This window comes from Ruegeria sp. AB7 (genome assembly GCF_056542625.1).
This window is the reverse complement of the sequence record NZ_JBQGAC010000002.1, coordinates 1-57671: the sequence shown is the minus strand read 5'-3', so window position 1 is coordinate 57671 and position 57671 is coordinate 1. Positions and strand designations below refer to the sequence as shown.

General features: G+C 57.5%; 53 protein-coding genes, 1 other RNA gene and 1 riboswitch (1 of these 55 running past the window's edge). Of the genes, 37 read left to right on the top strand and 17 right to left on the bottom strand.

Annotated elements, in window-relative coordinates:
• From ACR0EN_RS06220 to ACR0EN_RS06200, 5 genes are all read right to left on the bottom strand, one after another.
• Positions 1–198, bottom strand: partial view of a hypothetical protein gene (locus tag ACR0EN_RS06220; RefSeq protein WP_170406567.1) — the beginning only. 291 nt of this gene lie to the left of the window's left edge; 198 of the gene's 489 nt are visible here — the first part of the coding sequence; its start codon is at positions 196–198; its stop codon lies beyond the left edge, outside the window.
• Positions 199–302: 104 nt separating this feature from the next.
• Positions 303–884: a histidine phosphatase family protein gene (locus ACR0EN_RS06215; protein ID WP_170398699.1), complete on the bottom strand. Its 582-nt coding sequence runs from the start codon at positions 882–884 to the stop codon at positions 303–305.
• Between the two features lie 69 nt (positions 885–953).
• On the bottom strand, positions 954–1547 hold the full coding sequence (recR, locus tag ACR0EN_RS06210; RefSeq protein ID WP_170398696.1) for a recombination mediator RecR: 594 nt from the start codon (positions 1545–1547) through the stop codon (positions 954–956).
• 64 nt (positions 1548–1611) lie between these two features.
• Positions 1612–1956: a YbaB/EbfC family nucleoid-associated protein gene (locus ACR0EN_RS06205; RefSeq protein ID WP_170398693.1), complete on the bottom strand. Its 345-nt coding sequence runs from the start codon at positions 1954–1956 to the stop codon at positions 1612–1614.
• 231 nt (positions 1957–2187) lie between these two features.
• Positions 2188–3948: a DNA polymerase III subunit gamma/tau gene (locus tag ACR0EN_RS06200; RefSeq protein ID WP_170818441.1), complete on the bottom strand. Its 1761-nt coding sequence runs from the start codon at positions 3946–3948 to the stop codon at positions 2188–2190.
• Between the two features lie 172 nt (positions 3949–4120).
• On the opposite strand from ACR0EN_RS06200, the gene ACR0EN_RS06195 reads away from it, so the two are divergent.
• Positions 4121–4621 (top strand): phosphatase domain-containing protein, encoded by a 501-nt coding sequence (locus ACR0EN_RS06195; RefSeq protein WP_170508827.1) that lies wholly within the window; start codon positions 4121–4123, stop codon positions 4619–4621.
• A gap of 4 nt (positions 4622–4625) precedes the next feature.
• Here the strand turns inward: ACR0EN_RS06195 and ACR0EN_RS06190 are convergent, their stop codons facing one another.
• Complete coding sequence (locus ACR0EN_RS06190; RefSeq protein WP_170562413.1) at positions 4626–5033, bottom strand: hypothetical protein; 408 nt, start codon at positions 5031–5033, stop codon at positions 4626–4628.
• Between the two features lie 91 nt (positions 5034–5124).
• A riboswitch (cobalamin riboswitch) is annotated at positions 5125–5344 on the bottom strand.
• Positions 5345–5466: 122 nt separating this feature from the next.
• Here ACR0EN_RS06190 and ACR0EN_RS06185 point away from each other — a divergent pair.
• A complete protein-coding gene (locus ACR0EN_RS06185; RefSeq protein WP_170818442.1) occupies positions 5467–6324 on the top strand; it encodes a serine aminopeptidase domain-containing protein in 858 nt (285 codons plus the stop codon).
• Positions 6325–6360: 36 nt separating this feature from the next.
• Here ACR0EN_RS06185 and rsgA read toward each other — a convergent pair whose 3' ends face one another.
• From rsgA to ACR0EN_RS06170, 3 genes are all read right to left on the bottom strand, one after another.
• Positions 6361–7389 carry a ribosome small subunit-dependent GTPase A gene (gene rsgA, locus ACR0EN_RS06180; protein ID WP_170818443.1) on the bottom strand — a complete coding sequence of 343 codons (1029 nt, stop codon included), beginning with the start codon at positions 7387–7389 and terminating at the stop codon, positions 6361–6363.
• A 159-nt stretch (positions 7390–7548) separates the two neighbouring features.
• Positions 7549–7647: signal recognition particle sRNA small type (gene ffs / locus ACR0EN_RS06175), an RNA gene on the bottom strand.
• A gap of 38 nt (positions 7648–7685) precedes the next feature.
• Positions 7686–9548, bottom strand: a complete 1863-nt coding sequence (locus ACR0EN_RS06170; protein ID WP_480585744.1) for a bifunctional 2',3'-cyclic-nucleotide 2'-phosphodiesterase/3'-nucleotidase — start codon at positions 9546–9548, stop codon at positions 7686–7688.
• A 196-nt stretch (positions 9549–9744) separates the two neighbouring features.
• Between ACR0EN_RS06170 and nudC the strand changes: the two genes are divergently transcribed.
• The 3 genes from nudC to ACR0EN_RS06155 are packed head-to-tail and all read left to right on the top strand — an operon-like array spanning position 9745 to position 11747.
• A complete protein-coding gene (nudC, locus tag ACR0EN_RS06165; RefSeq protein WP_480585741.1) occupies positions 9745–10728 on the top strand; it encodes an NAD(+) diphosphatase in 984 nt (327 codons plus the stop codon).
• A 39-nt stretch (positions 10729–10767) separates the two neighbouring features.
• Positions 10768–11235 carry an SRPBCC family protein gene (locus tag ACR0EN_RS06160; RefSeq protein ID WP_170406543.1) on the top strand — a complete coding sequence of 156 codons (468 nt, stop codon included), beginning with the start codon at positions 10768–10770 and terminating at the stop codon, positions 11233–11235.
• A 26-nt stretch (positions 11236–11261) separates the two neighbouring features.
• Complete coding sequence (locus ACR0EN_RS06155; RefSeq protein ID WP_480585738.1) at positions 11262–11747, top strand: N-acetyltransferase family protein; 486 nt, start codon at positions 11262–11264, stop codon at positions 11745–11747.
• 116 nt (positions 11748–11863) lie between these two features.
• Here ACR0EN_RS06155 and ACR0EN_RS06150 read toward each other — a convergent pair whose 3' ends face one another.
• Positions 11864–12697 (bottom strand): prephenate dehydratase, encoded by an 834-nt coding sequence (locus tag ACR0EN_RS06150; protein WP_480567836.1) that lies wholly within the window; start codon positions 12695–12697, stop codon positions 11864–11866.
• 121 nt (positions 12698–12818) lie between these two features.
• Between ACR0EN_RS06150 and ACR0EN_RS06145 the strand changes: the two genes are divergently transcribed.
• The 5 genes from ACR0EN_RS06145 (at position 12819) to ACR0EN_RS06125 (ending at position 19190) form a co-directional block, all read left to right on the top strand.
• Positions 12819–13328 carry a c-type cytochrome gene (locus tag ACR0EN_RS06145; protein WP_170398660.1) on the top strand — a complete coding sequence of 170 codons (510 nt, stop codon included), beginning with the start codon at positions 12819–12821 and terminating at the stop codon, positions 13326–13328.
• A gap of 174 nt (positions 13329–13502) precedes the next feature.
• Positions 13503–15413: an extracellular solute-binding protein gene (locus tag ACR0EN_RS06140; protein ID WP_170646703.1), complete on the top strand. Its 1911-nt coding sequence runs from the start codon at positions 13503–13505 to the stop codon at positions 15411–15413.
• A 1-nt stretch (position 15414) separates the two neighbouring features.
• Entirely contained in the window at positions 15415–16509 is a 1095-nt protein-coding gene (locus ACR0EN_RS06135) for a microcin C ABC transporter permease YejB (RefSeq protein WP_480585734.1), read from the top strand.
• Entirely contained in the window at positions 16510–17616 is a 1107-nt protein-coding gene (locus ACR0EN_RS06130; RefSeq protein WP_170398652.1) for an ABC transporter permease, read from the top strand. It begins immediately after the preceding gene.
• Entirely contained in the window at positions 17613–19190 is a 1578-nt protein-coding gene (locus ACR0EN_RS06125) for an ABC transporter ATP-binding protein (RefSeq protein ID WP_170818447.1), read from the top strand. The genes ACR0EN_RS06130 and ACR0EN_RS06125 overlap by 4 nt, the downstream gene beginning before the upstream one ends.
• 22 nt (positions 19191–19212) lie before the next feature.
• Here ACR0EN_RS06125 and ACR0EN_RS06120 read toward each other — a convergent pair whose 3' ends face one another.
• Positions 19213–21138, bottom strand: a complete 1926-nt coding sequence (locus ACR0EN_RS06120) for an elongation factor G (RefSeq protein WP_480585731.1) — start codon at positions 21136–21138, stop codon at positions 19213–19215.
• A gap of 213 nt (positions 21139–21351) precedes the next feature.
• Positions 21352–22707 carry an oxygen-independent coproporphyrinogen III oxidase gene (gene hemN, locus ACR0EN_RS06115; RefSeq protein WP_170398643.1) on the bottom strand — a complete coding sequence of 452 codons (1356 nt, stop codon included), beginning with the start codon at positions 22705–22707 and terminating at the stop codon, positions 21352–21354.
• A gap of 61 nt (positions 22708–22768) precedes the next feature.
• Between hemN and fnrL the strand changes: the two genes are divergently transcribed.
• A complete protein-coding gene (gene fnrL / locus ACR0EN_RS06110; RefSeq protein WP_170406526.1) occupies positions 22769–23512 on the top strand; it encodes a transcriptional regulator FnrL in 744 nt (247 codons plus the stop codon).
• Between the two features lie 39 nt (positions 23513–23551).
• Positions 23552–23806, top strand: coding sequence for a GlsB/YeaQ/YmgE family stress response membrane protein (locus tag ACR0EN_RS06105; RefSeq protein ID WP_170398637.1), 255 nt, complete (start codon positions 23552–23554; stop codon positions 23804–23806).
• Between the two features lie 42 nt (positions 23807–23848).
• Here the strand turns inward: ACR0EN_RS06105 and ACR0EN_RS06100 are convergent, their stop codons facing one another.
• Positions 23849–24688, bottom strand: coding sequence for a universal stress protein (locus ACR0EN_RS06100; RefSeq protein WP_480585728.1), 840 nt, complete (start codon positions 24686–24688; stop codon positions 23849–23851).
• Positions 24689–24880: 192 nt separating this feature from the next.
• Here ACR0EN_RS06100 and ccoN point away from each other — a divergent pair, with 192 nt between their 5' ends.
• From ccoN to ccoP, 4 genes are read left to right on the top strand one after another with little or no spacing between them, the layout of a single operon-like run.
• The gene (ccoN, locus tag ACR0EN_RS06095; protein WP_170398630.1) at positions 24881–26488 is read left to right on the top strand and encodes a cytochrome-c oxidase, cbb3-type subunit I; all 1608 of its coding nucleotides are present in this window, start codon (positions 24881–24883) and stop codon (positions 26486–26488) included.
• A 14-nt stretch (positions 26489–26502) separates the two neighbouring features.
• Positions 26503–27231 (top strand): cytochrome-c oxidase, cbb3-type subunit II, encoded by a 729-nt coding sequence (gene ccoO / locus ACR0EN_RS06090; protein ID WP_170398627.1) that lies wholly within the window; start codon positions 26503–26505, stop codon positions 27229–27231.
• A gap of 11 nt (positions 27232–27242) precedes the next feature.
• Complete coding sequence (locus ACR0EN_RS06085) at positions 27243–27455, top strand: cbb3-type cytochrome c oxidase subunit 3 (protein WP_170398624.1); 213 nt, start codon at positions 27243–27245, stop codon at positions 27453–27455.
• Positions 27452–28315, top strand: coding sequence for a cytochrome-c oxidase, cbb3-type subunit III (gene ccoP / locus ACR0EN_RS06080; RefSeq protein ID WP_170398621.1), 864 nt, complete (start codon positions 27452–27454; stop codon positions 28313–28315). Before ACR0EN_RS06085 ends, ccoP begins: the two co-directional genes overlap by 4 nt.
• 151 nt (positions 28316–28466) lie before the next feature.
• On the opposite strand, the gene ACR0EN_RS06075 is transcribed toward ccoP, so the two are convergent.
• Positions 28467–28625, bottom strand: a complete 159-nt coding sequence (locus tag ACR0EN_RS06075; protein ID WP_170398617.1) for a hypothetical protein — start codon at positions 28623–28625, stop codon at positions 28467–28469.
• A 101-nt stretch (positions 28626–28726) separates the two neighbouring features.
• Here ACR0EN_RS06075 and ACR0EN_RS06070 point away from each other — a divergent pair, with 101 nt between their 5' ends.
• From ACR0EN_RS06070 to nusG, 7 genes are all read left to right on the top strand, one after another.
• On the top strand, positions 28727–29605 hold the full coding sequence (locus tag ACR0EN_RS06070; RefSeq protein WP_170425753.1) for a LysR family transcriptional regulator: 879 nt from the start codon (positions 28727–28729) through the stop codon (positions 29603–29605).
• Positions 29606–29716: 111 nt separating this feature from the next.
• A complete protein-coding gene (gene ccoG / locus ACR0EN_RS06065; RefSeq protein ID WP_170425751.1) occupies positions 29717–31144 on the top strand; it encodes a cytochrome c oxidase accessory protein CcoG in 1428 nt (475 codons plus the stop codon).
• Positions 31145–31146: 2 nt separating this feature from the next.
• The gene (locus tag ACR0EN_RS06060) at positions 31147–31605 is read left to right on the top strand and encodes a FixH family protein (protein ID WP_170398607.1); all 459 of its coding nucleotides are present in this window, start codon (positions 31147–31149) and stop codon (positions 31603–31605) included.
• Positions 31606–31607: 2 nt separating this feature from the next.
• Positions 31608–33785: a heavy metal translocating P-type ATPase gene (locus tag ACR0EN_RS06055; protein WP_170818449.1), complete on the top strand. Its 2178-nt coding sequence runs from the start codon at positions 31608–31610 to the stop codon at positions 33783–33785.
• Positions 33786–33790: 5 nt separating this feature from the next.
• A complete protein-coding gene (ccoS, locus tag ACR0EN_RS06050) occupies positions 33791–33949 on the top strand; it encodes a cbb3-type cytochrome oxidase assembly protein CcoS (RefSeq protein WP_074737762.1) in 159 nt (52 codons plus the stop codon).
• Between the two features lie 80 nt (positions 33950–34029).
• A complete protein-coding gene (secE, locus tag ACR0EN_RS06045; RefSeq protein ID WP_170398600.1) occupies positions 34030–34227 on the top strand; it encodes a preprotein translocase subunit SecE in 198 nt (65 codons plus the stop codon).
• 192 nt (positions 34228–34419) lie between these two features.
• Positions 34420–34953, top strand: a complete 534-nt coding sequence (gene nusG / locus ACR0EN_RS06040; protein WP_152459924.1) for a transcription termination/antitermination protein NusG — start codon at positions 34420–34422, stop codon at positions 34951–34953.
• Positions 34954–35000: 47 nt separating this feature from the next.
• On the opposite strand, the gene ACR0EN_RS06035 is transcribed toward nusG, so the two are convergent.
• On the bottom strand, positions 35001–36188 hold the full coding sequence (locus tag ACR0EN_RS06035) for an adenylate/guanylate cyclase domain-containing protein (RefSeq protein ID WP_170398596.1): 1188 nt from the start codon (positions 36186–36188) through the stop codon (positions 35001–35003).
• Between the two features lie 95 nt (positions 36189–36283).
• Positions 36284–37525: a peptidoglycan-binding domain-containing protein gene (locus tag ACR0EN_RS06030; protein WP_480585725.1), complete on the bottom strand. Its 1242-nt coding sequence runs from the start codon at positions 37523–37525 to the stop codon at positions 36284–36286.
• A gap of 381 nt (positions 37526–37906) precedes the next feature.
• Between ACR0EN_RS06030 and rplK the strand changes: the two genes are divergently transcribed.
• The 10 genes from rplK (at position 37907) to ACR0EN_RS05980 (ending at position 53328) form a co-directional block, all read left to right on the top strand.
• A complete protein-coding gene (gene rplK / locus ACR0EN_RS06025; RefSeq protein ID WP_010440985.1) occupies positions 37907–38356 on the top strand; it encodes a 50S ribosomal protein L11 in 450 nt (149 codons plus the stop codon).
• Position 38357: 1 nt separating this feature from the next.
• Entirely contained in the window at positions 38358–39056 is a 699-nt protein-coding gene (rplA, locus tag ACR0EN_RS06020; RefSeq protein ID WP_010440987.1) for a 50S ribosomal protein L1, read from the top strand.
• 304 nt (positions 39057–39360) lie between these two features.
• Complete coding sequence (locus ACR0EN_RS06015; protein WP_480585722.1) at positions 39361–40029, top strand: class I SAM-dependent methyltransferase; 669 nt, start codon at positions 39361–39363, stop codon at positions 40027–40029.
• Complete coding sequence (locus tag ACR0EN_RS06010; RefSeq protein WP_170818451.1) at positions 40026–40946, top strand: hypothetical protein; 921 nt, start codon at positions 40026–40028, stop codon at positions 40944–40946. The genes ACR0EN_RS06015 and ACR0EN_RS06010 overlap by 4 nt, the downstream gene beginning before the upstream one ends.
• A 515-nt stretch (positions 40947–41461) precedes the next feature.
• A complete protein-coding gene (gene rplJ, locus ACR0EN_RS06005; protein WP_010441181.1) occupies positions 41462–41980 on the top strand; it encodes a 50S ribosomal protein L10 in 519 nt (172 codons plus the stop codon).
• 80 nt (positions 41981–42060) lie between these two features.
• Positions 42061–42435, top strand: coding sequence for a 50S ribosomal protein L7/L12 (gene rplL, locus ACR0EN_RS06000; RefSeq protein WP_010441182.1), 375 nt, complete (start codon positions 42061–42063; stop codon positions 42433–42435).
• A 250-nt stretch (positions 42436–42685) separates the two neighbouring features.
• Positions 42686–46822, top strand: a complete 4137-nt coding sequence (gene rpoB / locus ACR0EN_RS05995; RefSeq protein ID WP_480585719.1) for a DNA-directed RNA polymerase subunit beta — start codon at positions 42686–42688, stop codon at positions 46820–46822.
• Between the two features lie 50 nt (positions 46823–46872).
• A complete protein-coding gene (gene rpoC, locus ACR0EN_RS05990) occupies positions 46873–51114 on the top strand; it encodes a DNA-directed RNA polymerase subunit beta' (protein WP_170398568.1) in 4242 nt (1413 codons plus the stop codon).
• Between the two features lie 141 nt (positions 51115–51255).
• Complete coding sequence (locus ACR0EN_RS05985; RefSeq protein ID WP_170562473.1) at positions 51256–52329, top strand: pyridoxal-phosphate dependent enzyme; 1074 nt, start codon at positions 51256–51258, stop codon at positions 52327–52329.
• Positions 52330–52458: 129 nt separating this feature from the next.
• Positions 52459–53328: a DMT family transporter gene (locus tag ACR0EN_RS05980; protein WP_170398562.1), complete on the top strand. Its 870-nt coding sequence runs from the start codon at positions 52459–52461 to the stop codon at positions 53326–53328.
• Here ACR0EN_RS05980 and ACR0EN_RS05975 read toward each other — a convergent pair.
• Positions 53313–54128, bottom strand: a complete 816-nt coding sequence (locus ACR0EN_RS05975; protein WP_170818455.1) for a glycosyltransferase — start codon at positions 54126–54128, stop codon at positions 53313–53315. The genes ACR0EN_RS05980 and ACR0EN_RS05975 overlap by 16 nt on opposite strands.
• A gap of 398 nt (positions 54129–54526) precedes the next feature.
• On the opposite strand from ACR0EN_RS05975, the gene rpsL reads away from it, so the two are divergent.
• The 4 genes from rpsL to ACR0EN_RS05955 form a co-directional block, all read left to right on the top strand.
• Positions 54527–54898 carry a 30S ribosomal protein S12 gene (rpsL, locus tag ACR0EN_RS05970; protein ID WP_005621086.1) on the top strand — a complete coding sequence of 124 codons (372 nt, stop codon included), beginning with the start codon at positions 54527–54529 and terminating at the stop codon, positions 54896–54898.
• A 15-nt stretch (positions 54899–54913) separates the two neighbouring features.
• On the top strand, positions 54914–55384 hold the full coding sequence (gene rpsG / locus ACR0EN_RS05965) for a 30S ribosomal protein S7 (protein ID WP_010441203.1): 471 nt from the start codon (positions 54914–54916) through the stop codon (positions 55382–55384).
• Positions 55385–55402: 18 nt separating this feature from the next.
• Positions 55403–57520, top strand: a complete 2118-nt coding sequence (fusA, locus tag ACR0EN_RS05960) for an elongation factor G (protein WP_170328783.1) — start codon at positions 55403–55405, stop codon at positions 57518–57520.
• Positions 57521–57580: 60 nt separating this feature from the next.
• Positions 57581–57671, top strand: a 91-nt coding sequence (locus tag ACR0EN_RS05955; RefSeq protein ID WP_036223564.1) for a GTP-binding protein, incomplete at its 3' end; no start/stop codon positions are given.

The window sequence follows — 57671 nt, the reverse complement described above, 5'->3', positions numbered from 1 at the left end:
CCCGCGATTATCCAACGCGTCATAGCCTAGCCGCACCACCGAGAGGTCCTGATAAACGGTTTGTATCAGGCACCCATTGCCAAGATTGGGGTCCATCATGATGTTCCAGCCTTCGACAAAACCTTTGTCGATAAGTTCCTGCGACAGGGCGGCAGTGGCGGCGAAGGCGGCTAAGGTGAGTGCGAGAAGGCGGGTCATTATGTGCTCCAAGTCTTTCGCTCAGTGGAATTTAACTCTGTTCGTTTTTCAAGCTAATTTGAGATTTGAATCTAAAGGACACCAAAAACACTTATCCGCCAAGATCATTGCAAACTACCCGTCTTGGTCAAGATCGTCTCGGTGCCGTTTGACAGGCGAAAAACACATCCTTGGGTCCTGGGAAGTTTTAACAGATCGTTGATGCCAAGGCCCAGCCAAATCCCGCGCAATATCAGTGACGTAACCCCGTGCGTCACCACGATTGCGGATTCGTCTTGCTCGTCTAAGAACGATTGTACCCTCTCATAGATCTCGTCAAAGCTTTCGCCATCCGGGCTGCGAAAATACCAATGATAGGACTCGTATGGGCAATCGATTTGAGTCCGAATGAATTCCCGCGTCGCGCCTTCCCATTGGCCAAATGCGATTTCCGTTAACCGGTCATCGTTTGCGAAATCAAACTGGGGTGCAATCGCCAGCCTTGCGGTGTGTTGCGCCCGCTCCTGCGGGCTGACGAACACGCGTTTAGGGTGGTTGGGGATACGGCCAAGTATCTCCCGCTGCTGCCGCGCCTGATAGATACCGGTTTCCGTTAGCGGAGAGTTCTTGCGGCCTTGAAACTTGCCCAAGGTATTCCACTCGGTTTCGCCATGTCTTAGGACAAACAGATCGGGGTACTTGGTCAATGCGGTTTCCTGAATTACCCACAAGCTAATTTCTAGTGTAGATTGACAGTGCATGCCGAACACACTTTGTCAGATTTCCTTCCTCGCCCGCAAAGCCGCCGTAATCGTCCCATCATCCAGATAGTCCAACTCGCCCCCAATCGGCACACCTTGTGCCAGGGATGTCAGACGAACCTGCCCCTCCAACTGATCCGCGATGTAGTGGGCGGTGGTCTGACCATCGACGGTGGCGTTCAGGGCGAGGATGATCTCGGTGATACTCTCGGCCACAACCCGGTCCTTCAACCGGGGGATGCGCAATTCATCCGGGCCGACTCCGTCCAAAGCCGACAACGTGCCGCCCAAAACGTGATAGCGGCCCTTGAAGACCCCGGCGCGCTCCATCGCCCAAAGATCTGCGACGTCTTCGACTACGCACAGTTCTCCGGTTGCGCGGGCCTCATCATTGCAGATGTCGCAGATATCAGTGGTGCCCACATTGCCGCAGTTCAGGCATTCACGGGCAGTTACGGCTACCTGCTGCATGGCGTCAGAAAGCGGCGTCAGCAGCAGGGCGCGTTTGCGGATCAGGTGCAGGACTGCGCGGCGGGCCGAGCGGGGGCCGAGACCGGGCAGCTTGGCCATCAGGTCGATCAGATTGTCGATGTCACTGTTCGAACTCACCGTGAGACCCTCGCAATTGGGCCAGGGAAACACGCCCCGGCCATAGATCCGTCAGGAGGGTGTATCAGAACGGCAGCTTGATGTCTGCGGGCAGGCCCATGCTTTCGGTCAGCTTGGCCATTTCTGCCTGCGAACGTTCCTGCGCCTTGGTTTGGGCGTCCTTGATCGCGGCGAGGATGAGGTCTTCGACTACTTCCTTATCGTCACCGTTAAAGATCGACGGGTCGATATCCAGACCTTTCAACTCGCCCTTGGCGGTCGCGGTGGCCTTGACCAGCCCGGCACCGGATTCGCCGACAACCATGATGGTGTTCAGCTCTTCCTGCATGTCAGTCATCTTGGTCTGCAGATCCTGCGCGGATTTCATCATCTTGGCCATGTCACCCAGGCCGCCTAAACCTTTTAGCATCGGTAATCTCCTGTCACTCGATTTGTGGCCTAGATACGAAGCGTAACCGCGCGGCACAAGAGGTCAGGATACTCCCGCCCGTCGTCAAGGTCTTTGGCAAGACCTTTCCTCCCGTTGGGCCCGGCAGTGCGTAAGGCGCGCTGCAGGGCCCATAGCCGCTCAGGTCGGCGCCAGCCGATGGCCCGTGGCGGGTGCGGGAGCATTTGGTTGAGGTGCGCTTATGCTCGAAAGTCAGTCCTCTTCAAACGGGTCCCATTCGTCTTCGACCTCGGGCAGGGCTTCGGTTTCGACTTGAGCGGCGCGTTGTTCTGCGGTTTCGATGCTCTTGATCCGCGCTTTCGGGAAATGAGTCAGCACTGCTTGCACCAGAGGATGCTGTTCAGCCTCGGCTTTCAGGGCCAAGTCTGCAGCGTCCCGTACCTCGGCAATGGTCGGTGCGTTGCCCTCAGCGACAATAGAAACGGCCCACCGGTTGCCTGTCCAACGCTGCAGCGACGCGCCCAATCGTTGTGACAGGTCGGTCGGGGCGTTGTCGGTTGGGGCGAACTCGATCCTGCCCGGTTGGTAGGATACCAGACGCACGCCGTTTTCAACCTCGACCAACAACTTCACGTCCCGGTTGGCTCGGATCAGTTCGACCACATGTTCAAATGTTGGATAGCGTGCCAGCGCTGCCTGCACATCTTGGGCTAGCGCGGCCGTTGGCACGCCTGCGTTGCCGCCGATTCCCGATGCGGCATAGGCCGGTCGGGCCACAGCCTGTGGCGCGGCAGGAGCATGTCCCGGCGCACCGATTCCCTTGCCGGGGCCACCATTGGGCGGCGGAGGCGTATCTTGCAGACGCTTGATCAGCTCCTCCGGGCTGGGCAAGTCGGCCACATGGGTCAGGCGGATCACGGCCATTTCCGCAGCCATCATTGCGTTGGGTGCGGCGGAAACTTCCTCAAGCGCTTTCAGCAGCATTTGCCACAAGCGTGTAAGGACTCGCATGGGCAGAGCCTCGGCCATTTGTTGACCTCGGGCGCGTTCGTCGGGGGAAACGGTGGGATCTTCGGCGGCATCCGGGGTGATCTTGACCACCGAAACCCAATGCGTGATTTCTGCCAGATCGCGTAAGACGGCGAGTGGATCAGCCCCTTCGGCATATTGCCCGCTCAGCTCGGTCAACGCGCCTGCAGCATCGCCGCGCAGGATCATATCCATCAGATCCAGCACCCGGCCCCGATCGGCCAGCCCCAGCATCGCGCGCACCTGATCCGCGCTGGTTTCACCGGCCCCGTGCGAGATCGCTTGATCCAGCAGTGAGGTCGCATCCCGCGCCGATCCCTCGGCGGCCCGGGTGATCAACGATAACGCATCCTCGGCAATCTGTGCCCCTTCGGCACCTGCAATCTTGCGCAGCAGTCCGATCATATCCTCCGGCTCGATCCGGCGCAGATCAAAGCGCTGGCAACGGGACAGGACGGTCACCGGGACCTTGCGAATCTCGGTGGTGGCAAAGATGAACTTCACGTGTTCGGGGGGTTCTTCCAGCGTCTTGAGCAGCGCGTTAAAAGCGCTGGTCGACAGCATGTGAACCTCGTCGATGATATAGATCTTGTAGCGCGCGGATGCAGCGCGATAGCGTACGCTGTCGATGATCTCGCGGATGTCATTGACACCGGTGCGGCTGGCGGCGTCCATCTCCATCACGTCGACATGGCGGCCCTCCATGATAGCCACGCAATGTTCACATTGACCGCAGGGTTCGGTTGTAGGGCCGCCGCTGCCATCGGGACCGATGCAGTTCATACCCTTGGCTATGATCCGAGCGGTCGTCGTCTTGCCGGTACCGCGGATGCCGGTCATGATGAAGGCCTGCGCGATCCGGTCCGCCTCGAAGGCGTTTTTCAGAGTGCGCACCATGGCGTCCTGACCGACCAGATCGGCAAAGGTTTCGGGGCGGTATTTGCGGGCAAGAACCTGGTAGGCGGGGCTGGGCGTCTCGGTCATGTCTGCTCTGTCGGATTCGCGTTACGCCGCAGCGTAGAGGCCCTCGCCGCCCGCGTCCACAGCCAGCCGGGACGATTTTCATTTTGGAATGCGTGGGTATGCGGCTAAAATCCACTCTATTCTATTTACTGGACCAGTATGTTGTTGGGTGAAGTTTGTTTGGGGGGAGATTATGTCGCAACTGGTGGTTTATGCGTTGCAGGTTGGCGGAGGCACCTTGGCCTTGTCCTCGATGCCTGGGCGTGGAGGAACGTATGCAGAAGACCTTGATCTTATCGCAGACTGGAAGCCGGGACTTGTGATCTCGATGACCACTGAGGTCGAGATGATTCAGGATGGTGCGCGGAATTTTGGCGCTGATATTCAGGGGCGTGCCAGCAGATGGGTGCATTTGCCGATCGAAGATTTTGGCACGCCACCCAAAGAGATTTTGGACCGCTGGCCCCGCGTTGGCGCGACCGCACGTCAGGCGTTGTCAGGTGGTGGCCGTGTGCTAGTGCATTGCCGTGGTGGCTGTGGCCGATCCGGGATGGTGGTTCTGCGTCTGATGGTTGAATGCGGTGAACGGCCTGAGGCGGCATTGAAGCGATTGCGTACGGTGCGTCCTTGCGCAGTCGAGACAAATGCCCAGATGCTTTGGGCCGTTGAACCGGCCCGTGTTCAAGCCGTTTGACGGCTTAGACACCAACATGTGGCGAGATTTCGCCACCGTTGTGCTGCACCAGAAGCGAAGCCTCAAGCATGGCGCAAGGAGGATTCCTTAGCAGGTCTGCGGGTAGGCTGCGGTACTCGGTTCCGAACATCATGTCTGCGTAGTCATCCAGCCGGCCGGTATCGATTTCAGGATCGGTTCCGCAGAATACACGTATCTGGTCGCATTGGGCGCGAAAGCGGGCGGTGCATCCTTCCGGGCAGTGCGACAGATCTATGGTGCCTTCAATCTCAAACTCAGTTTTCGTGACCGGTTTTGTGGCGGACATGGTCTGCGTCAGAGCCCGCGCCATCTGTGCCAATGCGGGGCAGGGTGCGCCAGTACGTTGGCACACGGTCGCCGCGAATTCGTGTGTTTTGGTCTTCCAGATCATCAATGCGCCCTCCGCGCGCAAGGCGCGGGCGTGGCACAGGTTGGTCGTTGCGGAGCACGATCAAACCCGTCCCGGACACCCCGCCCGAGTTTCGGTTCTACATCTGATGGCAGGTCTCCTGACTTGCGGGTCATCGCTTTGCCGACCTTCCCAGCCTTCAAGGCCAGTGGTATCTCGGCATTGCTCTCCGCTTACAGTTGCGGGGGCAGTCTCGGACTAGGTTCTTTCCGGATTTATCCGGGCAGAACCGCACCGTGTTCCCTTTTCATCCCGGCCCGATTGGGCGCGAGAACCATCGCGACATGGCTATCGGCTGCGCCGTGCCCGAGTCAAGAAGATTGCGTCAGGCAAGTGACGTACGGTCCAGCCACGTCAACCTTGACTTGAGGCGCTTCGGGTGAACTGATCAGTTCAGTCGGTATTGGAGGGCACCATGTTGGACACACAGCAGGCGGTTGTGACCGAGGATTTTCAGATCCCGTCCGACCCGGCAATGTTGTCGGCGCGGCTTTACCGTCCGGTTGCCGACCCCGAAAAGGTGGTCGTCATAAACGGTGCGACTGGGGTGCCGAGGGATTACTATCAGTACTTCGCCCGATGGCTCGCCGAAGAACAGGGCATGGCCTGCCTGACTTACGATTACCGGGATTTTGGTCACTCTTTGGTGGGTTCGCAAAAGCGGTCAAATGTCACCATGGCCGATTGGGCGTTGATCGACATTCCATCCGCCCGGGCCGAGATGCGCCGACGGTTTCCGCAGGCCAAGCTATGGAGCATCGGTCATTCCTTGGGCGGAATGTTTGGCCCGATCCAACCCGATATCGATCAGATTGACAGGATGATCTGTGTCTGTTCGGGTCTGGTAACGCTGGCGGATCACCCTTGGCCTTATCGCGCTTTGGCGGCGTTGTTCTGGTTTGGTCACGCGCCGCTGGTGGTCAAGGCGCTTGGCTACCTGCCCGGACGGTTGGTCGGGTTTGGATCGGACCTGCCTGCCCAAGTCTATTGGCAATGGCGCAAATGGTGCACCGCCCCCAAAAGCTATGTGCCAGAGATCGACACGACACTGCCCGCCGCCCGCTGGGAAGACTTGGGCAAACGTGTCGATCTGTTTACCTTCGCAGATGATGAAATGGTGCCGCCGGATGCTGTCTGGCGTCTTGCCGATCTCTATGGACCCAAAGCCGGGCGCCATCTGCTTGCACCAAGCGAATTCGGAGTATCCAAGATCGGCCATATCGGTGCATTCGCAAGACGGAATGCGGCAGTCTGGCCTAGGCTGATCGCCTGATAGCGCTGGGCACCGGTAGGCCGTTGCCCAGCTTCGTTATAGCCCTTTGCGGGATTTTTTCTCGTGCATCACGCTGCGCACCATCTTGCCGAACGCCTTGTCGCGGGCGCGGGCCTGCGCCACCGAAGCGGAATTGTGTTGGTCTTCACGCCGCAGCTTGCGCCAGCGGTCCAGCCGCGCGGGATCAAGCGTACCAGCGTCGATTGCCGCCTGCACCGCACATCCGGGCTCTGTCTCGTGCTGACAATCCGAGAAGCGGCAATTCAGGCTGAGGTCTGAGATGTCCGAGAACACCTCATCCAACCCCTCTTGTGCATCTAGCAGACGTAACGCGCGCATGCCGGGCGTATCGATCAGCCAGCCGCCATTGCGCATGCGATGCAAGGCGCGTGCCGTTGTTGTGTGCCTGCCGCGCGCATCGTCTTCGCGAATACCTGCGGTGGCCTGATCCTGCCCCGTCATCCCGTTGGCGAGCGTCGTTTTCCCAACGCCGGATGATCCAAGCAAGGTGCTGGTTTGTCCTTTCGGACACCACGACAGAACTTGTTCGAGATCGCCGTGATCCAGCGCGTTGACCGCAAGTACCGTCAGAAACGGGGCGAGCGATTGGGCTTGATCTACATAAAGGCTCGGATTATCGCACATGTCCGATTTGGTCAGAACGACCACCGGATAGCAGCCTGCCTGATGCGCCAGCGCAAGATACCGCTCCAATCGTGGCAGATTAAAATCGGCGTTGCAGGAACTGACGATGAATAGCACGTCTACATTTGCAGCGATCAACTGCGCTGCAGCTCCGGTACCTGCCGCTCGGCGTTGAAGCAGGCTTCGCCGGTCTAGCATACGGCGTATTCGTTTGTTTTCATCCACCAGAACCCAATCTCCGACGGCATATGCACCGGTTGATTGATCCGGAGATAACAAAGGCGATTCACCTTCAGGGCTCAGCCCGATCAGTCGATCCCGGTGTACGGCCGAGATGCGATACGGAAGAAGTGACGGATCAGCCGTATGCTGAGCCGCGAAATGAGAGGACCATCCGAGGTCCGATAAGGAAAGTAACATTGGTCTGCCTGTGATCAGAAACAGCAATCCCGTCGAATGGCAATCGCGCATCCGCCGGCGACGTGTTCAGGCAATCAGTTGATCGGAAAGGATCAGAACCGGTCTGCCCGAAGGGTTTTTGCTACAATCATAAACGCCCTCCTGCGGCTGATAGGTTCTAAGTGAGAGGTTGGACATCGACCCAAGCGGGGCTCGTTGTGGCTGCTTCCTTCCGGACCTGACCAGGTTGGCGAGGCGCTCGCCCGCGCCAACCTCTCAAAGCCGATATAGGTGCATCCCCTGAAAATGGCAACCCGTCAGAAGGCCAGATGAATACGCATGAAACCATCCGCATCGTTGGGCAGAATGCGTGGATGATACTCAGCAAGCTCTGCAACATGGTGTAGCGCGCGCGGCCCCGTTGTCAGGATCGCGCCCTGCCTTTGGTTTGGTACAAAAGAAAAGGGGCGTGGTGCATGCGCGAGTGGGTCGGCGGGCAATGTGCCCGCGACGTATTTGCATAGAATATCCTGTATGCTGATCTGAGGCAGGTCAATCGTACGGGCTTGTCGCGCAATTGGAAAATGACCACCGCCATTGGCCCGGTAGTTATTGGTGGCGACAAGGAAACTCTGGTCAGGCGCAATCTGCCGCCCATCGAATTCCAGGTTGCGAATGCGGGAAAATGCCGGATCAATCACTCGACCGAGCGTATCGAACCGCGCCGGTTGCGAAAGATCGATCTGGTAGGTGACGCCATGCAGGACATCGAAGTTGAAGCCCGTGCGCTGAGGATCGGCAAGATCGATCGGGGCGTCTGAGCCAAGTTGATGGAACAGCCCGGCTGACATCTCAAGCCAGTCCCGAATCTGAGAACCTGAGGCCAGCACCGCGCGCAATTCATTAGGAAAGACACTGAGATCGGCGATATGTCGAACTGAAATCTCGCCTGAGGGGATATCAGTGTAGTACTTGCTTCCTGCGCGCCCGCCGAACTTTGCCGGGGCGGCTGACGATATGATCGGCAAATCTGCCCAGTCGGTATCGACCAAGTGCGGGCGTAGGGCAGCGGCCTGAGCCGCCGCAACCAAGGCCAGGCCGCGATCCGGTACGCAATATGAGAAGTAGCTGTGCAGCGTGTGTGGGATTGTGCCCACTGGCCTGGTCACCCTTTTGCGCGTCGCAGCGTGGCCGATCGCAAACAGCTCTGTGATCCTTTGGCATTCGGGTATTTCTGTACCCGATTGAGCGATTGCCCGTGCTTCGACATGGCTGCCTGTAATGCGCCAATCGCCGGTGGTATCTTTTTGCAGTGTCAGATCAATGATCCCAAGATGAGACCCGGCCCAACCCTGCATGACAACCGGCGTTCCATGGACAAGCCCCCGCGTACTGTCGACGAATGGATAACCATCATGCGCCTTTCCGGGCAGTGTCAGATGGGTGTGGCCTGCGACGACGGCATCAATCAGCGGCATCTCAGCCAGCGGGATGATCGCGTTTTCCATATCCGGCTCGGCCATTGCCGATCCCAGTCCGGTATGCGCAAGGGCGACAATCAGGTCGCAACCTTGCACGCTGAGATATTCAGCAGCGCGCCGCGCAGCGGCCAGAATGTCTGTTACCACGACCCGGTCCGTTAGCAGATGTGCTTCCCACTGTGCGGTTTGAGAGGGCAAAACAGAAAGAACCCCGATGCGGATTGCGGTGTCCTGTCCATTTAGTCTGACAACCCGATGCAGAATCGTGTGTGCATCCCAACCTTGTTCGGTCTGAGTGGTTTGCATATTGCTGCAAATCATTGGGCAGGCGGTTTGGCGAGCGATGCGATTGACGAGTTCCAGCCCAAATCCGAAATCGTGATTACCCAATCCGATCGCGTCATAGTTCAACGTGTTGAACGCGCGTGGCAGGGGATGGGCGTCTGGCACGTGTTCAGCTGCCCAGTTGCCAAATGGCGTTCCCTGCAGGCTATCACCATTGTCAAACAACAGCACAAGGGCGTCGTCGCGTTCAGCCTGTCTGCGCGCCTCGTGAATCAGGCTGGCGGTACGGGTCAAACCAATCGCAGGTTCGGGGCGATCCGAATAGTAATCATATGACGTCAGGTGCATGTGTAGATCGGATGTTGCAAGGATTCGAATCCGTGCGCTATCACCCGCATCTCTTCGTCGTCGCATTAAATGCTTTGATTTCAATATCTTCAACTTCTAGCTGTCAGTGTGCCAACGTTTCCACCATGAGGTCGATTTAATGCAATTTCCGGGGCGATGCTGCGGTCATTCCGCGGCAGGGTCGAAAAATGTTTGGTCGATACCCGTTGCACGATCAGGTAAGACGTGGCAGCCCTTTGCGCGGCAGTCAGGAACGGCAGGCATGAAACGCGCAGAACAGGTGACATTTGGCGGCTCGGCACTGGATCGGGCGGGTTTGCTGCGCGGCGACGCGGACAAACTGGCACAGGTTTATCGTGACCCTTTGGCAACATGTGTGTTGCTGTGGCGCGGCAAAATGTTGGTTGAGGGTGAGGCACTGGACCGGCTCGTCCGGCTTCCGATGACGCACAAGATTCTCGAACAGGGCCCGGGCGGTGTGATCGAGCAACCGATTTTCCTTGGAAAATCCGAGGATGGATCGCCGCTTTTTGCCATGGACATCTCGGGCTGGGCGGCTGAAGGGCTGGATTTATCCGGTGTCGGAGATTTTGTCGACCGCAGCGAACAGCAGCACCCTGATCTGCCCGAGGGGTGTGTCTTTGCCGAGCTGCGCCGCATCATGACACGCCTCAACCCACGAGACGCAGAGATTGCGGCAACCGCCAAGGCGGTGATCGGCTGGCACGAAACGCATCAATTCTGTGCCCGATGTGGTGCCCGCAGCGAGATGTCTCAGGGTGGATGGCAGCGCAGTTGCCCGGCCTGCGGCGGCCAGCATTTCCCGCGCACCGATCCTGTGGTCATCATGTTGATTACCCATGGCAATTCGGTGCTGATGGGGCGCTCTCCGGGCTGGCCTGAAGGCATGTATTCGCTTTTGGCTGGTTTTGTTGAGCCCGGTGAAACGCTGGAAGCCGCTGTGCGGCGCGAAGTGATGGAAGAGGCGGGCGTGCCCGTGGGTGCGGTGAGCTATCTCGCAAGCCAACCCTGGCCCTTTCCCGCATCCCTGATGTTTGGATGCGCAGGCGAGGCGTTATCGCGCGATATCCAGATCGATCCGGTCGAGATCGAGGATGCGATCTGGGTCACACGGACCGAGATGATGCAGGCCTTCGCTGGGGATCACCCTAAGCTGTTGCCTGCCCGAAAAGGTGCGATTGCGCACTTTTTGTTGCAACACTGGCTTGCAGACACGTTGGACTGACGAGAAACTGAACCCAATCTAGGGCAGAGAAAAGCAATCATGCAGTTTTCAGCGCAGGAAGATATCGATGTCCCAATCGAGACGGTCTTCAACATGGTCTCGGATTTTGAACGCTTCGAACGCAAAGCCTTGCGGCGCGGGGTCGATGTGCGTCGGGTCACGGGGTCGGTTGTGCCGCAGGCCGGAATAACCTGGGAGACCGAATTCAAGATACGTGGCAAGCCACGTCATATCATTATCGAGATGACTGAATGCGACCGCCCGTCCTTGATGCGGTTCCAGTCCAGCAGCAAGGGAATGAACGGCGACACGGTGATCGAGCTTTTGGCGCTTTCCCAACGTCGGACACGGCTGCGCGTTGAAACATCGCTGGGTGCGAAAACGCTGCCCGCCCGCCTATTGCTTCAATCCCTGAAGTTAGGGCAATCCCGATTCAGGCGGCAGTTCCAGACCCGTCTCAGCGAATTCGCGCGCGATATGGAGGAACGACACCTCCATGGTGTCTGACAACCGAGAAGTAGATGAGCACTTTAATGAGACCGATCATACGCGACGCTGTCGAAGCCGATGCGGATGGCTTGTCCGGTGTGCTAACAGCGCTTGTAGCGGCTGGAAAGCGGACCAAGCCCGCCGACAGCGCCTTTGCACTGACGCATTACATCTGCGACCCTGAGCGGATTCAGTGTAGCCTTGCCGTTGCGCCGGACGGACAGATACTGGGTTTCCAGTCGTTGAAGCTTGCCACCCGAAACAACCCGTATGGCGTTGCGGTCGGGTGGGGCATCATTGGGACGCATATCAAACCGTCCGCAGCGCGATGTGGTATCGGTCGGGCGTTGTTCAAACGTTCTCTTCAAGCTGCTAGGCAGCAGGGATTGCCCGCTATCGATGCTACGATCGGGGCCGACAATTCCGACGGCCTTGGCTATTATGAGGCGATGGGGTTCAGAGAGTACCGGCAGATGGATGGCGCGATTTGCAAGGTCTATCGCATGGGGACCGGAGTGACCAACCCGTAATCCGCCGCACTTTCAGGATGTCGCACCGAAGGATTCAAGTTATCGTTCTAAGCTGCAAGCGTAGCTGCCCCGCCTATCCAGGCCGTTCCTTTGAAGGGGCGAGCCGATTGCCTGCACTATCCACGAGGTTGCGCCGCCGGATAAACGCCGAGGACTTCTACGTTGGTGGTAAAATGCTCAAGCTCATCCATCGCCAGTTGCACATTTCGATCGCATGGATGACCCACGATATCGGCATAGAACTGGGTCGCGGTGAAGGACCCGTCGACCATATAGCTTTCCAGCTTGGTCATGTTGATTCCGTTGGTGGCAAATCCGCCCATCGCTTTGTACAGCGCTGCCGGGATGTTACGCACCTGAAAGACAAAACTTGTGATCATGCCGTGATCACCACGGCGCGATTCGTCGGCCTCACGAGACATCACCAGAAAACGGGTCGTGTTGTCGCCCTGATCCTCAATGTGACGGGCCAAAACGTTGAGGCCGTAAATCTCACCTGCCAGCTCACTGGCTAACGCTGCGGAGTGTTTGTCGCCGATCTCGGCGACCTCGCGTGCGGCACGAGCATTATCCGGGCTGACCCTGCCACGAATTCCGTGTTGCTTCAGGAAACCTGCGCATTGTGGTAGCAAGACGAGGTGGGAATGCGCCTCAGTGATATCCGCCAGAGTCGCGCCCGGTACGCCCAACAGGTTGATGTGCACGCGCACAAATGCTTCGTCGATGATGTGCAGCCCGCTATGCGGAAGCAGGCGGTGAATATCGGCCACACGACCATAGGTGGTATTTTCCACCGGTAGCATGGCCAGATCAGCCTCACCTGAGCGCACTGATTCGATCACATCTTCGAAAGTGCGGCAGGGCAGGGCGTCCATATCCGGTCGCGCGTTCCGGCAGGCTTCGTGACTGTATGCGCCGGGTTCTCCCTGAAATGCTATGCGATTGGTCATTTGGTCGTTTCCGTGCAACAAGTTCTTGAATTGGGCGTTTAGTCGCGGTGTCTATACCTTGCGTCTTCTCAGGGGAAGCCTTAGACACCCCGCAGACAGCTGAAATGGACACGCGATCAAAATGTTCGACACGATGACAGTTACCAAAGCCGCAGCCGGCTTGTTTGGCACCTTCCTGGTGTTGCTTCTGGCAAAATGGGGGGCGGATGTCCTCTATAGCTCTGACAGCCATCTTGCCGAAGCTGCTTACATTATCGAAACCGAAAGCTCGGGCGAAAGCGCGGACGGCGAAGAAGTAGTCTTTGAAGATATGTTGGCTGCAGCCGATCCGGAAAAAGGCGCGCGCGTATTCCGCAAGTGCACCGCTTGCCACAAACTGGAAGACGGCGCCAATGGTACAGGTCCTTACCTTTATGGTGTCGTAGATCGCCCGGTTGCCTCAGCTAAAGGCTTTACCGGTTATTCGGCCTCGATGCAGGCGCATGGTGGCAACTGGACACCCGAAGCCCTGGACGCGTTCCTGGAACGCCCAAGCGCCTATATCTCGGGCACTTCGATGAGCTTTGCTGGCCTGAAAAAACCACAAGAACGCGCCGATCTGATTGCGTATCTGCAGACCATCGGCAACTGATCTGTTGATCAGATTTGCAGGATTGAAAGCCGCTGCCTTGCGCAGCGGCTTTATTTTTTGTCTGAGAAGAACTTCACAAAGCGTTCACGCATTCTAAACTTGCAACTGACAGTGCTGGACCTTTAGCTGGCGGGCACGACAATGAAGATGACAGAAATTCAGAGGACGAGCCTGATGAAACCCCTTCTGCCCCAGATGCGCTTTACCGGAATTCACGCTTGGGCTGCGGCTTTGGGGATTTCGGCGACATTGGTTCTGTGCAGCAGCGATCCTGCCCGTGCCAATGAAGAGGGCGTCACGCGCAGCCACGGGTATTCCTATTTCGGAAATCTGGATTATCCGGCCGACTATCCGTACTTGAACTACGTCAACCCAGACGCACCAAAGGGCGGAGAGCTGTCTTTGGCGGGCTCAGGTACGTTTGATTCCCTGAACCCTTATTCGCGCAAGGGGCGGGCAGGCGCTTTGACCACGCTTCAATATGACCCGCTGATCGAAAGCACCGCGGACAGTGTCGGGCAGTATTATGGGGTTGTTGCGGAAAGTATGGAATATGACGAAGGGCGCAATTATGTGATCTTCAATCTGCGCCCCGAAGCTATGTTCTGGGATGGCACCCCGGTGACTGCCGAAGACGTCGTCTATAGTCATCGTTTGTTCATTGAGCAGGGTTTGCCGTCTTATGCGCAAGCCGTCGGGCGCATGGTTACAGGGGCTGAAGCTCTGGATGACCACACTGTAAAATTTACTTTTAGTCCGGATGTCACCCGGCGCGGGTTGATCGAAACCGTCGGGTCGACCCCGGTATTTTCAAAAGCCTGGTTCGAGGCTGATGAAAGCCGTCGTCTGGACGAACCGCGGCTGGAGGTCGCCGTTGGTTCAGGTCCTTACAAACTGGACAGCTATGACATCAACCGTCGTATAGTCTACAAGCGTCGCGACGATTATTGGGGCAAGGATCTGCCGATCAACATAGGCCGCAACAATTACGACACTATCCGGATCGAGTATTTCGCGGATCAAACCGCCGCCTTCGAAGGGTTCAAGGCGGGCGAATACACGATGCGTATCGAAAGTGACCCCAAGCTCTGGGCCTCTAGTTACGATTTCCCGAAACTCAGCGAAGGGTTTGTCGTGCAGGACGAGATCGTGGATGGTAGCCCACCAACGCCGTCGGGTTTCGTTTTCAATCTGGGCAAGCCTCAATTTGCCGACAAGAATGTGCGTAAAGCGCTGGCGCTGGCGTTCAATTTCGAATGGGCAAATGAATCGCTGATGTTCGGTCTGAACGCACCGCGCAGTTCATTTGTGCAGGGGACACATCTTGAAGCGACAGGCGTGCCGGAGGGTGCCGAACTGGCGTTTCTGGAAACGCTTGGTGATGTGGTTCCGGCCGAGGTGTTCAGCGAGCCTGCGCTTGTCGTCCACGAATCCAATCCAGCTCGGTTGAACGACCGTCGCAATTTGCGGCAAGCCTCGAAACTGCTGGACGAGGCTGGTTGGCCCGTCGGCGACGGCAATCTACGCCGCAATGCCGATGGGCAGACGCTGAAGGTCAATATTCCGTATGCGTCGAGCATTCCAACCTCGACCGCCACCATGATCGAGACCTATGTGCAGAACCTGCAGTCGATCGGTGTGGATGCTTCGGCAGAGAAGGTAGATCCTTCTCAATTCACCCTGCGGCGGCGTGAGCGTGATTATGATATGGTATATTCGAACCGCTACGGCTCGTTCCTGTCGACCGGCGGGGGTCTCAGTCAGATGTACGGATCGGAGGAAGCCGCGTTCAGCTTGTTCAACCCTGCCGGTCTTGCCAGCCCGCTTGTTGACGCTGTGATCGAAGCGTCATTCGACACGACAAATCAGGCAGAACAGGATGCTGCGCTGATGGCGTTGGATCGTGTCTTGCGTTATGAGTTCTTCGTCATTCCCGATGGGTATGTGGCGGATTACTGGACGGCTTATTACGACATGTACGAATACCCTGAAAACCTGCCTCCATTCTCGCTTGGGTATCTCGATCTGTGGTGGATCAACCCCGAGAAAGAGGCTGACCTGAAAGCCAAAGGCGCGCTGCGATAACATGGGCGCCTATATCCTAAGACGCCTGTTGCTGGTCATTCCGACCCTTCTGGGCATCATGATCGTCAACTTCACGCTGGTGCAGTTCGTGCCCGGTGGTCCCATTGAACAGATCATCGCGCAGATCGAAGGGCAGGGCGACGTCTTTGCTGGGTTCGCTGGTGGAGGCGATGCCGGAGCTGGGGCCGAGACCGCAGGTGGTGCCTTTGATGACAAATACGTCGGTGCGCGTGGCCTTCCGCCCGAATTCATCGCTGAACTGGAAAAAGAGTTTGGCTTCGACAAACCGCCACTGGAACGCTTTCTGGGCATGATGGGCAACTACCTGACGCTGGATTTTGGCGAGAGCTATTTCCGCTCGATCAGTGTGATTGATCTGGTGCTGGAAAAGATGCCGGTGTCTATTTCGCTGGGTCTGTGGTCGACGTTGATCGCCTATCTGGTCTCGATCCCGCTAGGTATCCGCAAGGCGATCAAGGACGGGTCGAGCTTTGATACTTGGACCAGCGGTGCGATCATCGTGGCCTATGCGATCCCCGGTTTCCTGTTTGCCATTCTGCTGCTGGTGTTGTTCGCCGGTGGCTCTTACTGGCAGATTTTCCCGCTACGGGGTTTGACCTCGGACAACTGGGACAGCCTCAGCCTGTTTGGGAAGATTACTGACTATTTCTGGCACATCGCTTTGCCGATAATCGCGCTGACCATCTCGGCCTTTGCAACGCTGACGCTGCTGACCAAGAACTCGTTTCTGGATGAGATCAAGAAGCAGTACGTGATGACCGCTCGCGCCAAGGGTTTGAGTGAAAGTAAGGTGCTGTATGGTCATGTCTTCCGCAACGCGATGCTGATCGTGATTGCAGGTTTCCCTGCTGTATTCATTGGTGTGTTCTTCGGTGGATCGATCATCATTGAAACCATTTTCTCGCTCGATGGTCTTGGGCGTCTGGGCTTTGAGGCCGCAGTGGCGCGCGACTATCCGGTAATTTTTGGTACGCTTTTCATATTTGGCCTGATGGGGCTGGTCGTCGGCATTATCAGCGATCTGATGTATGTGCTCGTTGACCCGCGTATCGATTTCGAAAAGCGGGAGGGGTAAATGGCACTCTCCCCTCTCAATCAGCGCCGTTGGCGCAACTTCCGGCGCAATGGCAGGGCGTTCTGGTCGCTGATCATCTTCTCGGTGTTGTTCGGCCTATCGCTGTTTGCCGAGTTCATCGCCAACGACAAACCGATCCTGGTAAAGTACCGGGGTGAAATCTACACGCCTGTCTTCAACTTTTACGCCGAGACTGAGTTCGGCGGTGATTTCCAGACCGAGGCGATCTATCGCGACCCCGAGGTCATGTGCCTGATCGATAGCGGCGGATTGGATCAGTGCTTCGACGACCCCGAAGGTATTATCGACGAAATCAAGGCGGGCACGTTCGAAGCGGATGGGTTTGAGCGAGGCTGGGCCATCTGGCCTCCAATCCCGTATTCCTTCAACACCAGCGTGGACCGCCCGGGCGCTGCACCGCTGCCGCCCAATGGTCAGAATCTGCTCGGCACTGACGACACCAAGCGAGATGTGCTAGCTCGTGTCATCTATGGCTTCCGCCTGTCGATCCTGTTCACTTTACTCGTCACCGGTGTGGCCAGTTTGATCGGCATTTTTGCTGGGGCCATTCAGGGGTTCTTTGGCGGTTGGCTGGATCTGATCTTCCAACGTATTATCGAGATCTGGTCGGCGACACCCTCGCTTTATGTCATTATCATCATGTTCGCGATTCTTGGGCGAAGTTTCTGGCTCTTGGTGATTCTGATGATCCTGTTCAGTTGGACCGGACTGGTGGGCGTCGTGCGCGCTGAATTCCTGCGGGCACGAAATTTGGAGTATGTCCGTGCCGCGCGGGCGCTGGGCGTGGGTAACATGACGATCATGTTTCGCCACATGCTGCCTAATGCGATGGTCGCCACGCTGACCTTCATGCCGTTCATCGTGACTGGAACCATCGGTGGGCTGGCTTCGCTGGATTTCCTTGGCTTCGGTTTGCCGTCTTCAGCACCGTCGCTTGGAGAGTTGACTTTGCAGGCGAAACAGAACCTTCAGGCGCCGTGGCTGGCCTTCACTGCCTTCTTCACCTTTGCCATCATGCTGTCGCTGTTGGTCTTCATTTTTGAAGGCGTCCGCGATGCGTTTGATCCCAGAAAGACCTTCTCATGAGCCTTTTGGATGTGAACAACCTCAAGGTCTCGTTTCGGCAGGACGGGCAGGTGAGTGCGGCAGTCAAAGGCGTGTCCTTTACCGTCGACCGGGGTGAAACGGTGGCTTTGGTGGGCGAATCCGGCTCGGGCAAATCCGTGACGGCGTTGAGCACTGTGTCGCTGCTGGGTGATAGCGCAATTGTCGAAGGCTCGGTCACTTATGAAGGGCAAGAGATGATCGGCGCGTCCGAAGACAGGTTGATGGACGTGCGCGGCAACGACATTAGTTTCATCTTTCAGGAGCCGATGACCTCGCTCAACCCGCTGCACACGATCCAGAAACAGATGGCGGAATCGCTGGCTCTGCATCAGGGCGTTACCGGCGATGAGGCGCGGAAACGGATTGTAGAACTGCTGACCAAGGTCGGCATCCGAGACCCCGAGGAACGGCTCGACAGCTATCCGCACCAGTTGTCCGGCGGGCAGCGTCAACGCGTGATGATCGCGATGGCGTTGGCGAACAAGCCGGACATTTTAATCGCGGATGAGCCGACAACGGCGCTGGACGTCACCATCCAGGCGCAGATTCTGGAGTTGCTGGCCGAACTGCAAAAGTCCGAGAACATGGGGATGTTGTTCATCACCCATGACCTTGGCATCGTCCGCCGCATCGCCGACCGGGTTTGCGTGATGAAGGACGGTGAAATCGTCGAAGCCGGAGTGACAACGGAGATTTTCGACAACCCGCAACACCCCTATACTCGCAAGCTTCTGGAGGCCGAGCCGTCCGGGCACCCCGACCCGGTGGCCCCGGATGCCGAAGAGGTAGCCCGCACCGATCACCTGAAAGTCTGGTTCCCGATCCAGCGCGGTTTCCTGAAACGGACTGTAGGCTATGTGAAGGCCGTCAACGACGCGACCCTCAGCGTCCGTGCCGGGGAAACGCTTGGGATCGTGGGGGAGAGCGGCTCGGGCAAGACGACGCTGGCGCTGGCGATCATGCGTCTGATCGCGTCCGAGGGCGGGATCACTTTCCGCGACCAGAATGTGCGCCGCTGGTCAACGCGCGAGTTGCGGCGATTGCGCAAGGACATGCAGATCGTATTTCAGGATCCGTTCGGCAGCCTCAGCCCGCGGATGACCTGCATGCAGATCATCGCCGAGGGGTTGGCCATCCATAAGGTCGATCCTCATCGCGCCCCGCGCGATCTGGTGGCCGAAGTGATGAACGAGGTCGGATTGGACCCCTCTGCGATGGACCGCTATCCGCATGAGTTTTCCGGCGGGCAACGCCAGCGGATCGCCATCGCCCGCGCCATGGTGTTGCGGCCCAAGCTGCTGGTTCTGGACGAGCCTACAAGTGCGCTGGACATGACCGTGCAGGTGCAGATCGTTGACCTGCTGCGTGACCTGCAAAGGAAATACGGGCTGGCCTACCTGTTTATCAGCCACGACCTGAAGGTCGTGCGCGCGATGTCACATAACGTAATCGTCATGCGAAACGGCGATGTCGTCGAGATGGGCGCTGCCGAAGATTTGTTCGAACACGCCCAGACCGATTACACGCGCGAACTGATCGCGGCAGCGGGCTGATACGCAGCCCGCGCCTTTGATGTCAGGCTATTTCCTTGTTTTTGGCTGACGCGGGAATGGGGCCGCGTAGCTCTTCATAGTGATCGAATTGTAGTTTGACCCAACCGGTCCCGCGGGTAGCACTGGCAAGTGTGCGGTGCAGTTCATCCTCGGCCACGGCGGGGAGTGTCGCATTGAATATTTCCCAGCCTGAGGCGTTGGGGTTGCCTTCAAACCCAAGAACCTGCCCCTGCAGCGAGCTGATCGTCGGGACAAGATCGCCGACGAAGGTTGAGGGCAGATGGATTTCGGCGTTCAGGATAGGTTGCAGGACGACGGGCTTCGCCTCTGGCAACGCTTCGCGCACGGCATTCTTGCCTGCAGTGCGGAAAGCATAATCCGAACTGTCCACGTTATGGTGTTTGCCGTCGCTGAGTGTCACCTTGACGTCCACAACTGGGAAGCCTTCAGGCCCTTCGATCAATGCGTCTTTGGCCCCGTGTTCAACCGAAGGAATGTAATTCCGGGGTACGGCCCCGCCTTTCACCACTTCCTCGAACTGGAACCCCGAGCCGCGCGGCAGCGGAGCGATGGATATGACCACATCGGCAAACTGCCCCGCACCGCCGGATTGCTTGCGGTGGCGATGGCGATGATCGACCTTTGTGCGAATGGTTTCGCGATAGGCGGTTCCGGCGGCTTCGGCCTCAATCTCGATGCCAAAATCCTCGGCGAGTTTGGCGGTCACGCGCCGCATATGCTGCGGACCTTGTGAGCCCAGAATGGAATGACCACTCAGCTCGTCTTGCTCCAGATGCAGGCCGGGGTCGATCTCAACCAGTCGGGTCAACGCATTCGACAGGCGCACGTCGTCTCGCTCATGCGCAGGTGATACGACCTGACGATGCGCGGCAGGATGGGATGAGGCCCATTCCGGCAACGGCGTTGCCGCCGCGCTGTCATAGATGAAGCCAGGATTAAGGTGGTCGGATTTGACAGCAAGGCCAATATGTCCGGCTTCAAGCGCGCTGATCTGTGTCTTGGCGTCCAAGGTTGTCAGATTTCCAACAGTTTCGCCACCAAGGGGTTCATGAGCTTTCACGCCGTCGCCCAGACCGCGCAATACGGTGATCTTGCCGATATGCTTCTTCACATCCGCAAAGCCAGCAATGGCACGGGCGTTTTCTTCGGCCTCATCCCGGTCAGCTGCAATGTTGAATTCAGGTGCTTCATGACGCAGCGCTTTCATCAAGCGGGTCAGACCGTTGCCATGGCTCGCGGCACCTAGGCAGGCCGGGATAAGCTGATGGTTCTGCAAGACCTGTGCGGCCAGCTCGTAGACCTCGTCGCTTGGGGGCTGTTTGTCCTCAATCAGTTGCTCCAGCAGATTGTCATCGAAATCCGATAGGGTCTCCAACAACTCGGTGCGTGCTTCCTGTTCGCGGTCTTCCGCTGATTGCGGTAGCTCGATCAGGGCCGAGGGCTGCCCCTCCTGATACTTCCAAGCGCGCTCTGAGATCAGATCGACTGCGCCGATAATGGTGTCTCCGTCCCGGATCGGCACCTGCCGCAGAGCGATGTGGTGGGTGCAATAGGTCTGCAGTGCAGCAACGATGTCGCGGATGCGACCGTTAGGGCTGTCCATGCGGTTGATGAATAAAAAACAGGGAATGCCGGCCTCTTCGACCAACCTTAGATACGGGGCACACAGAACGGCGGCATCGGGGTCAGGTGGGACAACCACAACTGCTGCGTCCGAGATCGCCATGGCTGGGCCGACATAGGCCAGCGCATCGCCGCCTCCGTCTACGTCCACCGCGCACCACGGTTCGTTTAAATAAGAAAAACCGTGCAGATGCACGGTTCCGGCAACATCGAATGTGGTGGGCCGCCCGTCGAGGCGGCTGATCGCTTCGACCAAGGTGGATTTGCCCGATTGGCTGGGGCCGAGGACGGTGAAAACGCGCATGAGTGCTGTCCCTCTTTCAGGTTGCAGTATGGCTGCACGAAAAGGGCTGTCGAACGCATGCGCGTCGGCAAGAACTGTCTGCGTTTGCCTGCCTCAGGCTGTGAAGAGGTGGGTCTCTCCACCCCTTGAGTGTGGAGAAAACCGAAGGCATGCGTCAAGCCCCCGTGCCGGTTTGTAAGGGAAGGTCGCGAAAAATGACCTGCCGAAGAGTGTTCAGATCGCGGAACTATGCCCAGCCTTACTCAGATCATACGTGTCAAAGCTGCGCGCGATCATGCGGGTCAGCGCACGTGCTTCGGGCGGTATGAACAATCCGTTTTCATCCACGCGTAGCAACCCGTCGAAGGCCGCGTTTGCCGTTGCGTACATTTGCTGCAGTTCCGCAGTTGAAATGTCATAATCGCGCAGAATCTCGGCCGAGTTGATCTGAAAATCGCACATCAATGCTTCGATCAGACGAGACCGTAGAACATCCTGACCTTTGAACAAATGCCCGCGCGACGTCGAGAACCGCCCTTCGCGTATGGCCTTCGTATGAGCCGAGGTTGCCGGTGCGTTTTGCGCATATCCTTGCGGGAAGCGTGAGATCGAGCTGGCACCCAAGCCAATCAGAATAGGAGCTTGATCGTCTGTATAGCCCTGGAAATTCCGTTTCAATCGACCAGCGCGCAGCGCATGGGTCAGCCCATCGTCCTGCGTCGCGAAATGGTCAATCCCGATCTCGGCATAATTGTCCCATAGGAACAGTCGCCGGGCGGTTTCAAAAAGTTCCAGTCGCTGTTCCGGTGTGGGCAGGGCATCCGATGGAATCAACTGCTGGCGCTTGGCCATCCACGGCACATGCGCGTAGCCATAGAGTGCGACCCGGTCAGGGTTCAGCGACAACAGCTTTTGCACACTTTCGGTCATGCGTGCCTTGGTCTGGTGGGGCAGGCCATAAAGGATGTCCGCATTCAGGCTGGATATACCACGCGCGCGGATCATCTCGGCAGCTTCGCGGGTGGTGTCATAGCTTTGAATGCGACCGATGGTTTTCTGGATTTCGTCGTCAAAATCCTGAACGCCGATCGATGCGCGATTCATCCCGGCTTCGGCCAGTGCATCCAGCCGGGCTTCGTCGATCTCATTCGGATCGATCTCGACGGAAAACTCGGCGTCTGGGCCTAAAGGCACAATCTCAAGGATTCGCGCGGCCAGATCCCGCATCAGGTCTGCATTCAACAGCGTCGGCGTACCGCCGCCCCAGTGTAGCCGCGACAATGTAACACCCTCTGGCAGGCGTGCCGCCAGCAGGTCCAGCTCGGCCTTTAGCACGTCGACATAGGCAATGACCGGGTTATCAGTCTGGGTGCCTTGTGTCCGGCAGGCGCAAAACCAGCACAGCCGACGGCAGAAGGGTACGTGGATGTAAAGCGAGATTGAACTGCCCGGAGCAATCCCGGAAATCCAGTCGCTAAACAGATCGGCCCCAACGTCATTGCTGAAGTGGGGTGCGGTGGGATAGCTTGTGTAACGCGGTACTTTCGCGTCAAAAAGTCCAAGCCGTGCCAGTTGAGGTTTCAGTGTCATAAAGATATGACTATAGCTGGAGGGCCCAGGGTACTTTGACCGAAATCAAATGGAAGCGCGAATGACACTCAAGGCCCAATTCGACCACACCAATTGCGCAGAATGCCCGATCCGGCATCGTGCGGTGTGCGCGCATTGCGAAAAGGACGAGCTGGAAGAGCTTGAGAACATCAAGTACTACCGCAGCTTTGAGGCGGGGCAGACAATCATCTGGTCCGGCGATCCGATGAATTTTGTCGGCTCGGTCGTGTCGGGAATCGCGTCTTTGACACAGACGATGGAGGATGGGCGCAGGCAAATGGTCGGCCTGCTGCTGCCCAGCGATTTCGTGGGTCGCCCTGGACGAGACAACGCGCCATACGACGTGGTGGCGACCACCGATCTAATGATGTGTTGTTTCCGCAAAAAGCCGTTCGAGGACATGATGATCACGACGCCGCACATCTCGCAGCGTCTGCTGGAAATGACGCTGGACGAATTGGATGCGGCCCGTGAGTGGATGCTGGTGCTTGGGCGCAAGACGGCGCGGGAAAAGATTGCCAGCCTGCTTTCGATCATCGCGCGCCGGGACGCATCGATTCATCAAGCCGGAATGGTAGCTCCGATTGTCTTTGACCTGCCACTGACGCGCGAGGCGATGGCCGACTATCTTGGGCTGACCCTGGAAACTGTCAGCCGGCAGATTTCCGCCTTGAAGAAAGATCAGGTCATTACTCTGGAAGGTAAACGCCATGTAACAATCCCCGATATGGGGCGCCTAATGGAAGAGGCGGGCGACGATACCGATGGCGGATTTCTGGTCTGATGCCTCAGCCCGCCGCCCTCGAACAATTGGGAGTCCCTTATGGAATTTAGCGGTTTACTCGCCATGCTGTTCATCGGCGCGATAGCTGGCTGGCTGTCGGGAAAAATCATGGAAGGGCGTGGGTTCGGCCTGATCGGGAATATTATAGTCGGGATTGTCGGTGCGTTTCTGGCGGGCACGATCTTTCCCGCCCTGGGCTTTGCGGTTGGCGGAGGGCTCATCTCTTCGATCTTCTTTGCCACTATCGGCGCGGTGATCCTGCTGTTCCTGATCGGCCTGATCCGCAAGACATAAAGCCGCTCCAGAGACGGGCGGCTTTTGCGTTCGTTGGCGTCGTCAGTGGGCCAGAAACACGGGGATTTCTGATTGCTCCAGCATATTGCGGGTCGCGCCACCCAAAATGGCCTCGCGAAAGCGCGAATGGCCATAGGCCCCCATAACGATCATATCGGCCTCGGTATCGGCAGCGTGGCGATTGAGGATGTCTGAGACGCGCGTCATGGTCTTGCTGAGCACGTCGATTTCGCACTTCACCCCATGTCGCGCCAGCATCTGAGATAGCAGACCGCCCGGGTCCGATCGATCCGGCCCATGACGCGGTGGATCAATCACAACAATCCGTGTGAGTTCGGCCTGCTTCAAGAATGGCAACGCGCGACGGATGGCGCGCATCGCTTCGACGCTTTCGTTCCAGCCCACCATGACGGTTTTTGGGGCCGAAATCGGTTTGTTATCATCGGGCACTAACAGCACCGGCGAATGGCCTTCGAACATGGCGGCCTCGACGATGGGTTCCGCTTCTGCGTCGCGGTCTTTTCCATAAGGTCGCGGCAATACCACGAGGTCCGAAAAGCGTGCGCGACGTGCGACATGTCGCCCGAGATCAGCGATCTGAGCCACCCCGTTTTCGGCTGACCAGCGCACCCCCGACTTGCCCAGATAATCCTGAGCGTAGGCGAGTATCTCATCCGCTTCGGCATTGGCGCGGCTCAGGGTCTCCTGCAGGATCAACGCGTTTGCACCGGCGTAATAATAACCGGTCTGACTGCGGTCGACGCCAAGGCACAACGCTTCGATATGGGCATCCTGCCCTTCTGCCAAAGCCACCATCTGCGCCAGCGCGCATTGGGAAAGCTTGGTTTCCGTCATGACCGTCAGAAGGGATTTATATGCCATGTCGACCTCATGTTTCCGGCGCTGTCCGTTGCCAGCGCGTGTCTGTTTCTGCAAAATACCTCTCACAGAAAACAGGGGCTTGTCTTGATGCAGATCAAAGCGTCAAAGGCGACCTCGCTGCATTACAGCATGCAGTCAAAAAGGTTTCGCGTGACACGAAGAATCGCGCGAGGCATGGCAAAGGGACGCAATATGTCAAATTACATCAAGCTGATCGTGCTTGGGCTGGTGGTGCTGTTCGCAGCCATCGGCTCTAACTACGCACGGGATTTGGCGTATCAGGTGCACGCGATTCTGGTGATGTTGATCGCCGGCGGTCTGTTCATCTGGACGCTTAGAAACACGGAAGAGCCAGATATCCTCGTCGACCGCTCTGGTGAGTATATGGATGACGTGATCCGCTACGGCGTGATCGCAACCGCATTCTGGGGGGTAGTCGGGTTCCTGGCGGGGACTTTTATTGCGTTCCAGCTAGCCTTTCCGGCGCTGAACTTCGAATGGGCGCAGGGCTATCTTAATTTCGGGCGTCTGCGGCCGTTACATACATCGGCGGTTATCTTTGCCTTTGGCGGTAACGCGTTGATCGCAACTTCGTTCTATGTCGTACAGCGCACCAGCGCTGCGCGACTTTGGGGTGGAAACCTGGCATGGTTCGTGTTCTGGGGCTATCAGCTGTTCATCGTGCTTGCGGCAACCGGTTATATACTTGGTGGAACGCAATCGAAAGAATATGCCGAACCTGAATGGTACGTTGACCTGTGGCTGACCGTTGTCTGGGTTGCCTACCTGGCTGTTTATCTGGGCACGATCATCAAGCGGAAAGAGCCGCACATCTACGTGGCAAACTGGTTCTATCTGGCCTTTATCGTGACTGTCGCCATGCTGCACCTGGTCAACAACATGACCATCCCGGTCAGCATCTGGGGATCGAAATCGGTCATCGTCTGGTCTGGTGTTCAGGATGCCATGATCCAGTGGTGGTATGGCCACAACGCCGTGGGCTTCTTCCTGACTGCCGGTTTCCTGGGTATGATGTACTACTTCATCCCGAAACAGGCTGAGCGTCCAGTATTCAGCTACAAGCTGTCGATCATCCACTTCTGGGCGCTGATCTTCCTGTATATCTGGGCCGGTCCGCACCACCTGCACTATACCGCGCTGCCTGATTGGGCCTCGACCCTTGGCATGGTATTCTCGGTGATCCTATGGATGCCTTCGTGGGGTGGTATGATAAACGGTCTGATGACCCTGTCGGGTGCATGGGACAAACTACGCACTGACCCAGTGATCCGGATGATGGTGATTTCGGTCGGCTTCTACGGCATGTCCACGTTCGAGGGTCCGATGATGTCGATCCGCGCTGTGAACAGCCTCAGCCACTACACCGACTGGACTATCGGTCACGTACACTCGGGCGCGCTGGGCTGGAACGGTATGATCACCTTTGGTGCTCTTTACTTCCTGGTCCCTGTTCTGTGGAAGCGTGAGCGTCTTTACTCGCTGCAGCTGGTCAGCTGGCACTTCTGGCTCGCCACCATTGGCATCGTTCTCTACGCGGCGTCGATGTGGGTCACCGGTATCATGGAAGGCCTGATGTGGCGTGAAGTGGACGCCAATGGCTTCTTGGTGAATTCGTTCGCTGACACCGTTGCCGCGAAGTTCCCGATGTATGTGGTGCGTGCGCTAGGTGGCGTGATGTTCGTCGCTGGCTCGCTGATCATGTGCTACAACCTGTGGATGACTGTACGGAAAGCGCCGGCCAAAGAGGCCAGCCTGACCGTCGCGGTCCCGGCTGAATAAGGAGGGCCGGAGCAATGGCAATTCTCGACAAACACAAGATCCTCGAGACCAACGCGACCCTCCTGCTGATCTTCAGCTTTCTGGTCGTGACCATCGGTGGCATCGTACAGATCGCGCCCCTGTTCTATCTTGAGAACACCATCGAGAAGGTGGAGGGCATGCGCCCTTACACCCCTCTCGAACTGGCGGGGCGTGAGGTTTATCTGCGCGAAGGCTGCTATGTTTGCCACAGCCAGATGATCCGCCCGATGCGTGATGAGGTTGAACGCTATGGCCACTACTCGCTGGCGGCTGAATCCATGTATGATCATCCGTTCCAATGGGGGTCCAAACGCACCGGGCCGGATATTGCCCGCGTCGGGGGCCGGTATTCGGATCAATGGCAGGTGGACCACCTGCGCGATCCACAATCGGTGGTGCCGGAATCAGTGATGCCGAAATACGGCTTCCTTGAGGATCGTAAGCTAGACGGCAAGTATATCGGTGACATCATGGCGGCAAATGCCGTGGTCGGCACCCCGTATACCGACGAGATGCTTGAACAGGCGCAGGCCGATTTTCGGGCGCAGGCCGATCCGGACAGCGATTATGATGGATTGTTGGAACGCTATGGCGACAAGGTCAATGTGCGTAACTTTGACGGTCAGCCCGAGCTGACTGAAATGGATGCGTTGGTTGCTTACCTCCAGATGCTGGGCACGCTGGTCGATTTCTCGACCTTCACCCCGGACGCAAGCCGTTAAAGGAGGGTGTGATGGAACTATACACAATTCTAAGGCAGTTCGCGGATAGCTGGATGTTGCTGCTCCTGTTCTCGTTTTTTATTGGCATCATCATCTGGGTTTTCCGCCCTGGTGCCAGCAAGGAATACAAGGACACCGCCAACATCCCGTTCCGGCACGCTGATGCCCCAGCGCCCCGTCGGGGCGACGACAAACCCGCCACATCCAAGGAGGCGCGGCAATGAGTAAGACACCTGAAAAACAGCCGGGCGATCCTAACACCACGGGTCACAGCTGGGACGGAATCGAGGAATTCGATAATCCGATGCCACGCTGGTGGCTTTGGACCTTTTACGCGACCATCATTTGGGGCGTGATCTACACGATCATGTACCCCGCATGGCCCTTGGTTCAATCGGCAACCGCCGGTGTGCTGGGGTGGTCCTCGCGCGAGCTGGTGCAGCAGGAAATGGTCGCGTTCGAAGAAGCGAATGCGCCGTGGAATGCCAAGTTGGTGGAAACGCCGCTGGAAGAAATCTCGGCCGACGCGGAGCTGCAACAATACGCAGTTAACTCTGGTGGCGCTGTGTTCCGAACCTGGTGTGCGCAGTGCCACGGATCGGGCGCGCAGGGTGCGCCGGGTTTCCCGAACCTGCTGGATGATGCCTGGCTGTGGGGCGGCTCGCTTGAGGATATCGAGTACACCATCGCCTATGGCATCCGGAACGAGGAAAGCGACGACGCGCGCTATTCCGAGATGCCGGCCTTTGGTGAGATCCTCGAAAAGGATGAGATCACTCAAGTGGTTCAATACGTCATGTCCCTGACCAACGCCCAGACCGATGACGCGGCGGCGCAGGCAGGCAAGGTTGTGTTCGAAGACAACTGCGCGGCTTGCCACGGTGATGACGGCAAAGGCGACGTTTCCCAGGGTGCGCCGAATCTGACCGATGCGATCTGGCTTTACGGCGGCAGCCAAGAGGCCCTGACCGAGACGGTCACCTACAGCCGCTTTGGTGTGATGCCCCCGTGGGAGAATCGCCTGACCGACGCGCAGATTCGCGCTGTCACGGCCTATGTCCACCAGTTGGGTGGCGGTCAGTAAGGGTTAAAAGAACACCTCCGGGCGGTCTCCCGCCCGAAGGTCGAGGCACCGGCTGTTCCATCTGTTCGCGCGTTTCCAGAACAGCCGGTGCCGATTTTCAAACAATAGGGCTGCAATCTCTGCCGGTCCAGATACGGCATTCAACCCAGCATCAAAGATCGTTCAGATTTACATCGCGCGGGTTTTCTCTCCACCAATGATGTTCGGGCAGCCAGCGCCGCTTGCGACGGCCCGGCTTTGGCGCATCGTAGATGTGAGGCGTATTGATGCGTGTCGCGTTCAAAAAAGATCTGGCGAATACGGTCAGCATGGTTTCCCTCCTGTGCAGAGTTGTTTCTGAGCTTTAAGATTGACCTTTCGCACGCCGAATGCGACTCAATTACCATTTCAATGTGTAAGTAGGGTTTACATATGGACTGGCTATCACTGCCACCGTTGGCCTCTCTCAGGGCCTTTGCCGCCTTCGCTGAGAAGCGAAGTGTTGTCGAGGCCGGTGCTGCGCTCAATGTTAGCCACGCTGCAATCAGCCAGCAGCTTCGCGCGCTCGAGAAACATCTGGGCGCGGCTCTGCTGGACCGAACAGGCAAAGCGCTGACACTTACCGCGGAAGGTGAGCATCTGGCCCGTGCCCTGCAGCTTGGATTTGGTGCGATCGAGGCTGCTGTGGGTGATCTGGCTCGCTCGGCTCGGGACCGCCCGGTTCATGTGTCGCTGACGTCTTCCTTCGCTGCATCTTGGCTGATGCCGCGACTGCCGAGTTTCCGCGCGACGCATCCCGACGTAAACCTGATCCTAGATCCAACCTTTGAGGTGGTCGAGCTGCAACCGGGTGGCGTGGATGTAGCGATCCGTTATGGCGCCGGCGGTTGGTCGGGGGTGGAGTGTGAGATGTTGTTGCAGACGCCGATGGTCATCGTCGCCTCACCCACACTATTGGGTAACAAGACCGATTGGTCCCCGGCAGAACTTGCGCAGTTGCCGTGGCTTGAAGAAATTGGCACGACTGAGGGGACAAAATGGCTGACTGAGAGAGGTGTCGGACCCGAACGCGGCGCGGGGCGTACGCAGCTTCCCGGTAACCTGCTGCTGGATGGTTTGCGGTCTGGACAAGGGGTCACCGTCACTGTGCGACAATTCGTCGAAGCGGACATCAAAGCGGGCCGCATCGTCGAACTGTTCGCCGAGCCGGATACGCGCGGGTATCATATAGTTACGCAAAAACAAGCTCTTAGGCGATCCGTGAAAATCTTCATCAACTGGCTGAGGCGCGAAGCGCGAAGCCAGCAGTAATTCGCGCGTCTAAAGGTGTCTGCACGATGCGCGTTTTGACCCATGTCAAAGTCCCTTGCCTCGTGATCTGGAAGAACACACACTCAGAATAGCCAGTTGCGGAGCCAGCCTGTGAGCGATTCCAATCCCACCCCCAGTCTCTACGCCGCCAGAGAGCCGATTTTCCCGAGACGTGTGTCCGGCCCGTTTCGCAATCTGAAATGGATCATCATGGCGGTGACGCTGGGCATTTACTATGTGACGCCTTGGATCAGGTGGGATCGCGGTCCAAGCCTTCCGGATCAGGCCGTTCTTCTGGATCTGGCGAACCGCCGCTTCTATTTCTTCTGGATCGAGATTTGGCCGCACGAGTTCTATTTTGTCGCTGGGCTGCTGATCATGGCAGGATTGGGTCTGTTCCTGTTCACCTCGGCGCTTGGGCGGGTCTGGTGCGGGTATGCCTGCCCGCAGACGGTTTGGACGGACCTGTATATCCTTGTCGAGCGCTGGATCGAGGGCGACCGTAATGCGCGCCTGCGTCTGCACAGGCAGAAAAAGCTGGATTTCCGCAAGGCGCGGCTGCGCCTGACCAAGTGGGTCGCTTGGTTCTTCATCGGGCTCGCAACCGGTGGCGCCTGGGTTTTCTATTTTGCGGATGCACCAACTCTGGCGCGTGATCTGGTCACCGGAAACGCGCATCCAGTGGCCTATACGACGATGCTGATTCTGACCGGCACCACATTTTTCTTCGGTGGCTTTGCACGCGAACAAATCTGCATCTACGCCTGCCCATGGCCGCGCATTCAGGCCGCGATGATGGACGAGGATACCCTGGTCGTCGGATATCGCGAATGGAGGGGTGAACCACGCGGCAAAGGCAAACGTACGGCTGACAGCGAGCTGGGCGATTGCATCGATTGTATGGCTTGCGTCAATGTCTGCCCGGTAGGGATCGACATCCGAGACGGTCAGCAACTGGAATGCATTACCTGTGCGCTTTGCATCGACGCCTGCGATGACATGATGGCCAAGATAGGCAAGCCCCGTGGTCTGATCGATTACATGGCGCTGAGTGATGAGGCCCGCGAACGCGAAGGTCAGCCACCCAAAAACGTTTGGAAACACATCCTGCGTCCGCGCACGATCCTGTACACGGCGCTATGGTCACTGGTCGGATTTGCACTGCTCTTTGCGCTGTTCATTCGTTCGGATATCGATTTGACGGTTGCGCCGGTGCGGAACCCGACTTTCGTTACCCTCTCAGATGGCACGATCCGTAACACCTATGATGTACGCCTGCGCAACAAACATGGCGTGGATCGGCCATTCAAACTGACGATTGCGGGCGATCCTTCGCTGCAGATTGAAATCGAAGGTGTTGAAGGCGAGACTGTTAATGTCACTGCAGATACGGCACAATTGACCCGCGTCTATATCACCGCTCCGCAGGGTACTGCCCCTGCGGCGGCTGACAGCACCTCGGTTCGCATCTGGGTCGAAGATCTGGAAAGTGGTGAGCGAGCCTACAAGGATACCAGTTTCAACGGACGAGGAAGCTGAGAATGGCAGAACGTCAATTCACAGGCAAACACGCATTGGCGGTATTTGTCGCGGCCTTTGGCGTGATCATCACGGTGAACCTTGTCTTGGCTTATAGTGCAATCAAGACCTTTCCGGGGCTTGAGGTGAAGAACTCCTATGTAGCCAGCCAGGAGTTCAATGAACGTTTGAAGGAACAGCAGGCCTTGGGTTGGAACATCAAGGCCGAGCTGACCGGAGGGCTGCTGGTGCTATACATAACCGATCAGACCGGTTCCCCTGTTGAAGTGGCAGATCTGCAGGCCGTGGTGGGGCGCGCCACCCATGTGAAGGAAGACTTCTCGCCGGACTTTACTTTTGATGGCATCGCCTATGCCGCTCCAGCTGCCCTGGGCAAAGGGAACTGGAACATTCGCCTTGTGGCCAAAGCAAAAGATGGTGCCGAGTTCGCACAACGTGTGCCCCTGTATGTGAAAGGTTAGAGATGGTTGCGCAAGCCACCCCATCTCGGGCAGCCTGTCCTGGCTGCATCGCAGCCCCGGCAGAAGCGGCGCGGCCAATCCCAGAGGATGTGCAGATCGCGCTGTCGCTGCCGGGCATCCACTGCTCGGCCTGCATCTCTACGGTCGAGCGTGAGTTGAATGCCCATCCCGGCGTTGAAGACGCGCGGGTCAATCTCACGCTGAAACGCGCGATGATCAAGGCGGCACCGGACACGCGCGCCGCCGATCTGATCCCGGTGTTGGAGCGCGCTGGCTTTGAAGCCCACGAACTGGATCCGGGTGCGCTTTCGGCTACGCAAACCGATAAGGCCGGGCGCGATCTGCTGATGCGGCTAGCAGTGGCGGGTTTTGCTTCGATGAACGTGATGCTGTTATCGGTGTCGGTCTGGTCCGGCGCCACCGATGCGACGCGCGACATGTTCCACTGGATATCGGCGGCGATTGCGCTGCCTGCAATTGCATTCTCGGCCCAGCCTTTCTTTTCCAACGCCTGGAGCGCGCTGCGCGTGCGTCGGTTGAATATGGATGTGCCGATTGTTCTGGCGATCCTGCTGGCTCTGGTCACGTCGCTTTGGGAAACTGCACTCAGCGGTGAACATGCTTATTTCGACGCGGCTTTGACCCTGACGTTCTTCCTGCTAGCAGGCAGGTATTTGGACTATCGCACCCGTGCCGCGGCACGTTCGGCTGCCGAAGAACTAACCGCGCTGGAGGTCCCGCGCGCCATCCGGCTAGTGGATGGGACCGAAGCGGAAGTGGCGGTGGCGAGCCTTAACGTGGGTGATCTGATTCTGGTTCGCCCCGGAGGGCGCATGCCAGTGGATGGCGAAATCATCTCGGGCCTGTCCGAGTTGGACCGGTCGCTGCTGACCGGGGAAACCCTCCCGGTCTTTGCCGAGGCCGGGCTGAACGTCAGTGCAGGTGAGGTTAACCTGACCGGTCCCCTGACCATCCGTGCGACGGCAGTCGGGGAAGATACCTCGCTGCACCGTATGGCGGATCTGGTAGCCATCGCTGAATCGGGCCGGTCACGGTATACCTCGCTGGCAGACAAGGCGGCCAAGCTTTATGCGCCGGGGGTGCATATACTCTCCGCGCTCAGCTTCTTAGGATGGTATATTTATTCGGGCGATATCCGGACGGCGCTGAATATCGCTGCGGCGGTTTTGATCATCACATGTCCCTGCGCGCTGGGCTTGGCAGTGCCGGCGGTAACCACTGCAGCATCAGGCCGATTGTTCCGCAGTGGCATGCTGATCAAACACGCGACCGCGTTAGAACGGCTGGCCGAAGTGGATACGGTGGTGTTCGACAAGACCGGAACCCTAACATCCGGTGCGCCTGAGTTGACCAACCTTGGTGATCATTCGCGTAGCGATTTGCAAGTGGCTCTGGCATTAGCCGAAGCGTCTTCGCACCCCTTGTCGCTTGCCCTTGCAAAGGCTGCGCGTGAGGCCGGGATCAAGCCTGCCAAGTTGCACGATGTTGTTGAGGTGCCGGGATATGGCACTGAGGGCGTTTACCGTGATCAGCAGGTCCGGCTGGGTCGAGCGGCCTGGGTCGGCGGCGAATATGGTGAGCAGACCGCAGCCTGGCTCGCAATCGGATCGCGGACGCCATCGCGCTTTACTTTTACCGACAGTCTGCGCGCAGGCGCTGCCGAGGCGGTCGCGGCTTTCCGCGCTGCTGGCAAAGACGTCATCCTGATTTCCGGCGATACGCAAGGCGCGGTTCAGGCCTTGGCGGGCAAGCTTGGCATTGAGAACTGCATCGCCCAGGCCTTGCCTCAAGACAAAGCCGCCAAGGTGCAGCAGCTGAGTGATCAGGGTCGGCACGTTCTGATGGTCGGCGATGGGCTGAACGATACGGCGGCATTGGCGGCGGCGCATGTGTCGATTTCTCCGGCCAGCGCCTTGGATGCCGCGCGGGTGGCGTCGGATATCGTGCTACTGGGCAATGATCTGTCCCCAATCGCTGAGGCTTGCGATACAGCCGTCAGGGCGACCCGTCGGATTCGCGAGAATTTCCGGATCGCCACTGTCTATAACATCATCGCGGTCCCGCTGGCCGTTGCCGGGTTGGCGACACCCCTTATTGCGGCATTGGCGATGTCGACCTCGTCGATTACTGTTTCGCTGAACGCCTTGCGGCTGAGGTAACTCTGATGGAAGTGCTTGCCTATCTGATCCCGATTTCCCTGCTTTTGGGCGGGGTTGGCTTGGTTGCGTTTATCTACACGGTCCGCTCGAACCAGTATGAGGATCCGGAAGGCGATGCGCGCCGTATCCTAAGCGACGAATGGGATGACAAGCCCAAGCCCTGACAGAGGCGTCAACAGCCCTTGAAATTGCCGCAATGCCCGGCTATGTCCGGCCCATCCGCTAGAAGAGAGATTGTAGCCTCATGGCAACCTTAAACCCGATCCAGTTCATTCAGCAGGTCCGCGCCGAAGTCGCAAAGGTCGTCTGGCCGACCCGTCGTGAGGTTCTGTTGACCACGGTCATGGTGTTCATCATGGCTGCGCTGACGGCTGTGTTCTTTGCGCTGGTTGATCTGGGCATTCGCGGCGGTCTGCAACTGGTACTCGGCGCGTTCAGCTAAGCCGGTTTGGGCAAGCCGAAACGCGACTGCCCCCTTGCACAGCTTGCGATGTCAGAGTAGGTGACATGACTATTCGGAATGGGCGTGCGGCGAATCGGGCTGCGCGCCGCTTTTTATTCCGGGTGACGCAATAGGATTTCAACGAAGGGCGCGATGCGTCGCAGCCCAAAGGCAAACAAGGACGACAGGTTCATGGCGAAACGGTGGTATTCGGTCAGCGTTCTTTCGAATTTCGAAAAGAAGATCGCAGAGCAGATCCGCACGTCGGTGGCTGAGCAGGGCCTTGAAGACGATATCGACGAGGTACTGGTGCCCACCGAAGAGGTGATCGAAGTGCGCCGGGGCAAGAAGGTCACCACCGAACGTCGCTTTATGCCGGGTTACGTGCTGGTACACATGGAAATGTCGGATCAGGGCTATCACCTGATCAACTCGATCAATCGCGTTACTGGCTTCCTGGGCCCCCAGGGCCGCCCGATGCCGATGCGCGATGCCGAGGTGAACCAGATCCTCAACCGCGTTCAGGAAGGTGAAGAAGCGCCCAAGCTGATGATCAGCTTCGAGGTCGGCGAGAAGGTCAAGGTCAACGACGGCCCGTTCGAGGATTTCGACGGCATGGTCGAAGGTGTGGACGACGAGAACCAGAAACTGAAAGTTTCGGTTTCGATCTTTGGCCGCGAAACACCGGTCGAGCTGGACTTTACGCAGGTCACCAAGCAGAGCTGATTGGTTTCCATCGAACCATCGTTTGGGGTGCCTTATGGGCACCCTTTTTACGTTTGGGGCGTGCTCATCTGCCAGACAGTTTGATCCTCACCAAAACCTTTAAGTGATACAGTTCCGACCGGTTCGCAGAGTTCCGGCAGAAACGCTGCGGCTGTATCCGAAAGGACATGGTCGCAATCCAAGTCTGTGGCCGCCGCTACAAGTCTAGCCGCCAAATTGACGTCGGGACCGATGGCCGTGAAATCCAGCCGATCCCCACCACCTACATTTCCATAGTGGAAGCGACCATGATGGATCGCAGTCCGTACGCCTAGCTTGTGCTGGAAATCGGCCTCGGCCAGCGACGCCACACCCTCGCGCACCGCTGCGATGGCGGCCTGAATCTGCACCTTTGGCGGAAGATCCGTGCTGGTTGGGAAGATGGCAAAAAAGCCGTCGCCCATGAACTTCAGAATCTCTCCGCCGTGGTCCATGACCGACGGGACAAGGCAATCAAACGTGTCATTCAGCAGCCGGACCAGCGTATCGCCGGAAACCGAATTCGAAAGGCGGGTAAATCCCTTGAGATCCGCAAACAGGATAACGGCCTCGATTTTGCTGCCATCACCGCGATGTACTTTACCGTCCAGAATGTGGGCGCCACTGTTGCGGCCGACATAGGTCGACAGCAGGTAGGTCGCGTCGAGCCGCAGCATATAGGTCTCGGTCAGGCGGGCGAGCGGACCGCGAACCCGGCTCAGGATCGCTAGATCACTCTCTGAAAACCCACCGGGCGTGGCACTTGACCAAGTGCAGACATGGGTATCGCCGTTGAGATAGATCAGCGGTTGCGCCAGATAATCGGTGAAGCCCTGCTCGCGCAATTCGCCGACAATGATGTAATCCTCGGGGCAGCTGGGGTCTTCCAGATGGCGGCGGATGGGTTGCTGACGCTCGATCACATGCGGCAGGGGGTTATCGGTGTAGATCGCCTCGTTGAACAATTGAGACGGCGCGTCGACCCGATCAACGCCAGCGTCCGCTTTCCACAGGAAACGTCGACCCATCAGATTGGGATGCAGCGTCCAGATGAACAAACCGAACCGGTCGATGGCGACACCGGCATCCAGCAGACGGGTACAGATACCTTCGATGATATCGACCGCATTTCCAGCTGGGCGGGCACCGTCAACCATCCACTCGATCAAAGCGTCGATCTTGTCCTGTTTTGGGATCGGTTCCGGTGGGGTCGGCATAGTGGCACCCTCAAGATAGAACGCCGCGATGCAAACAGACACCGCGGCGTTATTTGTATCAGCCTCGCAGTGGCTGAAACGACTGAGTGCGCGACTTACTGCGCTTGAACCATAGCCGCACGCAACAGTTGCGGGCGGTCGGTCTGGGATGGCAGGAAGACGGCCTGCGAACCGGCATCCAGCGCCGAAAGGCTCGCATCGTACCACTGCATCGCAAGATCGCGACGCTGTTGCACACCAAAGCCTTCGCGCAGGTGGTGGCCGATCAACTCTCCATAGGCAGGCTCACCCATCGCGACTAGCATCAATGCGGAACCGACGGCCGTGTCCATGTTGTCCTGACGGTAGCCCATCGACAGACAGACTTTGCTTGTCGCTGCAAGATCAGCGGGGCTAAGGCCCGAGTCCAGCGCAAGCTTGCGTACCTGGGTTTCAGCTTCTGCCTTCGAGCTGATCGACAGCGCATCAACTTGCGGTGCCAACATTTCACCGTACGAGTCGCATTGTGCGCTCACCTGATCCGGCGTCAGCCCCTGGATATCCGCCATCAGATCTTCGCCACGCGCCATTGCATAGCTGCGAGCAAGGCAGAACTGTTCGCTGAGGGCAAAATCGGCATCCGTCATATTTGACAGTGTCGTGTAGCCCCCGTTGGTCGAGGTCTGCAGCATCACCCCGCTACACCGATTGGCCAGCGATGGGCCGCCGGTCCCGCCGGAAAACAGGCTTGGCAGGCTGGCAGAGGCTGTTTCAGTTGTTTTGGCCTCGGGCTCTGGTTCCTGAGCTTGAGGAACCACAACCGGAATCGTGGTTGCTGGGGCTTGTGCTGGTGCCTGAGGGGCAGCAGCCAGGGCAGAGCCGGTTTGTATCTGCCGACGGTATTCCATCAAAAGCGGTTGGCCTGCGAGTTGAGTTGTCGTCTGACCGCCGCTTGTCGCCCAGTAATAGGCCTGCATCAGGAAGTCGCGCTGATAGGGCTGGAAGTCATAGCCATTCATGGGGTAGCCCATCGAGACCTGATAGCGTTCGATCGCAGACCGCGTGCCACGACCGACCTGACCATCAACGCGACCGGCGTTGTAGCCAAAATAGTTGAGCGCGGTTTGGGTTTGCGCCCCTTGTGTGGTCGACGGAATTCCGGGGCGATAGGTGCGTGTTGTTGTTGACCTCGTCCGGGCCTGCTGTTTTCTCTGCTGATCCCGGCCGATAGCGTAGCCGATGACGCCACCAACCACAGCACCGCCCAGTATCTCGCCAGCATCGGCCCGCGCGGTCTGAGGAGAAGACGCCGCAAATGACAGCGCGATGCCAACTGTTATTAATAAACGGATGATCATAATTAACCTCCACCAAAAATACTAATTTCGTCGAGTATAGCACAGCTGCGAGTATTGAGGTGAGGGGGGTGGCGGAAACCCGACCATCCCGCAACCATCGCGCAGATTCTGCATTGATATTAATTTCTTAAGAGTTGTCAGTCGCACCTTGTTAGTAACGATCTGTACGCCGTGAGCGTATGAGACCCACTTGGGGGCTTGATTCGATGTGTGAGAGCAGGGCAGGCCACTTGCCAACCCCGCCGTTCCGCTGTAAGTGCCGCCCCTATCGTCTTCGGGCGAGATTCTCTCGTGGGAGGTTGCTGGGATCGCGATCCCGGATCGGACCACGCAACATAGTCTGGGTGAAACGCGTTTCACCTAAGTTGAAAGGAAAACCAAATGGCCAAGAAGCTTGCTGGTACAATGAAGCTGCAGGTTCCTGCAGGTCAGGCGAACCCGTCGCCGCCAGTTGGTCCGGCGCTGGGTCAGCGCGGCATCAACATCATGGAATTCTGCAAGGCGTTCAACGCCAAGACCGCAGACATGGAGCCCGGCGCTCCGTGCCCGACCGTGATCACCTACTATCAGGACAAGTCCTTCACCATGGACATCAAGACGCCGCCCGCGTCTTACTACCTGAAAAAAGCAGCTGGTCTGAAGCCGGTTGGCAAGCGTAACCGCCCTCGTGGTGCGGAAAACCCAGGTCGTGAGACCGTGGCAACCGTGACCTCGAAGCAGGTTCGTGAAATCGCCGAAGCCAAAATGAAAGATCTGAACGCCAACGACGTCGAAGGCGCAATGCAGATCATCCTGGGCTCGGCCCGCTCAATGGGCATCGAGGTGAAGTAAGATGGCAAAACTCGGTAAACGTACCCGCGCTGCGCGCGAAGCTGTCGCTGGCAAGGAAAACCTGTCGGTCGAAGAAGCCGTTTCCCTGGTCAAAGGCAATGCGACCTCGAAATTCGACGAGACCATCGAGATCGCTCTGAACCTTGGCGTTGACACTCGTCACGCAGACCAGATGGTTCGCGGCGTTGTTGGCCTGCCGAACGGTACCGGCAAAGCGATGCGCGTTGCTGTATTTGCTCGTGGCCCCAAGGCAGACGAAGCGAAAGAAGCGGGCGCAGATATCGTTGGCGCGGAAGACCTGATGGAAACCATTCAGGGCGGCACCATCGAATTTGATCGCTGCATTGCAACCCCGGACATGATGCCGATCGTCGGTCGTCTGGGCAAAGTGCTCGGCCCCCGCAACCTGATGCCGAACCCCAAAGTTGGCACCGTGACCATGGACGTGAAAGCGGCTGTGGAAGCAGCAAAAGGTGGTGAAGTTCAGTTCAAGGCGGAAAAAGGCGGCGTTGTGCACGCCGGTGTTGGCAAAGCGTCCTTCGACGAAGCCAAGCTGGTCGAAAACGTCCGTGCCTTCATCTCGGCTGTTGCGAAGGCCAAACCGTCGGGTGCCAAAGGCACCTATATGAAGAAAATCGCGCTGAGCTCGACCATGGGCCCGGGTGTGACTCTGGACGTGGCGGCTGCTGCGGGCGAATAAGCCTTAGCGTTAAGCTGTGAGAACTTGATCCCGGGTAGTGAGAACTGCCCGGGATTTTTATTGCGTGCCACATGAGAAACAGGCTGTAGCTGTGTGATAGCGTGGTTGCTTGCACATCAACTGAAATCTTGAAGTTTTGCCAATTTCAAACCCGGTTACAGCTACGCTGACTAAAAAGCAGCGATACGCACAAACATAGATTCAATGCCTCAGCAGCGGTGGCTAAAGAAGCGATTGAACTAGGGGGTGCGGTCTGACACAGTTCCCCCAATGTCGTGTAGTAGCTGTTCGAGAATACCCATCAATGAACCAAAATATTCGTCAGAAATCACTTCCAGAAGATCGACGCGCCTTTTGGGACCAATTTTATGCGAAATCGGCAGGGTCATGGGAGCTTACCTTGCCGTCGCAATTCGCAGCGTTTGTGGCAAATGAGATTGATCGGCAGTCACATGTCATTGACGTAGGGTGTGGGAATGCCCGTGACAGTTTTTTCTTTTCACGACACGGGTTCAAAGTGACCGGCATGGATGCGTCTGAGGCAGCGATCGCGTCAGCGCAAAAGCATGCACAAAAGCAGGGCGGCGACGATCTTGAATTTGTTCAGACCAATCTCGAAGATGGATTGGTTGAGCGTGTGTTGTCCGAGCGACGATCTGAAACCGTTTGCGTTTACGCTCGGTTCTTTTTGCATGCGATCACAGATGATGAAGAAGATGCTCTGATCCGGGCGCTGCGGAGCGGGTGTAGACTTGGCGATGTCGTGGCGTTCGAATATCGAACGTTGGCGGACCGAGCCACAACGAAAATAGCGGCGCCGCATTTCCGGCGATACGTAAGTGCGACGGATCTGGATTCAAAAATGGAAGCCTCAGAATTCCGAAAGTGTTATGGCGTCGAAGGCAGTGGTTTCGCAAAATATAAAACAGAAGATGCGATCGTCGCCCGCGCGATCTATGAAAAAACACAATGACAGAAGCAGAATTGATCAAGGAGCTCGCGTCGCTTCGCGAGCATGTTTTTACGCATGCTGCGGCCCAAACGGCACTACCACGACCTCGCAAAACGCGCCTTGCGGTTGAGGCGCTAAAGGATCCCATAATGCGCTTGGAGAACCAGTCGCTCTATGATGATTGGGAAGAGACATTTCTTCTTTTGTGCTGCCACAGAAGATTAAAGCCTGCCCGGACGCACGGTAGGCTGAAGCATATGGAAATTCGCTATGCAGAACAGGGTATGGAGGCGCGCTTTGCCTCGTTTTTTGAGCGCGTGAAGCAGACGCTACACCCCGATTACATTACACCACATGGCTATAACAGAACATTCGGAGAAAAGGCTGGCGATGATATCTTTTCAAAACTTGACGCCGAGCTTGAACCCGTAATTCGTTTAGGGAGGCCGATCATTCTATACGCTGGCGCGTTGTTGGGTCTCGTTCGAGAGGGTGGATTGATTGGTCACGACGACGATGTCGATTTTGCAGTGCATCTGGGTGAGTCTACGCTTGAAGGCGTCGCTGAAAAATGGATTGATTATCAGCGAGAGTTGCTCGCCAATGAGTGCCTGGATACCAATTCGTTAAAGCGTAATATACCAATCTTCAAAGTTAAAAATAATTTGGGTATTGATATAGATCTATTTCCAGCATGGACGGAAAACGGGCGCTTTAGCGTGTACCCGTACTCACTCAACGACTTGCCGGAAAGCGCGATTTTCCCGCTAAAATCACTTAATGGTGGGGAAATCATGCTGCCGCAGGACGCGCCAGCATTGCTGGCTCAGAGTTACGGTGAAAACTGGCGAATACCGGACCCGCTTTTTCATTTCCGTTGGCGGACTGCGCGCCGCAAGTTTGCACCTATGCTTCGGCACGACTTTACCGGCGGTTGAAAGCGCCCCGCCACCGTGCCCTCAAGCAGCGACCGCATTTGCACGATAGCGGTTAGTTGGCAGAATGCTTGGCCAGCTCTGCGCACAGATATTGAGCGATGTTTTAGCAAGCGTGTAGCTATGGTGCGCGCAGCGAAATCCGCAAGCCTTAGTGTCGGCTCGTTTTCTGGAAACCGAGATGCCTCAGAACAGTTTCAACTATGTGGCAACCCCTGCGCGGGAGGTACAAGCCGCCTAATTTTACCTCTTGGAAACCCGGCCTATCTGTCCTAAGTAGACCTGCGGAATAAAGCGTGCGATTCGTCGTGCGCTTTATTTTGTTTCGTCCAAGACGGTGGGTGGGTTCATCTGGCCCCTTAATTCCCTGCCTGAGACGGGTAAGACCAAAGAATTCTGAGGGTCACGATCCTCGGGCGCATTTTGGCCAATCCCGTAACAACGGACCTGAACGCCGGAGCGAAAGCTGCGGCAAATATGAGCCGGGGTGAGATATCGCCCCTAACTTGGAGAGAACTGTGGATAGAGCCCAGAAAGAGAAAGTGGTCGAGGAACTCGGCCAAATCTTCGAAAGCTCTGGCGTCGTAGTGGTTTCGCACTACGCCGGTCTGACAGTTGCCGAGATGCAGGACCTTCGCGCACGTGCTCGTGACGCGGGTGGTGCCGTGCGTGTTGCCAAGAACAGGCTCGCCAAAATCGCCCTTGAGGGTAAGCCGTGTGAAAGCATGGCCGACCTGCTGACAGGGATGACCGTTCTGACCTATTCCGAGGACCCCGTGGCAGCTGCCAAGGTGGCCGAGGACTTCGCCAAGGATAACAAGAATTTTGAGATCCTCGGCGGTGCAATGGGCGAGAACGCTCTGGACCGCAAAGGCGTCGAAACAGTTTCGAAAATGCCGTCTCGTGAAGAGCTTATTGCTTCGATCGTTGGCTGCATTGGCGCACCTGCTTCGAACATCGCCGGCGCGATTGGCGCACCTGCAAGCAACATCGCAAGCATCCTTTCCACCATCGAAGAGAAGGCGGAAGCTGCGTAAGCGGTTGGCACTGAATGATCTGCGTAGGGGAACCACCCTGACGTTGGAACACACACTGTAAAACGGAAAGAGCTAATACAATGGCTGATCTGAAAGCACTCGCAGAAAGCATCGTGGGTCTGACCCTGCTGGAAGCACAAGAACTGAAAACCATCCTCAAAGACGAATACGGCATCGAGCCCGCAGCTGGCGGCGCCGTAATGGTTGCAGCTGGTGGCGACGCCGGTGGCGCAGCTGAGGAAGAAAAAACCGAATTCGACGTCGTTCTGAAGAACGCCGGCGCTTCGAAAATCAACGTGATCAAAGAAGTTCGCGGCATCACTGGTCTGGGCCTGAAAGAAGCCAAAGAGCTGGTCGAAGCTGGCGGCAAGATCAAAGAAGGCGTGTCGAAAGACGAAGCCGAAGAAGTCAAAGGCAAGCTGGAAGCAGCTGGCGCCGAAGTCGAGCTGGCCTAAGCCAACCGACAGGTGCATCGCTGATGCGCCGCAAAATTTGGCTGGGTCCGGAGAAATCCGGGTCCAGCCGAACCTGTCTTAGAAAGGGCCTCATTGTCTGGGGCGTTTTCTAAGACACGGTTTTCGGATCGGGAGGCCACCTTCGGGACGGTGGTCACGAATTGATCCGGACGTGTCGTCTCGATTGTGCAAGATGCCGGGGCCCGACGGTGTCTTTGCCCGCTGAGAACATCGAAAGGTGACATCTGACATGGCTCAAACGTTCCTTGGCCAGAAACGTCTTCGTAAATATTACGGCAAAATCCGCGAAGTGCTGGAGATGCCGAACCTCATTGAGGTGCAGAAATCTTCTTATGATCTTTTCCTGCGCTCCGGCGATGCAGAACAGCCCACAGACGGCGAAGGCATCAAAGGCGTGTTCCAGTCGGTTTTCCCGATCAAGGATTTCAACGAAACCTCCATTCTGGAGTTCGTGAAATACGATCTGGAAAAACCCAAATACGACGTCGAAGAGTGCATGCAGCGCGACATGACCTACAGCGCGCCGCTGAAGGTCACGCTGCGTCTGATCGTGTTTGATGTCGATGAGGACACCGGCGCCAAGTCGGTCAAGGACATCAAAGAACAGGACGTGTTCATGGGCGATATGCCCCTGATGACACCGAACGGCACCTTCATCGTGAACGGTACCGAGCGTGTGATCGTCAGCCAGATGCACCGCTCGCCCGGTGTGTTCTTTGATCACGACAAGGGCAAGACCCATTCCTCGGGCAAGCTGCTGTTTGCCTGCCGCATCATCCCGTATCGCGGCAGCTGGCTGGACTTTGAGTTCGACGCCAAGGACATCGTGTTCGCCCGTATCGACCGTCGTCGCAAACTGCCTGTGACAACCCTGCTTTATGCGCTGGGTCTGGATCAGGAAGCGATCATGGACGCGTATTACAACACCGTGTCCTACAAGCTGGACAAGAAGAAAGGCTGGGTTACGCCCTTCTTCCCCGAGCGTGTGCGCGGCACCCGTCCGACATATGATCTGATCGACGCGAAATCGGGCGAAGTGATTGCCGAAGCGGGCAAGAAAGTCACCCCGCGCGCGGTCAAGAAGCTGATCGACGAAGGTGCTGTTACCGACCTGCTGGTGCCCTTCGACAACATCGTCGGCAAGTATGTCGCCAAGGACATCATCAACGAAGAAAACGGCGCGATCTATGTCGAAGCCGGTGATGAGCTGACCCTGGAGTATGACAAAGACGGCGACCTGATCGGCGGCACCGTCAAGGACCTGATGGATGCGGGCATCACCGACATCCCGGTTCTGGACATCGACAACGTCAACGTTGGCCCCTACATGCGCAACACCATGGCTCAGGATAAGAACCTGAACCGTGAAAGCGCGCTGATGGACATCTACCGCGTCATGCGTCCGGGCGAGCCTCCCACCGTCGAGGCTGCGTCGGCTCTGTTCGACACCCTGTTCTTCGACAGCGAGCGCTATGACCTGTCCGCCGTTGGCCGCGTGAAGATGAACATGCGTCTGGCTCTGGACGCGCCGGACACCCTGCGCACCCTGCGTCGCGAAGACATCGTGGCCTGCATCAAGGCGCTGGTTGAACTGCGTGACGGCAAAGGCGACGTGGACGATATCGACCACCTCGGCAACCGTCGTGTCCGTTCGGTTGGCGAACTGATGGAAAACCAGTACCGCGTTGGCCTGCTGCGCATGGAGCGCGCGATCAAAGAGCGTATGTCGTCGGTTGAGATCGACACCGTCATGCCACAGGACCTGATCAACGCGAAACCGGCTGCTGCTGCTGTCCGCGAATTCTTCGGCTCGTCGCAGCTGTCGCAGTTTATGGACCAGACCAACCCGCTGTCGGAAGTCACCCATAAACGCCGTCTCTCAGCGCTTGGCCCGGGTGGTCTGACACGTGAGCGTGCGGGTTTTGAAGTTCGCGACGTACACCCGACCCACTATGGTCGGATGTGCCCGATTGAAACGCCCGAAGGTCCGAACATCGGTCTGATCAACTCGCTGGCCACCTTTGCCCGCGTGAACAAGTATGGCTTCATCGAAACACCGTACCGCGTCGTCAAAGATGCCGAGGTGACCGATGAGGTTCACTACATGTCCGCGACCGAGGAAATGCGTCACACCGTGGCGCAGGCCAACGCGACGCTGGACGCCGATGGCAAGTTCATCAACGATCTGGTTTCGACCCGTCAGGCCGGTGACTACACTCTTGCCCCGCGTGAGAATGTGGACCTGATCGACGTGTCGCCGAAACAGCTGGTTTCGGTCGCTGCATCGCTGATCCCGTTCCTTGAAAATGACGACGCCAACCGGGCCTTGATGGGCTCGAACATGCAACGTCAGGCGGTTCCGCTGCTGCGCGCCGAAGCGCCGCTGGTCGGTACCGGGATCGAGGAAAAGGTTGCGATCGACTCGGGTGCTGCGATCCAGGCGAAACGCGCCGGTATCATCGACCAGGTCGATGCCCAGCGTATCGTTATCCGCGCCACCGAAGATCTGGAACTGGGCGACGCTGGCGTTGACATCTATCGTCTGCGCAAATTCCAGCGTTCGAACCAGAACACCTGCATCAACCAGCGTCCGCTGATCAAGGTGGGTGACACCGTCCAGAAGGGCGAGGTCATTGCCGATGGTCCGTCGACCGATATGGGTGAACTGGCCCTTGGTAAGAACGTGGTCGTCGCGTTCATGCCGTGGAACGGTTACAACTACGAAGACTCGATCCTGATCTCGGAACGTATCGCGCGTGATGACGTCTTTACCTCGGTCCATATCGAGGAATTTGAAGTCGCCGCCCGTGACACCAAGCTGGGTCCGGAAGAAATCACCCGCGACATCCCCAACGTTGGTGAAGAAGCGCTGCGCAACCTCGATGAGGCTGGCATCGTTTACATCGGTGCGGATGTTGAGCCGGGCGATATTCTGGTCGGCAAGATCACTCCGAAGGGCGAAAGCCCGATGACCCCGGAAGAAAAGCTGCTGCGCGCCATCTTTGGTGAGAAAGCATCTGACGTGCGCGACACCTCGCTGCGCGTGAAGCCGGGCGATTACGGTACGGTTGTTGAGGTCCGCGTCTTCAACCGTCACGGCGTCGAGAAAGACGAGCGTGCGCTGCAGATCGAGCGTGAGGAAGTCGAACGTCTGGCCCGTGACCGGGACGACGAGCTGGCGATCCTCGACCGCAACATCTATGCGCGTCTGCAGGGCCTGATCCTGGGTAAAACCGCTGTCAAAGGCCCGAAAGGCGTCAAGGCAGGGTCGGTGATCACCGAGGATCTGCTGGAAACCCTGACCCGCGGTCAGTGGTGGCAGTTGGCGCTGGAAGGCGAGCAGGATGCACAGATCGTTGAGGCTCTGAACGAGCAATACGAAGTGCAAAAGCGCGCTCTGGACGCCCGTTTCGAGGACAAGGTCGAGAAAGTCCGCCGTGGCGACGACCTGCCGCCGGGTGTGATGAAGATGGTCAAAGTCTTCATCGCCGTGAAGCGTAAGCTGCAGCCGGGCGACAAGATGGCCGGTCGTCACGGGAACAAGGGTGTGATCTCCAAGGTAGTTCCGATGGAAGACATGCCGTTCCTGGCCGATGGTACGCCGGTTGACTTCTGTCTGAACCCGCTGGGCGTGCCTTCGCGTATGAACGTTGGTCAGATCCTTGAAACCCACATGGGTTGGGCCGCACGCGGTCTGGGTCTGAACATCGATGAGGCTCTGGGTGAGTACCGCCGGTCCGGCGATCTGACCCCGGTGCGCGAAGCGATGAAGCTGGCTTATGGCGAGGATGTCTACGAAGAAGGCATCACCGGTCTGGACGAGGATGGCCTGATCGAGGCTGCGGGCAACGTGACCCGCGGTGTTCCGATCGCTACCCCGGTCTTCGACGGTGCCAAAGAGGCTGACGTCAACGACGCGCTGGTGCGTGCGGGCTTCTCGGAAAGCGGTCAGTCGGTTCTGTTCGACGGGCGCACCGGTGAGCAATTCGCGCGTCCGGTGACTGTGGGCATCAAGTACCTGCTGAAACTGCACCACCTGGTGGATGACAAGATCCACGCGCGTTCGACCGGGCCGTACAGCCTGGTGACCCAGCAGCCGTTGGGTGGTAAGGCGCAGTTCGGTGGTCAGCGCTTTGGTGAGATGGAAGTCTGGGCTCTGGAAGCTTACGGCGCCGCCTACACCCTGCAGGAGATGCTCACCGTGAAATCTGATGACGTCGCCGGCCGGACCAAAGTGTACGAGTCGATCGTCAAGGGCGAGGATAACTTTGAAGCGGGCGTACCGGAATCGTTCAACGTTCTGGTGAAAGAAGTCCGTGGCCTCGGCCTGAATATGGAACTCCTGGATGCGGAGGTTGAGGAGTAAGGGCGCTGCCCTTTCTCCCGTCCCCCCTTCCGCAAGATTTGAGGTAACAAATGAACCAGGAAATCACCAACAACCCGTTCAACCCGCTGACGCCCCCGAAGGTTTTCGACGAGATCAAGGTCTCGCTGGCGAGCCCTGAGCGGATTCTGTCTTGGTCCTATGGCGAGATCAAGAAACCCGAAACCATCAACTACCGGACGTTCAAGCCTGAGCGTGACGGTCTGTTCTGCGCGCGTATCTTTGGCCCGATCAAAGATTACGAATGTCTATGCGGCAAATATAAGCGGATGAAATATCGCGGCGTTGTCTGCGAGAAATGCGGTGTGGAAGTCACCCTGCAGAAAGTCCGCCGCGAGCGTATGGGCCACATCGAACTGGCCGCGCCCGTCGCACACATCTGGTTCCTGAAATCGCTGCCGTCCCGCATCGGTCTGATGCTGGACATGACGCTGCGCGATCTGGAACGCGTTCTGTACTTTGAAAACTACGTCGTCATCGAGCCCGGTCTGACCGACCTGACCTACGGCCAGATGCTGACCGAAGAAGAGTACATGGATGCGCAGGATGCCTATGGCATGGATGCGTTCACCGCGAATATCGGTGCCGAAGCCATCCGTGAGATGCTGGCCCAGATCGATCTGGAAGCCGAAGCCGAGCAGCTGCGCGCTGATCTGGCCGAAGCAACCGGCGAGTTGAAGCCCAAAAAGATCATCAAGCGTCTGAAGGTTGTCGAATCCTTCCTCGAGTCGGGCAACCGGCCTGAGTGGATGGTCATGACCGTGATCCCGGTCATTCCGCCGGAACTGCGTCCGCTGGTTCCGCTGGATGGTGGCCGGTTCGCGACCTCGGATCTGAACGATCTGTATCGCCGCGTCATCAACCGGAACAACCGTCTGAAGCGTCTGATCGAGCTGCGCGCGCCTGACATCATTGTCCGCAACGAAAAGCGGATGCTGCAGGAATCCGTTGACGCTCTGTTCGACAACGGCCGTCGTGGTCGCGTAATCACCGGCGCCAACAAGCGCCCGCTGAAATCGCTGTCGGACATGCTGAAAGGTAAGCAGGGTCGCTTCCGTCAGAACCTTCTGGGTAAGCGCGTCGACTTCTCGGGCCGTTCGGTCATCGTGACCGGTCCGGAACTCAAACTGCACCAGTGTGGTCTGCCAAAGAAGATGGCGCTGGAGCTGTTCAAGCCGTTCATCTACTCGCGCCTTGAAGCCAAGGGTCTGTCTTCGACTGTTAAGCAAGCGAAGAAACTGGTCGAGAAAGAACGTCCCGAAGTGTGGGATATCCTCGACGAGGTGATCCGCGAACATCCTGTCATGCTGAACCGTGCGCCGACGCTGCACCGTCTTGGCATTCAGGCGTTCGAGCCGGTTCTGATCGAAGGTAAAGCCATCCAGCTGCACCCGCTGGTCTGCTCGGCCTTTAACGCCGACTTCGACGGGGACCAGATGGCCGTTCACGTCCCGCTAAGCCTTGAGGCGCAGCTGGAAGCGCGTGTTCTGATGATGTCGACGAACAACGTTCTGTCGCCTGCAAACGGTGCACCGATCATCGTTCCGTCGCAGGATATGATCCTGGGTCTGTACTATGTGACCCTCGAACGCGAAGGCATGCCGGGCGAAGGCAAGGTCTTCGGTTCGATCGAAGAAGTTCAGCACGCGCTGGACGCCGGTGAGGTGCATCTGCACTCGAAAATCACCGCGCGGATCACGCAGATCGACGACGAAGGCAACGAAGTTCAGAAGCGCTATGAAACCACTCCGGGCCGTCTGCGTCTGGGTGCATTGCTGCCGATGAACAACAAAGCCCCGTTCGAGCTGGTCAACCGCCTGCTGCGGAAGAAAGAAGTGCAGCAGGTGATCGACACCGTCTACCGGTACTGCGGTCAGAAAGAGTCGGTTATCTTCTGTGACCAGATCATGTCGATGGGCTTCAAAGAAGCGTTCAAGGCGGGCATCTCGTTCGGTAAGGACGACATGGTCATCCCGGATGACAAGTGGGGCATCGTTGATGACACACGCGGTCAGGTGAAGGACTTTGAACAGCAGTACATGGACGGCCTGATCACTCAGGGCGAAAAGTACAACAAAGTTGTCGATGCCTGGTCGAAGTGTAACGACCGCGTCACCGAAGCGATGATGAGCACCATCTCTGACGTTGCCAAGGCCGAAGACGGGTCGGATCAGGAGCCGAACTCGGTCTACATGATGGCCCACTCGGGTGCGCGTGGCTCGGTCACTCAGATGAAACAGCTGGGCGGTATGCGCGGCCTGATGGCCAAGCCGAACGGTGACATCATCGAGACGCCGATTATCTCGAACTTCAAAGAAGGTCTGACCGTTCTCGAGTACTTCAACTCGACCCACGGTGCCCGTAAGGGTCTGTCGGATACCGCTCTGAAGACGGCGAACTCGGGTTACCTGACCCGTCGTCTGGTGGACGTCGCACAGGACTGCATCGTTCGCGAGATCGACTGTGGTACTGAGCGTGCGATCACAGCCGAAGCCGCCGTGAATGACGGTGAGGTTGTTGCCTCGCTGGCCGAACGTGTGCTGGGTCGTGTGGCGGCTGACGATGTTCTGCGTCCGGGCACGGATGAGGTGATCGTGGCCGCTGGTCAGTTGATCGACGAACGCATGGCGGACACCATTGACGAAGCTGGTGTTGCGTCGATGCGCATCCGCTCGCCCCTGACCTGTGAGTCCGAGGAAGGCGTCTGCGCCACCTGCTACGGTCGTGACCTTGCACGCGGCACCATGGTGAACACAGGTGAGGCTGTCGGCATCATCGCCGCGCAGTCCATTGGTGAACCCGGTACGCAGCTGACGATGCGGACCTTCCACATCGGTGGTGTTGCGCAAGGTGGTCAGCAGTCGTTCCAGGAAGCCAGCCAGGAAGGCGTCGTTTCCTTCGAGAACCCGCAGATTCTGGTCAATGCCGCAGGCGAAAGCCTGGTTATGGGCCGGAACATGAAGCTGGTGATCAGCGACGAGCACGGCGAAGAGCGTGCCAGCCACAAGCTGGGCTATGGCTCCAAGCTGTTTGTCAAGGACGGCACCAAGGTTGCTCGTGGCGACAAGCTGTTCGAATGGGATCCCTACACCCTGCCGATCATCGCCGAGAAAGCCGGTACCGCGAAATATGTCGACCTTGTTTCGGGCCTTGCGGTCCGGGATGAGACCGACGATGCAACCGGCATGACGCAGAAGATCGTGATCGACTGGCGCGCGGCCCCCAAAGGCAGCGACCTCAAGCCCGAGATCATTCTGGTTGGTGAAGATGGCGAGCCGGTCCGCAACGATGCGGGCAACCCGGTTCACTATCCGATGTCGGTGGATGCGATCCTGTCGGTCGAAGATGGTCAGCAGATCGAAGCCGGCGACGTTGTTGCGCGTATCCCGCGTGAAGGCGCCAAGACCAAGGACATCACCGGTGGTCTGCCACGTGTGGCCGAACTGTTCGAAGCCCGTCGTCCGAAAGACCATGCGATCATCGCAGAAGCCGATGGTTACGTGCGCTTTGGCCGCGACTACAAGAACAAGCGCCGCATCAGCATCGAACCGGCTGACGAGTCCATGGAGACCATCGAATACATGGTACCCAAGGGCAAGCACATCCCGGTCGCCGAAGGGGACTTCATCCAGAAGGGTGAATACCTGATGGACGGTAACCCGGCTCCGCATGACATCCTGTCGATTATGGGTGTCGAAGCGCTGGCGGATTACATGATCGACGAGGTGCAGGACGTCTACCGCTTGCAGGGCGTTAAGATCAACGACAAGCACATCGAGGTCATCGTGCGCCAGATGCTGCAGAAGTGGGAGATCCTGGATTCAGGTGACACCACCCTGCTGAAAGGCGAACATGTCGACAAGCAAGAGTTCGACGCAGCCAACGAGAAGACTATCTCGCGTGGCGGTCGTCCGGCTCAGGGTGAGCCGATCCTTCTGGGGATCACCAAAGCTTCGCTGCAGACGCGTTCGTTCATCTCGGCGGCGTCGTTCCAGGAAACCACTCGCGTGCTGACCGAAGCCTCGGTTCAGGGCAAGAAAGACAAGCTGGTTGGCCTGAAAGAGAACGTCATCGTTGGTCGCCTGATCCCTGCCGGTACCGGTGGGGCCACTCAGGCCGTCCGCCACATCGCGCAATCGCGTGACAACGTGGTTATCGAAGCCCGCCGGGAAGAGGCCGAAGCGGCCGCTGCTCTGGCCGCTCCGACCTTCGACGACGACATGGTCGGTGATGAGCTGGACGTTCTGGTGGAAACACCGGAAAGCCGCGAATAGGCACCCTCAATAACTAAGAAAGGCCCCGCGATCTCGCGGGGCCTTTCTTGTTGTGAGCGCTCCGAGGCGAACTCTCACAAAGATAGTTACTAATGTGACCCGGTTTGTGGCATGCTTTCGTCAACAAAGGAGGGGGCCGCAATGACAACTCGTCAAACGCATGGGCGAAAGCGCCTGTATGACAGTATTTTGGACACCGTCGGAGACACGCCAAGCATACGAATAAACAGGATCGCGCCCTCAAACGTGACGGTTTACGTAAAATTCGAAGCGTTTAACCCGGCCAGTTCTGTCAAAGATCGCCTTGCCCTCAACATCATCGAAGCGGCAGAACGCGACGGTAGCTTAAAACCGGGTCAGACAGTAGTTGAGGCGACCTCGGGGAATACCGGTATCGGGCTGGCGATGGTCTGCGCGGCCAAAGGCTATCCCTTGGTTGTGACTATGGCCGACAGCTTCTCGGTCGAACGACGCAAGCTGATGCGGTTTTTGGGGGCAAAAGTTGTCCTGACACCGCGCGCGCAAAAGGGGTTCGGCATGTATACCAAGGCCAAGGAACTGGCCGAGCAGAATGGCTGGTTTCTAGCCAGCCAGTTTGAAACCGCAGCCAACGCCGATATTCACGAAAATACCACCGCGCAGGAAATCTTGGGTGACTTTGATGGGCAGAATCTCGACTATTGGGTTACGGGCTATGGCACTGGCGGGACGGTCTCGGGCGTGGCCCGGGTGCTGAGGAAAGCGCGCCCTGAGACCAAGATCATCCTGACCGAGCCTGCCAATGCAGCCATTGTGTCGTCGGGGTATGTAAACACCCGCAACGAAATACACCAGCCGACCGAGAGCCACCCGAACTTCGAACCGCATCCGATACAGGGTTGGACGCCTGATTTCATTCCGTGGGTTCTGCAGGAGGCCATTGATAACTCTTACTATGATGAGTTGATTCCCGTTCCCGGTAGCGACGGTATTGCATGGTCGCGCCGTTTGGCCGCGGAAGAGGGGATTTTTACCGGTATTTCTGGTGGCTCGACCTTTGCGGTCGCGATGAAACTGGCCGAGACTGCTCCGGAAGGTTCCGTCATGTTGGTAATGCTGCCAGATACGGGCGAGCGTTACCTTTCGACACCATTGTTTGATGGCGTAGAAGAGGAGATGACGGATGATGAGATCGAGATCTCGAAATCTACGCCTTCCGCCCAGATGACAGATTGAAACGACTGACAAGCCGACAGTTGGTGTAACTCGTCGGAACTATTACTGCAGGATTGTCCGGCGCATATTGACTTCGTGATCGATTGAACAGTGAGTACGGCGATATATTGAAGACCGGGTGTTGATTAAATGAGTCCTAACGTTAAAGGCGCGCTGCTGATGATGGGCAGCATGGCGGCCTTTACCGTCAATGATGCGTTGGTGAAAGTGGTGGGGCAAGATCTGCCTCTGTTCCAACTTGTGACCATGCGCGGAGTTTTGGCGACAGTTCTTGTGTTGATAATGGCCCGTTATCTTGGGGCGCTTCACCTGAATTTTCCCCTCCATGACAAATGGCTTATCGCATTACGTTGCCTGGCAGAGTTGGCGGCGACCATCTTCTTTTTAACGGCTCTGATGCACATGCCGCTTGCCAACGTTACGGCAGTTCTACAGGCGTTGCCGCTGACCGTGACTTTGGGTGCTGCCTTATTCTTCGGTGAAGTAATTGGATGGAGACGTATTGCTGCAATTGCGCTTGGGTTCGTCGGTATGTTGTTGATCGTTCGGCCCGGTCCTGAAGGATTCAGCATCTATGCGATTTACGCATTGATTGCGGTTGCTTCCGTTACAGTTCGCGATTTGATCACCCGCCGAATGTCAGCTGAAGTACCTTCTATGGTGGTAACACTGGCGACATCCCTCACTATCACATTGGCAGCGATCATCGTCTCCACGTTTGAAGGATGGGTGCCGGTCTCGACCGCATCTGGAGCGATGATCGCCAGCGCTGCGGTCTTTGTTCTGATAGGCTATCTGTTCAGTGTCATGGTGATGCGCGTGGGCGAGGTCGGTTTTGTTGCGCCATTTCGCTATTCCAGCCTGCTTTGGGCACTGGGACTGGGGTGGGCTGTGTTTGGTGACTGGCCGGACGCGATCACAATGCTGGGTGGTGCATTGGTAGTTGGGGCAGGGATGTTCACTCTGTTTCGCGAACGGTCGCGTCAGGCGGAGAAGTGAGGCAAACGTACGAAACCGGGGTTTAGCGCGAAACGCGTGGCAAAATCGGTCTCGATTTCGGGCGTGATCGGCGCAAGCTGCGCCTTCTGCTTTTCAGCGCGCGGCGAGTCGTTGGAGTTGTTCAATGTCCTGATCCACATCGGGCGATCAGGATAACTGACCACTGGCATGAAACGCCCGATCCGGTTGTGGGTAAAACTTATGATCGTGTGGTCGCACCCGCCCGCGATAAGCATGCCCAAGCCCACCCCAAGCAGAGATTTGTAGACTTGTGCCGCCCGAACCCGATTCGGCCCAAAGCTGGCCTGGTATCCGTTGTTGAAATCGAGGCCTATGGCCTGATTTTTTCCAATCAGCCCGGCAACATCATCGGCGGACTCGCGCAGTCTTTCGATGAAATCAATCGAAATGCTGTCGTCGTCATCGTGGCGAAATTGAAGACAGGGCCGGTCCGGGTTTGAACGCGCTTCCTGAAGGATTCGTTTCATGACCTGCCGGTGTTTATGGCTTGGTTCGACGGGTCTTTGGACAATTCGTACCTGCTTGATGTCAGCGGTGAGGTCCTTAATCCGGTCGAGCGCCTTTCGCGGCAGACAGTCCCCAACAACGACCAGAAGCTGATAGTCCCCATCTGTCTGCGTGCGAAAGCTGGGCAACGTCACAGATTCGAACAAGCGGAACCGCTCTTCCAGACGAGCAGGGTTGTAGAGATGGGCGCGCCGATCTGCGACCGTGTCATGTTCGATCTGGAAATCGCCCAGAGCAGGGAATGAAAATCGGCACAGGCCAAAGACTTGCATGGGGCATCCAATGGTTTACAGGGCATGCTCACTATGCATCCGGTGCCGAAGTGCTGCAATGCGTCGATGCAGTGGGAATCTCCATTAGTTCCTGATAGACGGCCGGAGCTCTTACGCACAACACACCTTTCCCGCTGGGCTGTTGACACTCGGGCCGACTCCCCTTAATACGCGCGACATCTCGGTACCGGGGGCCGCCCCATAACCGATTTCAGTAATGAACTGGTCAAGGCCCGGACACTTTTATCGTTCGCGCCCTCTGATAACAAACCGCGACGTTCACCTCGGAATGGGAACGCTCGCGGGTTTTGCGCTTGTGGACGCATGAGTGCAGCGAATTTAACCGCACGCAACGCGCGTGCATGTCATGTGTGTTGCAAAACGGGGAAGAAACCGGAATGCCAACTATTCAACAGCTGATCCGCAAACCGCGGCAGCCCAAAGTAAAACGCTCGAAGTCCATGCACCTGGAGCAGTGCCCGCAGAAACGCGGCGTCTGCACCCGCGTGTACACCACCACACCGAAGAAGCCGAACTCGGCTATGCGTAAGGTTGCCAAAGTGCGCCTGACCAACGGGTTCGAGGTGATCTCGTACATCCCGGGTGAAAGCCACAACCTGCAGGAACACTCGGTTGTTCTGATCCGTGGTGGCCGTGTGAAAGACCTTCCCGGTGTGCGTTACCACATCCTGCGCGGTGTTCTGGATACTCAGGGCGTCAAAGACCGTAAGCAACGCCGTTCGAAATACGGCGCGAAGCGTCCCAAGTAAGAAGGAGAGGCTGATATGTCACGTCGTCACGCCGCCGAAAAACGCGAAGTCCTGCCTGACGCCAAATTTGGCGACAAGGTACTGACCAAATTCATGAACAACCTGATGATCGACGGCAAGAAGTCGGTCGCAGAGCGCATCGTTTACAACGCGTTTGACCGCGTTGAGAACAAGGTAAAGCGCGCTCCTGTCGAAGTGTTCCACGAAGCGCTCGACAACATCAAACCGTCGGTCGAGGTTCGCTCGCGCCGGGTTGGTGGTGCAACCTATCAGGTTCCTGTCGAAGTGCGCCCTGAGCGCCGCGAAGCACTGGCCATCCGCTGGCTGATCACTGCTGCGCGCGGCCGCAACGAAAACACCATGGAAGAGCGCCTTGCAGGCGAGCTGCTGGACGCCGTTCAGTCCCGCGGTACTGCCGTCAAGAAACGCGAAGACACCCACAAGATGGCCGAGGCGAACAAAGCCTTCAGCCATTATCGTTGGTAATCCGAGAGGCTTAGACCAATGGCACGCGAATATCCGCTCGAACTGTACCGTAACTTCGGTATCATGGCGCACATCGACGCAGGTAAGACCACCTGCTCGGAGCGTATCCTGTATTACACTGGTAAATCCCACAACATCGGTGAGGTGCACGATGGTGCAGCCACCATGGACTGGATGGAGCAGGAGCAGGAACGCGGCATCACCATCACTTCGGCTGCGACCACCACTTTCTGGGAACGCACCGAGGACGGTCAGACCGCAGAAACTCCTAAGCACCGCCTGAACATCATCGACACCCCCGGCCACGTTGACTTCACCATCGAAGTTGAGCGTTCGCTGGCGGTTCTCGACGGTGCTGTCTGCGTTCTGGACGCAAACGCCGGTGTTGAGCCCCAGACCGAAACCGTGTGGCGTCAGGCTGACCGCTACAAGGTTCCGCGTATGGTTTTCGTCAACAAAATGGACAAGATCGGCGCTGACTTCTTCAACTGCGTCAACATGATCGAAGACCGCACCGGCGCACGCGCTGTTCCGGTTGGTATTCCGATCGGTGCCGAGTCCGAGCTGGAAGGCCTGATCGACCTGGTCACCATGGAAGAGTGGCTGTGGCAGGGCGAAGATCTGGGCGCAAGCTGGATCAAAGCTCCTATCCGCGACAGCCTGAAAGACATGGCTGACGAATGGCGCGGCAAGATGATCGAAGCGGCCGTCGAAATGGACGACGACGCGATGATGGAATACCTGGAAGGCAATGAGCCCGACGTTCCGACCCTGCGCGCCCTGCTGCGCAAAGGTACTCTGGAAATCGCGTTCGTTCCGGTCCTGGGTGGTTCGGCGTTCAAGAACAAAGGCGTTCAGCCGCTCCTCAACGCTGTGATCGACTATCTGCCCAGCCCGCTGGACGTTGTTGATTACATGGGCTTCAAACCCGGCGACGAGGAAGAAGTTCGTGACATCGCCCGTCGTGCAGACGACGACATGGCCTTCTCGGGTCTGGCGTTCAAAATCATGAACGACCCCTTCGTTGGCTCGCTGACCTTCACTCGCATCTACTCGGGCACCATGAACAAGGGTGACTCGATCCTGAACTCGACCAAAGGTAAGAAAGAGCGCATCGGTCGTATGATGATGATGCACTCGAACAACCGGGAAGAGATCGAAGAAGCGTTTGCAGGCGACATCATCGCGCTGGCGGGTCTGAAAGACACCACCACCGGTGACACCCTGTGTGACGCGAAGGATCCGGTGGTTCTGGAAACCATGACCTTCCCCGATCCGGTTATCGAGATCGCGGTTGAGCCCAAAACCAAGGGCGACCAAGAGAAGATGTCTCAGGGTCTGGCCCGTCTGGCCGCCGAAGACCCGTCCTTCCGTGTGGAAACTGATCTGGAATCCGGTCAGACCATCATGAAGGGCATGGGCGAACTTCACCTGGACATCCTGGTTGACCGTCTGAAGCGCGAGTTCAAGGTTGAAGCGAACATCGGTGCACCTCAGGTGGCCTATCGCGAAACCATCTCGATGCCGGTCGAGCACACCTACACCCACAAGAAACAGTCGGGTGGTTCGGGTCAGTTCGCGGAAGTCAAGCTGGAGATCCAGCCGACCGAAGCAGGCGAAGGCTATTCGTTCGAAAGCCGCATCGTTGGTGGTGCCGTTCCGAAGGAATACATCCCCGGTGTTGAAAAAGGCATCAACTCGGTCATGGATAGCGGCCCGCTGGCCGGCTTCCCCGTGATCGACTTCAAGGTTGCCCTGCTGGACGGTAAGTTCCACGACGTTGACTCGAGCGTTCTGGCGTTCGAAATCGCATCGCGGATGTGTATGCGCGAAGGCATGCGCAAAGCTGGCGCGAAACTGCTGGAACCGATCATGAAGGTCGAAGTGATCACCCCGGAAGAATACACCGGCGGTATCATCGGCGACCTGACCTCGCGTCGTGGCCAGGTATCTGGTCAGGAACCGCGCGGCAACGCAATTGCGATTGATGCGTTCGTTCCGCTGGCGAACATGTTCGGCTACATCAACACTCTGCGTTCGATGTCGTCGGGCCGTGCCCAGTTCACCATGCAGTTCGACCACTACGATCCGGTTCCGCAGAACATCTCGGACGAGATTCAGGCGAAATACGCATAAGCGAAGATTTGAGGGAGCTCCGGCCAGGGGCTCCCTTCATTACCGAAAAAGGAGGCCATCATGGCAAAGGAAAAGTTTGAGCGTAATAAGCCGCACGTCAACATCGGCACGATTGGCCACGTTGACCACGGCAAGACCACGCTGACCGCAG

Excerpts from the sequence above, each read along its gene's own strand:
- ACR0EN_RS05980 (WP_170398562.1), top strand. The coding sequence starts at position 52,459 with ATGAGTCCTAACGTTAAAGGCGCGCTGCTGATGATGGGCAGCATGGCG.
- ACR0EN_RS06035 (WP_170398596.1), bottom strand. The coding sequence starts at position 36,188 with ATGCCGACCCCACCGGAACCGATCCCAAAACAGGACAAGATCGACGCT.
- ACR0EN_RS06070 (WP_170425753.1), top strand. The coding sequence starts at position 28,727 with ATGGACTGGCTATCACTGCCACCGTTGGCCTCTCTCAGGGCCTTTGCC.
- ACR0EN_RS06170 (WP_480585744.1), bottom strand. The coding sequence starts at position 9,548 with ATGCGACGACGAAGAGATGCGGGTGATAGCGCACGGATTCGAATCCTT.
- ACR0EN_RS06195 (WP_170508827.1), top strand. The coding sequence starts at position 4,121 with ATGTCGCAACTGGTGGTTTATGCGTTGCAGGTTGGCGGAGGCACCTTG.
- ACR0EN_RS06185 (WP_170818442.1), top strand. The coding sequence starts at position 5,467 with ATGTTGGACACACAGCAGGCGGTTGTGACCGAGGATTTTCAGATCCCG.
- ACR0EN_RS06010 (WP_170818451.1), top strand. The coding sequence starts at position 40,026 with ATGACAGAAGCAGAATTGATCAAGGAGCTCGCGTCGCTTCGCGAGCAT.
- nusG (WP_152459924.1), top strand. The coding sequence starts at position 34,420 with ATGGCGAAACGGTGGTATTCGGTCAGCGTTCTTTCGAATTTCGAAAAG.
- ACR0EN_RS06100 (WP_480585728.1), bottom strand. The coding sequence starts at position 24,688 with ATGGCATATAAATCCCTTCTGACGGTCATGACGGAAACCAAGCTTTCC.
- rpsL (WP_005621086.1), top strand. The coding sequence starts at position 54,527 with ATGCCAACTATTCAACAGCTGATCCGCAAACCGCGGCAGCCCAAAGTA.
- secE (WP_170398600.1), top strand. The coding sequence starts at position 34,030 with ATGGCAACCTTAAACCCGATCCAGTTCATTCAGCAGGTCCGCGCCGAA.
- ACR0EN_RS06130 (WP_170398652.1), top strand. The coding sequence starts at position 16,510 with ATGGCACTCTCCCCTCTCAATCAGCGCCGTTGGCGCAACTTCCGGCGC.
- ACR0EN_RS06205 (WP_170398693.1), bottom strand. The coding sequence starts at position 1,956 with ATGCTAAAAGGTTTAGGCGGCCTGGGTGACATGGCCAAGATGATGAAA.
- nudC (WP_480585741.1), top strand. The coding sequence starts at position 9,745 with ATGAAACGCGCAGAACAGGTGACATTTGGCGGCTCGGCACTGGATCGG.
- ACR0EN_RS06120 (WP_480585731.1), bottom strand. The coding sequence starts at position 21,138 with ATGCGCGTTTTCACCGTCCTCGGCCCCAGCCAATCGGGCAAATCCACC.
- ACR0EN_RS06140 (WP_170646703.1), top strand. The coding sequence starts at position 13,503 with ATGAAACCCCTTCTGCCCCAGATGCGCTTTACCGGAATTCACGCTTGG.
- ACR0EN_RS06075 (WP_170398617.1), bottom strand. The coding sequence starts at position 28,625 with ATGCTGACCGTATTCGCCAGATCTTTTTTGAACGCGACACGCATCAAT.
- rpoC (WP_170398568.1), top strand. The coding sequence starts at position 46,873 with ATGAACCAGGAAATCACCAACAACCCGTTCAACCCGCTGACGCCCCCG.
- ACR0EN_RS05985 (WP_170562473.1), top strand. The coding sequence starts at position 51,256 with ATGACAACTCGTCAAACGCATGGGCGAAAGCGCCTGTATGACAGTATT.
- ccoP (WP_170398621.1), top strand. The coding sequence starts at position 27,452 with ATGAGTAAGACACCTGAAAAACAGCCGGGCGATCCTAACACCACGGGT.
- fusA (WP_170328783.1), top strand. The coding sequence starts at position 55,403 with ATGGCACGCGAATATCCGCTCGAACTGTACCGTAACTTCGGTATCATG.
- ACR0EN_RS05975 (WP_170818455.1), bottom strand. The coding sequence starts at position 54,128 with ATGCAAGTCTTTGGCCTGTGCCGATTTTCATTCCCTGCTCTGGGCGAT.
- rplL (WP_010441182.1), top strand. The coding sequence starts at position 42,061 with ATGGCTGATCTGAAAGCACTCGCAGAAAGCATCGTGGGTCTGACCCTG.
- ACR0EN_RS06060 (WP_170398607.1), top strand. The coding sequence starts at position 31,147 with ATGGCAGAACGTCAATTCACAGGCAAACACGCATTGGCGGTATTTGTC.
- rplA (WP_010440987.1), top strand. The coding sequence starts at position 38,358 with ATGGCAAAACTCGGTAAACGTACCCGCGCTGCGCGCGAAGCTGTCGCT.
- ccoN (WP_170398630.1), top strand. The coding sequence starts at position 24,881 with ATGTCAAATTACATCAAGCTGATCGTGCTTGGGCTGGTGGTGCTGTTC.
- ccoS (WP_074737762.1), top strand. The coding sequence starts at position 33,791 with ATGGAAGTGCTTGCCTATCTGATCCCGATTTCCCTGCTTTTGGGCGGG.
- ACR0EN_RS06085 (WP_170398624.1), top strand. The coding sequence starts at position 27,243 with ATGGAACTATACACAATTCTAAGGCAGTTCGCGGATAGCTGGATGTTG.
- ACR0EN_RS06190 (WP_170562413.1), bottom strand. The coding sequence starts at position 5,033 with ATGATCTGGAAGACCAAAACACACGAATTCGCGGCGACCGTGTGCCAA.
- rpsG (WP_010441203.1), top strand. The coding sequence starts at position 54,914 with ATGTCACGTCGTCACGCCGCCGAAAAACGCGAAGTCCTGCCTGACGCC.
- rsgA (WP_170818443.1), bottom strand. The coding sequence starts at position 7,389 with ATGTTACTTTCCTTATCGGACCTCGGATGGTCCTCTCATTTCGCGGCT.
- fnrL (WP_170406526.1), top strand. The coding sequence starts at position 22,769 with ATGACACTCAAGGCCCAATTCGACCACACCAATTGCGCAGAATGCCCG.
- ACR0EN_RS06160 (WP_170406543.1), top strand. The coding sequence starts at position 10,768 with ATGCAGTTTTCAGCGCAGGAAGATATCGATGTCCCAATCGAGACGGTC.
- hemN (WP_170398643.1), bottom strand. The coding sequence starts at position 22,707 with ATGACACTGAAACCTCAACTGGCACGGCTTGGACTTTTTGACGCGAAA.
- ACR0EN_RS06200 (WP_170818441.1), bottom strand. The coding sequence starts at position 3,948 with ATGACCGAGACGCCCAGCCCCGCCTACCAGGTTCTTGCCCGCAAATAC.
- ACR0EN_RS06145 (WP_170398660.1), top strand. The coding sequence starts at position 12,819 with ATGTTCGACACGATGACAGTTACCAAAGCCGCAGCCGGCTTGTTTGGC.
- ACR0EN_RS06055 (WP_170818449.1), top strand. The coding sequence starts at position 31,608 with ATGGTTGCGCAAGCCACCCCATCTCGGGCAGCCTGTCCTGGCTGCATC.
- ACR0EN_RS06030 (WP_480585725.1), bottom strand. The coding sequence starts at position 37,525 with ATGATCATCCGTTTATTAATAACAGTTGGCATCGCGCTGTCATTTGCG.
- ACR0EN_RS06105 (WP_170398637.1), top strand. The coding sequence starts at position 23,552 with ATGGAATTTAGCGGTTTACTCGCCATGCTGTTCATCGGCGCGATAGCT.
- ccoO (WP_170398627.1), top strand. The coding sequence starts at position 26,503 with ATGGCAATTCTCGACAAACACAAGATCCTCGAGACCAACGCGACCCTC.
- ACR0EN_RS06155 (WP_480585738.1), top strand. The coding sequence starts at position 11,262 with ATGAGACCGATCATACGCGACGCTGTCGAAGCCGATGCGGATGGCTTG.
- ACR0EN_RS06150 (WP_480567836.1), bottom strand. The coding sequence starts at position 12,697 with ATGACCAATCGCATAGCATTTCAGGGAGAACCCGGCGCATACAGTCAC.
- rpoB (WP_480585719.1), top strand. The coding sequence starts at position 42,686 with ATGGCTCAAACGTTCCTTGGCCAGAAACGTCTTCGTAAATATTACGGC.
- ACR0EN_RS06125 (WP_170818447.1), top strand. The coding sequence starts at position 17,613 with ATGAGCCTTTTGGATGTGAACAACCTCAAGGTCTCGTTTCGGCAGGAC.
- ACR0EN_RS06135 (WP_480585734.1), top strand. The coding sequence starts at position 15,415 with ATGGGCGCCTATATCCTAAGACGCCTGTTGCTGGTCATTCCGACCCTT.
- ACR0EN_RS06015 (WP_480585722.1), top strand. The coding sequence starts at position 39,361 with ATGAACCAAAATATTCGTCAGAAATCACTTCCAGAAGATCGACGCGCC.
- rplK (WP_010440985.1), top strand. The coding sequence starts at position 37,907 with ATGGCCAAGAAGCTTGCTGGTACAATGAAGCTGCAGGTTCCTGCAGGT.